This is a genomic window from Arthrobacter sp. JUb115 (assembly GCF_004365035.1).
GTDB lineage: Bacteria > Actinomycetota > Actinomycetes > Actinomycetales > Micrococcaceae > Glutamicibacter.
Genome location: NZ_SOBS01000007.1, coordinates 1 through 57,423 on the forward strand (window position 1 = coordinate 1; position 57,423 = coordinate 57,423).

Sequence of the window (57,423 nt, forward strand, 5' to 3'; positions counted from 1 at the left end):
GGAGAATGACCCCGATCCAATTCGAGGCTACAATGATCGAGTCTGTCGCTCTGGCAGCGTAAACCTTGGTGTCAACCAAACCTTCAGCAGACCCGTGTGGGATGTGAAGCGGTGGCGGTACCGGCTGTTTTCGATGGCCGGGAAAGTCGTCTCTGGTGGCCGGCAACGCCGGCTGCTGATCCCTGAGAAGGCGCCTGAAGCGCAACTTCTATGCCAATTGAATGAGGGCATCGGTACGTTGTTCCAGCGGTGGCGGCACGGCGAGCTGGCCGCCTGATCTGGTGGTTGTCCTGTTGTTTCTTTGGTTTCGAAAAGTCATTTCAGTCCAGGTAGGTGGAGCCTGGCACCCAGCGCTGGTGTATCAGGCGCTCTTTGGCGTGGGCAGAGGCGGTGACGGCCACCGGGAATCTCTTGGGAATTGATTTCGGTGGCCGTCGGAGCCGTTATGAAAAACCTGGGCTAGCGACAGTAAAGGCGTTGTTCTTGAAGACCCAATATCGTGCCTTGCGAATGGTCATGACAGCCATGGTTGAGCTGCAATGGAGTATCGGACAAAGAAAAGCTTATGTGAGTACAACTACGTTGGAAGCATGAGGCATAGACGGAGGATCGTAGATTTCAACCCAACTTATCAACAATTCCTTGAGCCTTAACGATCTTAGATAGTCAGGCTTACGATAAAGCCGAAAAACTTCATCCGTGATAGATAGGATTTCGTCGTTATGGAGTCGTCCGGCTAGCTCACGAAGACGTCGTATGTGAAGAATAGAAGATTTATCATCGTGTTCGAGTAAAGCTACGCCGAGGCATCCGGCTGCATAATTAAGACCGTGCTGATCGATTAGGGGCTCATTCTCAATATGGCTGGCGTTCCTGAGTTCTAGAACGGCCATCATACGATCTAGGGGTGGTACATTTTGCTCAGCCTGTAAAGCTATTTTTTTGTATGAAGATAGTGGTACGACTAGAAACGGTTTTTTTGCATTGGTTTGAATCGTAATTTTCTCGGTCCGCTCAGGTGCACCGAGGGCAACGGCAAGTGATAACTCGAATACATGCTCCTGTTCTGATCGAAGTACAAAACTCCAAACGGAACCGAGTTCGTCAGCGGATTCTATTTGATTGCCCTGGTGCTTCAGATAGAACTCCAGCATATGGAATGTTGAAATGTGCATATACGATGCATCTTCATCCGACAGTGGTACTTCATGTCCCGACTGCGACAGAGCATTTGATAGAGACCAGCTCATTGCCATTAGTGACTCGAAGAACGAGAAGATATCGTTGATAACTTCTGTAACCAGTACTTTTTGATCGAAAGATCGCAGTTCGAATTTGATGTAGTCGTCTTCGAAGGAGAAACTGTTGCCATGTTGAGCAGCATTCCTTAAATTAGCTCCGCTGTCTTGGAGATATAGACTCGTGGTGGCGTTTTGAATCAAATTTTTAGCAAGAACGGTAGCATCGGTTTTCACGAGTTTTTTATATGGTTGGTTTTTTATTTCTGCGAGTAAGTTGTACCAGGCGAAAACTGGGCTAGCTACATCTTCGTAAATCTCTCCATAGAACTTGATAGTGCGTCTGGCCAGAGATTTCCAATCGTATTCATTCGTGAGGGTCGATTCGAAAGCCGCTACGGATTCGTAAAGAAGGCGAAAACTGTTTGCGATACCATCTAGGGCTCCATCTTCACATGCAATCTCATCTAACCTGGTACTGGAAATGCAGTAACGTGCACTACTTGCTAGAACTTCAGCAAACCGGGTTGGATCCATGTGGACTGACGCAATGGTATCTAGTATGACGAATTGGGATCCATGGGACTCATCAACGGCCACGCCAGTTTCTTTCTCGGCGAGGTATTTTCCGTACTGGCCGATCTCAGTTAACGACAGGTTCGGATGGGACTTTGTTACGGCGGTTAACAAGCGCTCCGATTGATCAGAGATGGAAGTGTCTTCATACGCGGCCGTTGCGTTCACCAAATTTTCGAATGCTTCCAAGCTCTTTTCTGCCCTATTAATTATTTCCTGCCCTTGCTCTGAATGATGGCTAACTTGGGCGGGCGTCGAAGCTCCAAGTGCTTTTGAATATTGGGGCCAGAGCTGAGCGAGTAAGCTTAGTGCTTCAGAAATTGAACGATGGAATGCGATATTTGGCCTCTGAGCAGGCAAACTGCTGTGCCGATTGGTGAGTATTTCTAACGACTGTAGCCAGCTGACCATTCGATTGGAAGCTCGCATCGATTTCGGATCCTTAAGCAGTCCTTTGAGAATAAGTGCGAACGACTGAAGCATTTCGGATATGTGTGCATGAGTCAGGATTTCATAGTCATTCTCGACAGGTGTAGAGAGGAGAGGGGACGGTGCAGAAGAATTAATCCTCGAAATTAGCACTCGTCGATCGACCAAATGAGGATCGACTTCCCCAGGTCGACACTTTCGTCCGCACTCATCACAAGAGTGGGCTGAGAACCGCATAGCCCCGCATCCCAAACAGCGAACTGTTTGAAAGCTAATCGTTTTTCCTTTGTTTTTCATGGCGCCCTTTACTGTGCGATACACGCTGCTTCTCGATACTACGAAAAGTGTCCGATTTCTGTGCTTATATGCAGACTATCTCGGTACTGCGCCGAGGACTTCAGCTATCGGCTAGGCGCCTCGGTGGTCTTTGCTAGGGCCCTGATCCAAGTCGCCAAGGTTCCGTCAGAAATCGCATCCGCCACGGCCTCGGGATCCATACGTTGTTCTTCAAAGACTTTGGAGGAGCACAGCGATGCCCTGCCCGGGAGTTGCTTGGTTCATCTTCACCGGATCGGCAGCAAACTTCGCTGGTTTCTGGCCGAGCACTGGCAGAAAAGGATCCACCTTGAAGCTTTCGATTACAACACGGAATTCCGCTCGTAGACCACTGGTGTCTTCCAGTGTCGCGTTGAGGCCTACGAGGGATTCTAGCGGCTCAAGGAACTTGGTCAATACACCGTATGGGTTGTTTTTGACGGGTTCTTCAATGGGGTCCTAGACCTCTTCGTCAGTACGCTGCAGCGTGATGAAGAGATCCTCCGGGTTGAGGTGTTCCGGGATTACCCCGGAACGCTTTGCTCTACCTCGCGAAAAGGTTATTCAGTTGTGTGCGCATTGTGAGTTCGCATTTCGACCATAAACCGATCAGGTGGAGTAATGTAGTCCTATTCAGGAGGTTCCGGGAATTCACAGGATAATGATTGCAACACATGCAAGAACGCGGTTGCTGAATGTATCTATTGGATCAGTACAGTCGTCGTGCAAGGTCTGAACAGTTTCATGGGGGTGAAGAGGGCTGCGAGACTGAGCTAAAGGGTTCCGCTCGCCACCCTAGTCTTTCAGTTTACCCTCTTGCCCATTTTCCGGAAACGGGCGTCCGCTAGCGCGGCCGGCTGTGGACCGGCCTGGCGGCCGTTCTTTTCCTGTTTTTGCTGCTGTCCTTCGGAGTGTACGGGCCATCTCCAAACCCACAAGCCTCTCGCTGCGCTTCGGGCGTGCTTCACCAGAAATTCTTGGTCCGCGCTCCTTCGTCGCTTCTTTCGGCCCCAGATTTTCGTGGATCGCGCACCCCTGACGGGTTGATGGGTTTTCCGGCTGGGCCCGCTTCATTTCATTTCGCTAGCAGGTAAAAAACAACCGGGGGGAGGGCTTAGGCGGGTGGCTGGCAACCTGTCCCTCTTTCCGTGAAGCGAAAGGAAGCAAAAACCATTCAGACCACCGCCAAGGACACCGGTGAAACTGCCACCGTCCCGACGACTGTCGACCGCGATATGTACGACGAAGGGAATGACTGGATGGAATCGCTGGCCGGCACCGGATGGCACGAAGTACCAGGATGGGACCTGGGCTTCTGGCCCTACATCATCTTCGCTGCAGCTAAAACGGAAGACGCAGCTGGGAAGCTGTTTGGATACACCACCTACGTTGAAGGCGACGTGACCGCACGCTGGTACCGCAGCCGCGAAGCCCGCAACCTGGCCATCAGCAAGGAAGCCTTCTGGTACTGGGCCAGAGGTCAACCGGACGGACCAGAAGCACTGGAAGGGATGAACTCGCAAGAGTTCCAGCCGATCGACGGACTGTGCGAACCATACATCCCGAACTTCGGGAACTAACCCCGCCAGGAGACATGACTGGTCAAAAGAACTTGACCGTCCGGCGGAGCGCTCCGATTATGGGCAAATGAAGCAACAGCTAGGAAGTCTTTTTGGTTTCCTTAGTAGCAAACCAGCCGGGCAAGCTAATCAACAGTCCCACGACGCCGACAATCGCCACCACCCAAAGAGCCGGGGCAGGCCATGAGTCCAGATTGTTCTCATCCATGATGACCCCCGTCGAATACAGGGCAATCCCGCTGCATACTAAGGTAGTCAAGCTCATCCCGAGGGCCACGGACCATAGGGTTCTTCGATTTGCATCCACTGCCTGCTCCTTCGCATCTCCAGTCAATTGACGCACTTCCAGGGATGCTTCTGCTTCCTGAGAATTCTGAATAGTGCGTCAACCCAGAGTACTGTCTCCGATGCCTTTTAGCTGGGTGCCGCATAGGGAATCTTCGCCCAGAGAAACTTCAACTTCGTGCAGCATCGAGGATGCGGCGCCATGCTATTGCGAGATGCCGGAATGTTCTCGGGCCAAGGGAACTGAGTTTTCATATAGCAGTGCGGGCGGGATTTTTCTTATTTCGTTCGTGCTCGTAGCGAATCGAATTCGATTCTCGCTGCCTGTTTTAGGGTTTGGGCGGTTTGGTCTTGCGTTGCAGTGCTGTGGTTTGCAGATTTTTCGATCTGTGATTGAACGCGATGAGCACTCCGGGGCCACACCCACGGCATGCCGTGAGTCAATTGCGTCGACAATGGTTATGCAGAGGTCTTGTGCTTCCTTCGGAATGCTCCGCGCAAAAGTTCAGCCTCGTTGATCAGACCGGCCATTTCTGGAGATTTGCCGCAGGAAAATGGGTGCATGCAACGCAATGTTGCATGCACCCATTTCTTGGAGTCCTGGACTTCCTACGCGAGGACCTGGCGCTTGGAGGAAATCACGCCGGTGTTGAATCCAGCCAGGCGCAGGCCGCCGTGGAAGCGGGCGTGCTCGATCTTCACGCAGCGGTCCATGACCACATTCATGCCCGCGGCCTCGGCGCGCCGGGCCACTTTCTCGTGCCAGGATCCCAGCTGCAGCCACAGGGTCTTCGCGCCTACGGCCAGGGCCTCGTCCAGCACGGTAGGCAGGTCATCGTGCTTGCGGAAAACCTCCACCAGATCCGGGGTCTCCGGCAGATCGGCCAGCGACTTGTACACCGGCTGGCCCAGGATCTCATCGAGTACCGGGTTGATGAAATACACCTTGTACTTGGAAGATGAGAGCAGGTAGGTAGCCACGAAATAGCTGGCGCGCGATGGCTTGTTCGAGGCACCGACAATGGCGATGGACTTGGTGTCGCGCAGGATCTCCAGGCGCTGTGCGGCTCCAGGGCCTTCCCAAGCGGTATCAACGGCAGTCATTAGATTGCTCCCTTCGAAGCGGTTGGCAATGCGCAGGCGGAACCGTCATAGGCCGGAGCCTCGAACCCTGCGGCGGAAGCGGCAATCGCTTCCTGCGAAGCGGCCAGCGCCTGGTCCAGATCCCAGAGGATGTCCTCGACATCTTCCAGTCCTACCGACAGCCGGATCAGATCTTCTGGCACGCCAGCGGAGACCAGCTGCTCGGCGCTCAGCTGCTGGTGGGTGGTGGAGGCCGGGTGCAGCACCAGGGTGCGGGCATCGCCGATGTTGGCCAGGTGGCTGGCCAGCTGCAGGGCTTCGATGAACTTCGAGCCAGCTTCGCGCCCGCCCTTCACTCCGAAGCTGAAGACCGAGCCGACGCCCATGGGCAGCAGCTCCTTGGCCTGCGCGTGCTGCGGGTGGGATTCCAGGCCGGCATAGTTCACGTAGGTCACGCGCTCATCGGCCTGCAACCAGGCCGCGACCTGCTTCGCATTGGACAGGTGGTTGTCCATGCGCTGCGGCAAGGTCTCCAGGCCCTGGAGCAGCTGGAATGCGGACTGGGCCGGCAGGGCCGGTCCGAAGTCGCGCAGCTGCTCGCTGCGCAGCTTGGTCAGGAAGCCGTACTCGCCGAAGTTGTCCCACCAGGAGACGTTGCCGTAGCTGGCTACCGGTTCGGTCATGGTGGGGAACTTGCCGTTGCCCCAGTTGAACTTGCCCGACTCGATGACCACGCCGCCCAGGGTGGTGCCGTGCCCGCCGATGAACTTGGTAGCCGAGTGGATCACGATGTCCGCGCCGTGCTCGATAGGGCGCAGGATGTACGGGGGAGTGAGCGTCGAATCGACCACCAGCGGGAGATTGTGGCGGTGCGCCACCTCGGCCAGGCCCTTCAGGTCAGCGATGTCGCCGGACGGGTTGGCCACAACTTCGGTGTAGACGGCCTTGGTGTTCTCCTGGATCGCCGCTTCGAAGTCGGCGGGATCATTGGAGTCGATGAAAGTGGTGTTGATGCCGAAGCGGCGCAGCGAGACATCCAGCTGGGTGATGGTGCCGCCATAGAGCTTGGAGGATGCCACGATGTGGTCGCCTGCCTGGGCCAAGGCCGCGAAGGTGACGAATTCCGCGGCCATGCCCGAGCCGGTGGCTACCGCTCCGATGCCGCCTTCCAGCGAAGCCATGCGCTCTTCGAAAGCCGCCACGGTCGGGTTGCCGATACGCGAGTAGATGTTGCCGTACTTTTGCAGGGCAAAGAGGTTGGCCGCATCGTCAGCGTCCTTGAAAACGAACGAAGTGGTCTGGTAGATCGGCACTGCGCGTGAGCCGTGCTCGGCATCGGGGGTGCCTCCGGCATGCAATGCGCGGGTGCGGAAACCAAACTTGTGATCTGCCATGGTGGCTTACGACTCCTTGTCGACTGGGGTTTCGCGTGCACCGCAGGGCGGGCCGCGATCGAGGCAGGAATCCCGGAATCAATGTCGCTTCCTGCCGTGGTCCAACGGGTAAGCGGCTGCATCGTTTCTGGCGGTAGCACCGTATCCACCGGATGTGGCAGGTTGCTGCGGCGTCATCGAACCAGATCTCTCAGCCGCTCGGGATGGTGTAATAATCTTCGCAACATGACCGTTCGTGACCCAACTATGAGTCGTAACGTTGCGTATTGGAGCTGATATCGGAGATTCTTCGATACCTGTTGCCCCGGTTAGGCTGGATTCATGGATACTTCTCTGGCATTGGTTCGACACGGGCAGACAGACTGGAACCTTGCAGGACGCTTGCAGGGACGAACCGATATTCCGTTGAACGATACCGGGCGCGAACAGGCTCGCGAGGTCGGACGCAGGCTCATCGGCCAGAATTGGTCGCTGGTACTTGCTTCACCCTTGGAACGTGCCCAGGAAACTGCCGCGCTGATTGCCCAGCAGATCGGGGCTGAGACGGGGAACGCTGTTCCGGAACTCATTGAACGCGGCTTCGGCCCGCTGGAAGGCCGGATCATGGCCGAGGTCAGCGAAGCGGAATCGGCTGCTGCCAAGGACCTGCGTGAGCCGCGTGCCCAGATCTTGAGCCGTGCAGTGCCAGCGCTGCTGGACTTGGCCAGCAGGCATGCCGGGCGCAAGGTCATGATTGTCAGCCATGGGGCCACCATGCGCACCATCCGCGACGCATTGGCCGGAACCACGGATCCCCAAGGCGTGGAAAATGGCGAAATGCTCCACTTGGACTTGATCCGCCTTGAGCAGATCGCCAGCGAATTGGATCTGGTGGCATTCTAGGAATCCATGGGGTCTCTGCGAGAAGTAAATTTTTTTTCGTTCACGCCTCACAAAATGGTCTCCTCGTACGTTTACATGGTGAGAAGCCATGAAGGCGCAAGAATTCCAGGAGAGCCATGCAAGCACCGTTCGAGCGGATAGTCCAGGACTATGGACTGAACGTCCTGCGCGTTTGCCGTGCCCTGCTTGATGAGCATCGCGCGCAAGACGCCTGGTCCGAAACGTTCCTTGCCGCGCTCAAGGCGTACCCGCAACTGCCGGAGGACGCCAATGTCCTGGCATGGCTAGTGCGTATTGCCCGGAACAAAGCCATTGACGAGTTGCGCAGGAACAAGCCGGAAATCCTCATCGGCCAAGACGTGGACAGCCTGGCCCCATCAGCCCAACGGCCGGATCTGCAGTTGGAAAACCTGCAGCTGTGGCATGAGGTGAACCAGCTTCCTGGCACGCAGCGGCAGGTGGTGGCCTACCGCTACCTGGGCGGAATGAGCTACGCGCAAATTGCCGGAATCCTTTCCGGCACCGAAGCTGCCGCCCGGCGTTCGGGCGCCGATGGGATCAAGAATCTGCGGGCCCGGATGGATGACCAAGAACTATGGCGGGAGCAGCCATGAACGGAAAAAATTATCGGCAGCAGGCTACGGCCGCTGAAGCGCAAGTCCTCGACTCGCTGCAGGACCGGCTCGTTGAACGGGCCCGTGCACGGGAACTTGTTGATGTTGCCTATCGCGTGGTCGATAGCCCCGTGGGGGCCTTGCTGCTGGCCAGCACCGATGCCGGGCTGGTCCGGGTCGCTTTTGAATCCGAAGGCCATGACCGGATTCTGGAGGTGCTCTCGGAAAAGCTCAGCCCGCGGATCCTGCGCGACAAGTCGAGCCTGGATGGTGCCGCCCGGCAACTGGAGGAGTATTTCGCGGGCCAGCGGCATGGCTTCGATCTTCCGGTGGACTTGCAACTCTCCACCGAGTTCCGCCGCCAGGTGCAGCTGGAACTGGGTCAAATCGATTACGGGCATACCCTGAGCTACGCCCAGCTGGCGCAGCAGATCGGCAAGCCGAAGGCGGTGCGGGCCGTCGGTTCAGCCTGCGCCACCAACCCGATTCCCATCGTGCTGCCCTGCCATCGGGTGCTGCGCACCGATGGTTCATTGGGCGGCTACCTGGGAGGCTTGGAAGCCAAGTCCGAGCTGCTGAAGCTGGAGAACCCGGACTTCGCCAGCGGCGCCGCGACGCTGTTCTGACGGGCAGTTCCCGCATGAAACAAGTGCTGGGCTGCTGCCTCCCTTGCGGGAAGCAGCAGCCCAGCACTAATTGCTACGGGCTTGCAGCCCAGCAGCTGCTACTTGCTGCGCAGTTCGAAGCGATCTGCGTCCATGAGCTTGGCCCAAGCGGAGGCGAAGTCATTGACGAACTTCTCCTTGGCATCATCCGAAGCGTAAACCTCGGCCAGTGCACGCAGCTCGGAGTTGGCACCGAAGACCAGATCCACGCGGCTACCGGTCCAGCGGCCATCGGTGGTGGTGTAGGTCTGCTCGTCAGCGGACGGGGTCCATTCCAACCCCAGCTCCAGCAGGTTCGCGAAGAAGTCGTTGGTCAACGCGCCTGGGGTGTCGGTGAAGACGCCCAAGTTGGAGCCGTCCCAGTTATTGCCGATGACGCGCAGTCCACCGAGCAGTACGGTCGCTTCCGGTGCCGAGAGGCCCAGCAGATTCGCGCGGTCGATCAGCAGGTACTCGCTAGGCAGCTTGACGAAGCCCGAGTCGTAGTTGCGGAATCCGTCGGAAACTGGTTCCAGCCATGCGAACTGGTCAACGTCGGTTTGCTCCTGGGTTGCGTCTACGCGGCCCGGGGTGAATGGAACCTCGACCTGCTGGCCAGCTGCCAGGGCTGCCTGCTCGACTCCGACGTTGCCGGCTAGGACAACGACGTCCGCGAAGGAAGCCTTGATCCCGGAAGTGGCGTTGAAGTTGTCAACAATCTCTTCCAGCTTGGCAATTACCGGTTTGAGCTGCTCAGGCTGGTTCACGCTCCAGGAGACCTGTGGTTCCAGGCGGATGCGGCCGCCGTTAACGCCGCCGCGCTTATCCGAGGTGCGGAAGGTCGAAGCGGCCTTCCAAGCCGTGGATACCAGCTGCTGGACGGTCAGTCCCGAATCGTTGATCAGGGCTTTAAGTGCGGCAACTTCAGTTGCACCCAAGGTGGTCTGCGGAGCTGCTGGCAGTGGATCCTGCCAGAGCAGGTCCTCAGCGGGAACCTCTGGGCCGAAGTAGCGGGACTTCGGGCCCATGTCACGGTGGGTCAGCTTGAACCATGCGCGGGCGAAGGCGTCTGCGAACTGGTCTGGGTTCTCCTTGAAGTTCTTGGAGATCGGGCCGTAGACCGGGTCGAAGCGCAGGGCCAGGTCGCTGGTAAGCATGCGTGGCTCGCGGTGTTCCAAGGTCTCGAATGCAGGCTGGACCAAGCCGGCTCCGCCATTGTTGACCGGGCGCCACTGCTTGGCGCCTGCTGGGGATTCGAACAGTTCCCATTCGTAGGCGAAGAGGATGTGGAAGAACTCGTTGTCCCAGCGGGTTGGGTGGTAGGTCCAGGTGACTTCAAGACCCGAGGAGACGGTGTCCGCGCCCTTGCCGGTGCCGTGGCCGTTCTTCCAGCCCAGTCCCTGCATTTCGAGCGGAGCTGCTTCTGGATCCGGGCCGATCTTGTCATCGGCATGCGCGCCGTGGGTCTTGCCGAAGGTGTGGCCACCGGCGATCAGCGCGACGGTCTCCTCGTCGTTCATGCCCATGCGGCGGAAGGTTTCGCGGATGTCTACGGCCGAGGCCAGCGGATCCGGATTTCCGTCAGGACCCTCAGGATTCACGTAGATCAGGCCCATCTGCACTGCTGCCAGAGGAGCATCCAGGTCTCGCTTGCCGGTGTAGCGTTCGCTGTCCAGCCAGACCTTTTCAGGGCCCCAGTAGACATCGTCATCTGCTTCCCAAACGTCCTTGCGGCCGCCGGCGAAACCGAAGGTCTCGAAGCCCATGTCTTCCAGAGCCACATTGCCAGCCAGCAGGATAAGGTCGGCCCAGGAAATCGACTGGCCGTACTTCTTCTTCACTGGCCACAGCAGGCGGCGAGCCTTGTCCAGCGAAACGTTGTCAGGCCACGAGTTCAGCGGAGCGAAGCGCTGCTGGCCTGCGCCGCCGCCGCCACGGCCGTCGTGCGAGCGGTAGGTGCCTGCGGAGTGCCAAGCCATGCGGATGAAGAACGGGCCGTAGTGGCCGAAGTCTGCTGGCCACCAGTCGTGCGACTGGGTCATGATTTCGGTCAGGTCGGCTTTTACTGCCGACAAGTCGAGGGCATTGAAGGCTTCAATGTAGTCGAAGTTCTCGTCCAGCGGGTTGGAAACCTGCTGGTTCTTGGCCAGAATCCTCAGATTCAGCTTATTCGGCCACCATTCGGTGTTGGCATTGCCCTGGGTAGGGTGAATTCGACCCGCGCCGCCAACTACTGGGCACTGACCTGCAGTCATCTCAGACATGTGCTCTTTCCTTCCGGATTGTTTAGGGTTTATCTGGTTTTATCCATCGCGCAGCAGCTGCGCTGATGACGATGGCAAATCTAGGGGTTTACTTAGACAGCAACTATGCGTTCGCAGCCTGGCAATCCGGGCAGGTGCCCCAATAGATCACTTCGGCTTCATCAATGCTGAACCCATGGTCATTGGAAGCATGCAGGCACGGGGCGCCGCCGACAGCGCAGTCGACGTCCGCCAGCGTTCCGCACTGGCGGCACACCACATGGTGGTGATTGTCGCCAACGCGGGCTTCATAGCGGGCAGTATGGCCCTGTGGCTGTATCTGCCGAATGACACCCAGTTTCGTGAAGAGCCTGAGTGAATCGTAGACAGCTTGGTGCGACACATTGGGATGATCTTCACGGACAGCCGAAATGATAGTTTCAGTATCCGCGTGCGGGTGCGTCGCGACGGCGGAAAGTACCGCAACGCGCGGTTGCGTGACCCGCATCGATGCCGCCTTCAGCACCTGCTCGATCCTTGCCTGTGATGTCATGTACCCAGCATGCCTGCTTATTTTGAATCAGTCAAGATAAGTTCCAGTGTATTTCGCGTTAAAAGTGGGTGGACTCCAGCTGACTGGTTGAATCGGTGCTTCATTAGTAAGTATTCCGTATGATGCATGTTCAAGCGTGGTTTGCTTCTGGGGGAGGAAAATTACGAAATCGCAGACATTTCACCCGAAATAAGAAAGCGAATAGTGGGTGGTTTTATCTTGGGAAATATTGCGGTCCAATTGATGATTCCACGGGTTCGGGGAGCGAAAAATCCTGTGGGGCGAGGAAGCTCACATGGATGGCGCTGCCAGCGTAAACAATGTGATCCCGGGGTGCTGAAGATCCGGAAACGGCGAGAAATCAAGGATCTGATTTGACCCTTGATGAGATGTCGACCATGCTGGAAAAGGCCCATTTTGGGATTTATCGTGTCAAAATCGTGCTAAATCGAGTCAACTCGCAGGAATAATTCGCGAGATATTAGCGGAGAATGGTTGTTTCTTTCAGGCTGCTTCAACGCGAGATTTAGACACAGTGGACCGACACCCGAAAAGCAATTCGCAATCAATCACACTGCATGGCGATCGTTTACTCGAGAGGCGATGGCTCGGCAGATTCCGCCCGGATCTTATCCGCGGGATCTCACCAGTGAAGGAAGACCGCAATGAAGCAGACGGATCAATCAATCGGCGACCTCGTTGAGGAACTGCATTCAGTTCGTCACAGACGACCTAAGAAGTACTCACTTTCCGGTACGGATTACTGGGTATTCGGAATCGCCGGCGCTCTAGCGCTGGCCTTTATTATTTGGGGTTTCGCTAGCCCCGAAGGGCTGGGCAAGGCCTCCAGCGCGGCCCTTGACTGGGTTATCACCAACACTGGCTGGCTTTTTGTCATTGCTGCCGCGGTTTTCGCGGTCTTCGCCATCGTCGTAGCGGCCAAGAACTTTGGACGCATCCCGCTGGGCAAGGACGGCGAGACGCCAAAGTTCTCCACGGTCTCGTGGATCTCGATGATGTTCGCAACCGGCATGGGCATCGGCTTGGTCTTCTACGGCGTGGGCGAGCCGCTGTACTTCTACATGTCGCCTCCTCCGGGAACGGTGGAAGGTTCCACCAGTGATGCATTGAGCACCGCTATGGGCACCACGCTCTTCCACTGGACCTTATTCCCATGGGCCATGTACGCCATCGTTGGCTTGGGCATGGCGTACGGCAGCTTCCGGCTGGGACGCCCCCAGCTGTTCTCAGCCATGTTCAGCTCGATCTTCGGCGACCGGGCCATCCATGGTTGGGGCGGGCGCACCATCAATATCCTGGCCATCATCGCCACGCTCTTCGGTTCGGCTTGTTCGCTGGGTCTGGGCGCATTGCAGATTGGCGGCGGCATCCAGGCCACCGGGATGATGGAGAAGGTCGGTTCCGGCGTTCTGGTTATCATCATTGGCATTCTGACCGCATTGTTTGTCGCTTCTGCCGTTTCCGGCATCGAGCGCGGTATCCAGTGGTTGTCCAACACCAACATGGTATTGGCACTGATCATCGCATTGATCGTTTTCATTGGCGGCCCAACTCTGTTCATCCTGAACGTCATTCCCGATGCCATTGGCGCTTTCATCGGCGACTTGCCAGAGATGGCCTCGCGTACGGCCGCCGGCGACGGTGCAATGTCTGATTGGCTGTCCTCGTGGACTGTCTTCTACTGGGCATGGTGGATCTCCTGGAGCCCATTCGTCGGCTTGTTCATCGCCCGCATTTCCCGTGGCCGCACTATTCGCCAGTTCGTCACCGGTGTGCTGCTTGTTCCATCCAGTGTCACCCTGATTTGGTTCGCAATCTTCGGCGGTGGCGCCATCGGTATTCAGGAACGCGCTGAACGCGCCGGGGAAACCGGGGAAAAGCTGGCCAGCATTGTTGATGGCGCACCAGACATCAACTTCGATTTGATCCTCTTCGACATGCTTGGCAGCCTCCCGCTGTCGGGCTGGATGGCTACCGTGCTGATGGTCGTCACCGTGCTGCTGATTGCGATCTTCTTCGTGACCGGCGCAGACTCGGCCTCGATCGTGATGGGTGCGCTCAGCGAACGCGGCGCTGAAGAGCCATCCAAGAAGGCCGTGATCTTCTGGGGCGTGGCCACCGGCGCTGTGGCCGCGGTGATGCTGCTGGCTGGCGGCGATCATCCGGCGGAGGCATTGACCGGGCTGAAGAACATCACTATTGTTTCGGCGCTGCCATTCGTGATTGTGATGCTCCTGCTCTGCGTGGCGTTGTGGAAGGACCTGAGCAAGGATCCGCTGGTGCTTCGCGGCAAGGTGGCTCGAAAGGTCCTGGAGCAGTCCGTGGGCCAGGCGGTTGACCGCCATGAGGGTGGCCAGTTCAGCTTGATGACCACCGAAATCCCTTTGGTCAGGGCCGAGGGAAGGGCCTCCGAAGTGAAGCTTTTCGCCACCGAAGCCACCGCTGACCCGGTGCAGGACGGCAAGGGCAGCGCGGCCGATGGCCAGAGCCAGAAGCCAACGGCCGGGGATTCCTAACCGGCAAATCAAATGAAGCTTCTTCCCCAGCCGGGGAAGAAGCTTCATTTGTTTAACCCCAAGGGGCTTGGGAGCAGCGATTAGCCGCGCGCGCGGCAGATCGCGTTGATCTCCGGAATGCACGGCTCATTCTGCAGGCTCGTTGTGTCGCCGAGCGTGGTGCCCTCGAACAGCTGGGTGAGCAGGCGGCGCATGATCTTGCCCGAACGGGTCTTGGGCACATCCGGAACCAGGACGATTTCCCGCGGCTTGGCAATCGGGCCGATCTGCACCGCGACGGTATCACGGAGTTCAGCAATGAACTCGGCCTGCCGTGCAACGAGCTGCTCGTCAGGCGACTCGGCAACCAGGGTCTTGTCCAGCGGTACCACGAAGGCGGTTGCAGCGTGTCCGGTCTTGGAATCCGGGGTGGGGCAAACGCCGGCTTCCACCACGCCGGGGTGGGTGACCAATGCCGATTCGATTTCAATGGTGGAAAGCCGATGGCCGGAAATATTGATCACGTCGTCGGTGCGGCCCAGGATGTAGATATCGCCGTCCTCATCGAAGCGGGCACCGTCGCCAGCCAAGAACCAGCCCTGCTCTACGTATTGTTCCCAGTAGCTGGTGTAGTAGCGCGTCGGGTTGCCCCATACGGTACGGGCCATCGACGGGCCAGTGCGCGTGATGACAATATTGCCCTGCTGGTTGGCTGGCACGCTCAGGCCGCCATCGTCGACAATGTCCACCGAGATGCCCGGCAGCGCGCGTGCGGCGCAGCCTGGCTTGAAATGTCCATCGGTCGGCAGGGGAGAAAGCACGGTCGCGCCGGATTCGGACTGCCACCAGGTGTCAACCATCGGCAGTCCTGCTTCGCTGTCCCGGCCGATCTGCTGGCGGAACCATTTCCATGCCTCGGGATTGACGGCTTCACCCACAGTGCCGCCGATCTTCACCGAGGACAGATCGTACTGGGCCGGGATGCCATCCGGGAACCAGCCCATCAACGAGCGGACCAAGGTGGGAGCGGTGTAGTAGCTGGTGACCTTGTAGCGTTCAATGACCTCGAAGTGGCGGCCCGGGTGCGGGGCGTTGGGGACGCCCTCGTAGATTACCTGGGTGACGCCATTGGCCAACGGGCCGTAGATCTCGTAGGTATGCGCGGTGACCCAGGCGAGGTCGGCGGTGCACCAGTGCACGTCCTTGGCGCGCTGGGACTCGTCCGGGTTGGCGAACAGCAGGTTGTAGCTGGTGGCCGCCTGCGTCAGGTACCCGCCGGTGGTGTGAACCAAGCCCTTCGGCTGGCCGGTGGTTCCCGAAGTGTACATGATGAACAGCGGTGTTTCCGCATCGAATGCCTGCGCGTGGTGCTCGGTGGACTGGGTATCAACCACCTCATGCCACCAGATGTCGCGGCCTTCGGTCCACGGGATTTCGTCGCCGGTGCGGCGGATAACCAGGACCTTTTCGATTTCGTTCTCGCCGGCAACGGCCGCATCGGCGTTGCCTTTGACCGGAACCGAAGTGCCACGGCGGAACTGGCCGTCGGTGGTGACCAGGACCTTTGCCTTGGTGTCCTCCACACGGAACCTCAGCGCTTCGGCGGAGAACCCGCCGAAGACCAGCGAGTGGATGGCGCCGATGCGGGCGCAAGCCAAGGTGATGACAATTGTTTCAATGAGCACCGGCAGGTAAATGACCACGCGGTCGCCCTTCACCACACCCAGGGATTCCAAGGCGTTGGCTGCCTGGGAGACCCGCTCCTGCAAATTCTTGTAGGTGACGGCTACCCGGTCACCGGGCTCGCCTTCGAAATACAGTGCGACCTTCTGGCCGCGTCCCGCAGCTACATGGCGGTCGGCGCAGTTCACTGCGGCGTTCAGCTTGCCGCCGAGGTACCAAGAAATTTCCGGTCCGCGCTTGGCATCCGGATCGGCCGGAATGATGCGGCTGGTGGTGTGCCACGGGGTGTCCCAATCCAAGAGGTTCGCCGCTTCGTCCCAGAATTCCTGGCGTGCTGCCTCTGAAACTTGAGTTGAGGTTGTTGCCAATTCGGTGGTCATCGCAAACTTTCTTTGGTGAGGGGTAGTTTTGTCAGCGGGTACTAGCTGGTCCGGTTTCAGGTCCAGCGCTTGATAGCCCAGCGTTCTGCTATCGACAGCAGGGCATCGGTGATCTTTCCAAAGACGGCCAGCAGCACGATGGTCATGATTAGGCGGTCCAATCGGCCGTTGTTCTGCGAGTCGGTGAGCAAGAAGCCAAGGCCCATTGACGCGCCGAGGAGTTCGGCTGCGACCAGGAAGAGCCAAGCTTGGGCTAGTGCCAAACGCAGTCCGGAGAAGATCGAAGGGACCACTGCGGGCAGCTGGACGGTGCGCAGCAGCTTCAATCCCTTCAACCCGAAGGCGCGGGCTGCTTCGACCAGGTGGGCATCGACATGGCGCAACGCCAAGGCGACGGTGGTAAAGACCGGGAAGAAGGCACCAATGATCACGAGTGTGACCTTGGAATCTTCACCCATTTTCATCCAGAGCACCAGCAGCGGAACCCAAGCCAAGGAAGGGACTGCACGCAGGGCGCTGATGCTCAGTCCCAGAAATGCATCTGCCAATTTGGACAGCCCGACAAGCGCACCCAGCGCCAAGCCCAGCAATGATCCGAAGGCGAAACCGAGAAGAACACGCTGAGTGGAGATGCCGATGTGCTTTCCGAGTTCGCCATCCTGGAAGAGCTCAATGGCAGCAGAAACCACTGAACCCGGAGTTGGCAGTGTCCACGGAGCAACGATTCCGGTAACGGTGACAAATTGCCACACAGCCAGGGTGGTCAGCGGCAAGACCAGCGCAAGCAGCCATTTCGGGGCACGCAGGATCGTTGCGGCCATGCTGGCCTTCTGCTTGGCAGGTGTTTGGCTTCCGCGGGTTCCAGCCACGTTAGTGGGACTCATGGCTGGTTACTCTCCGGAGATCTTTGTTGCGTCTGCCTTGACGGCAAACTGGTCATCGATGAGGGTTTCCAGAGCTTCATCAACGGATTCCTGCTCCGAGACATCGCCGCTAGCGACCAGCGTGGGAGCAATCTTGCTCAGGACTCCAGTGAATTTGGCGTCGGGAACTGCCGGAACGTCCAGATTGGAGCGTTCCTCAATGACGGTGGCAGCAACTCCTGGTTCGAGCCCTGCTACGTCGGCCAGGATTTCTGCGGTTTCCTCGGGATTGTCAGCTGCCCAGCCACGAGCCTTTTCGTAGGCATCGACAACGAGCTGGGCGAGTTCGGGGCTCTGATCAATGAAGTCTTCGCGAGCGTTCAGCGCACCGTAGGTGTTGAAATCCAAGTTCCGGTAAACCAGTTGCGCGCCGTCTTTTTCGGCAGCGGCCATGATCGGATCCAAACCGCTCCAGGCATCAACCGAGCCGTTGGCCAGGGCGGTACGTCCATCGGCATGCTGGAGGTTCTGCAGCTTGATGTCAGCTTCACTCAAGCCCGCGGATTCCAGCGCCTGCAGCAGGAAGAAGTATGGGTCGGTGCCCTTTGTAGCGGCCACGGTCTTGCCAGCGAGATCTTCAACGGACTCGATTTTCGAGTCCTTATCCACTACCAGGGCCGCCCATTCCGGCTGCGAATACAGTGCGATGGTCTTGATGGGTGCACCGTTAGAACGGTTCAGGAGCGCAGCGGAACCGGCTGTGGAACCAACATCGATTGCGTCGGCGCGAAGAGCTTCATTGGCCTTGTTGGAACCTGCGGACTGGATCCATTCGACATTTACGCCCTGCTCCTTGGCGGCTGCTTCCAACCATCCCTTTTCCTTGAGTACCAGGCTCAGCGGGTTGTAAGTGGCAAAGTCGATGGACAGGGTCTGACCATCCGAGGAGGCTGTAGCGTTTTCGCCAGCACAGCCGGTCAGGGCAACTGCGCCAACGATCAAGGCGGCGGCGGACAATGCAGTGCGGCGGGTGAGACGGTTCAAAAGCATGGAGAATCCTAGAATTGTGCGTGCAAGCGGTGTAGGTGAAAAGGCAAAGGGGACGAATGGTTCGGGACCCACGGCGTGGCCGGGACTAATGGTTGGTTGGGTCGACGCCGAGCAGGCGCAATAGGTGCAGGCGATCTGCAACGAACTTTTCATCGGTATGCCGGCGTGGATGCCCAGCTGAGATGGACAGATCTTCGATGACGCCCGCTGCACTATGCCCAGCGCCTCGCCCCAGAACAATCACGCGGTCAGCCAGAGTCAACGCCTCGTCCACATCATGGGTCACCATGAGAACGGTGGTGGGGAACGATGCGTGAATCGAGAGCAGCAGATCCTGCATCTTCAAGCGTGTCAGCGCATCGAGGGCGCCAAAGGGTTCATCAAGAAGCAATACACCCGGGCGCCGAGCCAGCGCGCGAGCCAGCGAAACCCGCTGCGCCATGCCTCCGGAGATCTCGCGTGGGCGCAAGCTGGCTGCATGGCTCAGACCGGTCAGCTCGATCAACTCCTCGATCAGCGCGTTGCCGGAGCGCTTATCGGTTTCCGGTGCCAGGCCCAGTGCAATGTTCTGGCGAACCGAGCGCCATGGCAGCAGCCGGGGCTCCTGGAAAGCAACGGCGCATAACTCGTTGATGCCGGTGACCTCGCGGGTGCCGGTGCGGATGGTGCCGGTGGTGGGGTGGTCCAAGCCCGATACTGAACGCAGCAGCGTGGATTTTCCGCAACCGCTGGCTCCAAGAATGGCCACGACTTGACCTGCTGGAATTTGCAGGTTGATATCGGCCAGGACGGTGCGGTTTTCCATCTTGGTGGTGAAGGTCCGCGACACGTTGCTGAACTGCACGTCCAGGGCGCTTGAAGCTGAGACAACGGGAGCTGCCTCGGGCGCTGCAAAGGAAAGAGTCATGTTCATCTCCATCGGTCCTGGCGGTAGCACCGGCCTGCAGAGCAAAACTCCAAAGGTGGTTGCTGCGGCGTCAACGAGCCAGATCTCTCGGCCGCTCGGGATGGTTACGTGTCCATTACAACGAGTCGAACGATTTGAACGCAAATCTCGCGTAATATGAAAAAATCTTCGACAACTACGTCACATTGCCCAGAAATTTCGTTATTTATTTTATTGCAGGCCGGTTTGCTCGACATTAAGCAAAACTTTGCAACTCATCTTCGGCAGGACACGGAATAGGCTGTGAAATTTGAAGATGGGCACTGCCGGCACTGGGACGAAATGTGACTTCGCGGGTTGGAATCACCGGTTTATTACCGTTACAAATGAATTACGACCCATCCAGAGCGGCTGAGAGATCTGGCTCCACGACGCCGCAGCAACCACCCCAATAGCGGGACGGTGCTACCGCCAGGACCGATGGAAAGAATTGAGAACCCTGATGCCTATTGGTGAATCGCACAATGCCCTCGGACTGGACTTCAACCAGCTCAGTGACCCTTCGCAGGCCACCGCAATGGACCTGGACAAGTTTGAAGAACAGTTGCCGACTAGGCAATTGCTGAAAATCACCCCCGGACCAAGTGCGGATGAGCAATACGACCGGCTGGCCGAAATCTTCCGTCCCGTTTTTGCGCAGATCGCTGCAACCGCCAAGGACCGCGACTTGAACCGCGTGCTTCCTTTCGAGCAGGTAGGCCTGCTGAATCGCGAGCGGTTCGGTGCGTTGCGCCTTTCCGTTGCCGACGGGGGCTATGGTGCACGGCTGGTGGATGTCTTCCGCTTGCTCATCGAGCTTTCCGAGGCGGACTCCCACGTAGGCCAGCTGTGGCGCGCGCATATCGCATTCGTTGAGAATGTCTTGGTGCTGGACGACGAAGAACTGCGCAAGAAGTGGGTCGCTCGCATCGCTGCCGGGCAGATTATCGGCAACGCCTACACCGAACGCGGTGGCAACGCCCTGGGCACCTTGAACACCAAGGCCAGCGTCTTGGATGGACGCTGGGTGATCGACGGTGAAAAGTACTACTGCACCGGCACCATTTTTGCCGACTGGACCACCGTTGCGGTGGCCCACCCGGAGCTCGCCGGCCGCCAGATCGCCGTGGTCTCCACCCAGCGCAGCGGCGTCAAGATCCTCGACGACTGGGATGGGTTCGGCCAGGGCCTCACCGGAACCGGCACCACCGAATTCCACCAGGTCCCGGTGGATTGCTTCATGCCGCAGCAGACCAATGACTCCGAAGCGGCGATCTTCCAGCTGGTGCTCATGGCCGTGCAGGCGGGCATCGCCCGCGCCGCACTGAACGACCTGCGTCACGCGGTGCAGGCGCGCACCCGCATCTTCACCACTGGAACCGGGGTGCCGGTATACCAGGAACCCCAGGTCCTCCAGCTGGTGGGCGAAGTTTCCGCGGAGTCCTTCGCTGCCGACTCCGTGGTGATCGGCGCAGTCCTTGAAGTTGAAGCCGCCTTGGGCGATCCGGGACTGAACGACGAGGAACGCTACGCCGTATGCGAGTTGGCCGCCAACCGCGCGCAAACCGTGGTGCAGCCACTGGCCATCGGCGTGACCAGCAAGCTCTTCGACGGACTGGGAGCCTCGTCCACCAGAAGCGGCTGCAACCTGGACCGGCATTGGCGCAATGCGCGCACCATCGCCACGCATAACCCGGCGATCTACAAGGCGCGCATCGTCGGGGACTACGAGATCAACGGGGTCCAGCCGCAGCGGCTGTCCGTCACCGGCGAAGATTCAACCCAGCGGGCTTGAGGGCCTGCGACGCAAACCAGCAACTTTCCACGATTACCGACCTATGGGGGCAAAGCCATGAGCGAGAACAAGCGCGAGATCCTATTCAACGCATTCGACATGAACTGCGTGGTGCACCAGTCGCCGGGCCTGTGGCGCCATCCGCAGGACAAGGCCTCGACCTACAACACCCTGGGCTACTGGACCCACCTGGCCAAGGTGCTGGAAAAGGGAAAGTTCGACGGACTGTTCCTTGCCGACGTGCTGGGCACCTACGACGTGTACAAGGGCACCAACGTGACCCCGCTGGGCTCCGGCGCCCAGGCACCGGTCAACGACCCGATGATGCTGGTTTCCGCCATGGCCGCTGTGACCGAGAACCTCGGCTTCGGCGTCACCGCGGGCACCGCCTATGAGCACCCGTACGCTTTCGCCCGCCGCTTGGCCACCTTGGACCACCTGACCAACGGCCGCGTGGGCTGGAATGTCGTCACCGGCTACCTTCCCTCGGCGGCCCGCAATATGGGCCAGGAAGACCAGATGGAGCACGACGAGCGCTACAACCACGCCGATGAGTACCTCGAGGTGGTCTACAAGCTGCTCGAGGGCTCGTGGGAAGACGACGCGGTGCAGAACAACAAGGAAACCGGTGTCTACACCGACCCGGCCAAGGTGCACCCGATCGAGCACGAGGGCAAGTACTTCAAGGTCCCGGGCATCGCCATCACCGAGCCGTCCACCCAGCGCACCCCGGTGATCTACCAGGCCGGCGCCTCCAAGCGCGGCACCGAATTCGCCGCGTCGAACGCCGAAGCGATCTTCGTGAATTGCCCTACCCGCGACCTGCTGAAGGAAGCGGTCAGCAAGATCCGCGACGCTGCCGAGGCCGCTGGGCGTGGCCGTTACGACATCAAGGTCTTCGCCATGCAGACCATCATTACCGCCGAAACCACCGAACTTGCCCAGGCGAAGTTCGAGGATTACAGCTCCTACGTGGATATCGAGGGGTCGCTTGCACTGCTTTCGGGGTGGACCGGCATCGACATGTCCGTCTACGGACCAGACGATGTCATCGGCGACGACGTGAAGTCCAACGCCATCCAGTCCTCGGTGGAGACCTTCAAGAAGGCCAGCGGCGATACCGGAAAGCCATGGACCATCCGCCAGCTGGCCGAATGGATCGGCGTGGGCGGATTCGGCCCGGTCTCCGTCGGTTCGGGTGCCGAGGTAGCCGAGAAGCTCATCGACTGGGTGGACTACACCGATGTTGATGGCTTCAACCTCGCCTATGCTGTCACTCCAGGCACCTTCGAGGACGTTGTCGAATACGTGGTTCCCGAATTGCAGGCACGCGGGGTCTACAAGACCGAATACGCCGAGGGCTCGCTGCGCCACAAGCTGTTCGGCGCCGGGGACCGCGTGAAGGATACCCACCGCGCAGCCCAGTTCAAGATCTCCAACCGGATGGCGGCCCAGGCTTAGGCGCATAGCCTGGTAGCTCAGCAGACGGCGGCCCCCGGCAACTTCCAATGAAGTTGCCGGGGGCCGCCATTTGCCTGCGGGCCTATTCGGTTGGCTTCAGCACCATGGCTGAACCGCCTCCGCGCCTGGTGGGCTCGGCCGTTGCGGTGAGCGTGCCATCAGCAGCGATTTCCACCGCTTCAACCGCCCCGATTTCCGCCTGCGGAGTGAAGGAATCCCCAGCTGGCGCGAGCTTGTGCCCGAAGGCTTCGAGCGCCGAACCGTGGGCTTCGATAAACTCCGGTTCCGCGGTGACCACTGCCGTATTGCGCTGGGAAGCACGCGGAGCGGCGATGGCTTCGCTGATGCTCATGCCCAGGTCGATGCGGTTCACCAGGGTCTGCAGCACCGTGGTGATGATGGTTGAACCACCGGGGGAGCCGATGGCCAGCACCGGCTCGCCGTCCTGCAGGACAATGGTCGGAGCCATCGAGGAACGCGGGCGCTTGCCAGGTTCAATGCGGTTCGGATCCTGCGGGTCGTACACCGTGGAGAAATCGGTCAGCTCGTTGTTCAGCAAGAATCCGCGATCGGGGACCACCATGCCCGAGCCGCCGGTCTGCTCGATGGTCAACGTGTAGGAAACGGCATTGCCCCAACGGTCCACGACCGACAGATGGGTGGTGGAGATGTTCTCCGTATCCTGCTCCACTACCGGTTCGCTGGTGGCCGCAGGGCATTGGCCATCATAGTTTTCCAAGTCGCCCGGAGCGACCGGCTTCGTTGCGGCCTGATCCGGATCAATGGCGCAGGCACGATCCGCGCCGAATAACTTGTCCGTCAAGGTCCGTGTCGGGACGCTGGTGAACGCGGGGTCGCCGACGTACTTGCCGCGATCAGCGTATGCGAGCGCAGTTGCCTCGAAATAATGATGCAAGGCATCGGGTTCTTCCATGGCTGGCAAATCGAATTCGCCCAGAATGTTCAGAGATTCGCCGATGGTCGTTCCGCCACTGGAAGAAGGAGCCATGCCGAAGACGTCGTAGCCCCGGTAGTCCACCTTTGTCGGTGCCTGCTCCACCACTTCGTAGCCGGCCAGGTCGGCGGTGCCCAGCTGCCCTGCGGGAACCGGGAGGGTGGTGTCTTCGCTCTTTGGCGGCGCCTGTACCGTTTGGGCGATGTCGGCAGCCAGTTCGCCCTCATAGAATCCATCAATGCCTTGCTTGGCCAGCATCCGGTAGGTGTGTGCGAGATCCGGATTCTTGAAAATGCTCCCGACTTCCGGAGCATCTCCGCCGGGCAGGAACAATTCGCTCGTGGAGGTGAACGCGGCGAACCGTTCCTTGTTGTCCAGGGTCTGCTCGCGGAACGTCTCGTCGATGACAAAGCCGCGTGAAGCGATCTGGGTTGCCGGCCGCAGAACCTGTTTCAGGTTCTGCGAACCCCAATTATCCAGTGCGCGCTGCCAGGTGGCCACTGTCCCGGGCACGCCTACTGCCACACCACTGGTGACCAGTTCCGGGGTGAAGTTATACGGTTCGCCGGTTCCAGGATCGATGAAGGCATCATGCCCAATGCCTGCCGGGGCGGTTTCGCGGCCGTCGATGGTGCTGACCTTGCCCGACTTCGCATCGTAGTGCATGAAGTATCCGCCGCCGCCAATGCCTGCGCTATAGGGTTCGGTGACGCCCAGTGCCGCCGCGGTTGCCACAGCCGCATCGACAGCGTTGCCTCCCTTGCGCAGGATTTCGATGCCGGCAGCGGTGGCTTCCGGATCGACCGACGAGACTGCGCCTCCAGTGCCGATGGCGGTCGGGTCCTTCTGGGTGTGCCGTGGTTCGGCGCTCGCCGGAAGCGCTGAGAAAGCTCCCAGGCCCAAGGCGATGGCTGCCGCGCAGGCAACTGATCTTAAACGTACTCGTGGCATGCTTTGATCTCCTCTGCAGGTGGGGATGAAGTATGCGCAAATTTACGGGAGCGGGAACTCGCCGCGCGGTTGTGACACGCAGCACCATGGGTTTGCGCGGCAATTTCGGCATTGCCGCGCGAATATTCCGGGTTGTGACGCGTTAAAGCGGCGGGCAGGCACCGCGGCCTCGATCGCCGCCAATGCCTGCCCGCTGGAACCCTAGTGCACCTGGGCTACTTGTCCAGGTTGTCCTTGATGACTTTGCCCAAGGAAGCCGGGGCGCGGCCGATCAGCTGAGCCAGCTCCCCGGAGTCCACTTCCAGCGCTCCTTCTCGAATGCGCATGTCGGTATCGACGAGGATGTGCGCGAACGGTCCGGGGACGCCGGCATCAGCGTAGATCTTTTCCAGTTGCCCTGGATCCATTTCCTGGTAGGCGATGTCCTGGCCGGCGGCAGCGCCAACCGCGCCAGCAAGCTGGGCGAGGGTGAATGGCTTATCGCTGCCCAGCTCGTAGATCCTGCCGTTCTGGTCCTCCTCGGAAAGCAGCACGGCCGCAGCGGCATCCGCATAGTCTGCACGGGCGGCAGCGCTGATCTTGCCATCGCCGGCGGCACCGAGCACCGTGCCGCTGTTGAGGTAGCCCATCAGCTGGTCGGTGTAGTTCTCGATGTACCATCCATTGCGCAACAGCACGTAGTCGATGCCGGATCCGGCCAGCAGCCGTTCGGTGGCGATGTGCTCGTCGGCGAGCTTCATGCCGCCGGACAGGGCGTTGGCAATTGAGGTGTAGGCGATCAGCGAGACATCCACGTGCTTGGCGGCATTGATGACGTTCTCATGCTGGGCAACGCGCTGGCCCACCTCGCTGGCCGAAATCAGCAGCAGCTTGTCTATGCCTTCGAGTGCGGACACGAGAGTTGGCTGGGCGTTGTAATCGGCAACGCGGGTTTCCAGGCCTTTGCCTGCCAGCGGTTCCAGCTTCTGCTCGGAGCGGCCAATTGCGACCAGATCAGCGGCATTCGCCCCGCGCGCCAGCAGCGCGTCGATGACTAGATTTCCAAGCTGTCCGGTGGCACCGGTAATTGCGATCTTCATGGGGTCCTCTCGTTGGTCTGCATCTGCTACAACCGGCGAGGACGTGAGGTAATTCCCGGAACCATCGAATGGGAATGCCGATTAAGCAAGGATTCGCATGGATCTGTCCACAATTGGCGTCACAAAGCGTTTTATGTCCGGCGCATTGCATTTTATGACGCGCAGCATGACGTGTATCGGCTGTTTCAGGACGCGTTCTGCGACTTCATGACCCCTGCTTACGTAACGCTTGTCTGCTGAATTCAGGGGTTGCAGACTTGAACTGTTCGGCCGGTACAGCCGGACACCCCATCCAGAGCGACCGAGAGACCTGGCTCGTTGAAGTCGCAGCAACCACCCGTAAACGGGAGCGGTGCTAAGGCCAGGACCGATGGAGATTGCTAAATTTCTCAACGGTCTGCCGGAAGAAACTCGCCGTGGGTAGTCCCGGAATCAAGGCAGAACGTACAGGGAATCTATGCGTAATCCTCGGGGCACCAACCGAGAGGACATCTGTAACCATGCGTACAGCACATTTTGGCCTGAAGGCCACTGCAATCCTTGCCGTTCTGGGCTTGTCACTCACTGCATGCGGAAACAACGCCAATACTACTGGCGCCGCTGAAGCAGCAGCCGATCCAGGGGAACCAGTAGAAGGCGGTACCTTCACTTTTGCTGAAGTTACCCCCATCAACAATTGGCAGACTCAGGCAGCGCGTTTCTATGAGAAGGCCAACGTACTGAATTCCGTCCTTGATCGCCTGACCTACTACGACGTGGAAGCTGGCAAGCTGGTTGGCTGGATCGCCAGCGGATTCGAAGCCAACGATGCCAAGACCGAGTTCACGTTCACCATTCGCGACGGAGTCACCTTCTCAGACGGATCCAAACTGGATGCCAAAGCCGTGAAACTGAACCTGGACGCGCTGGGTCAGGGCATCAAGGAAGCTCAGATTGCACCGAACGTTGACTTTGCCGCCTACAAGTCGGCAGAGGTCGTTGGGGACAACAAGGTCAAGGTCACGCTCAAGCGTCCGGATGCCAATTTCCTTCGGGCGACTTCTTCAGTAACTGCTGGATTGGTGTCCCCGAAAACCCTTGAACTGGATAACGCCGCGCAGTCCTCGATCTCCAAGATCGTTGGTTCCGGACCGTTTGTCTTTGAATCGGAAAAGCCTGATGAAGAAGTGGTTTTCACCAGCCGCGATGACTACGCTTGGGCACCAGAATCTGCCTCTAACCAGGGCGATGCATACCTGGATACCTTGGTTATCAAATACCTTCCTGAGGTAGCTAGCCGTGCCGGGGCAGTTCAGTCCGCGCAGGTAGATCTCGTCCGAGGCTTGCAACCGGTGGACGAACAAGTGCTGGGTACCAACGGTGGCAAGGTGTTAGCTGCTGAAGGCGTAGACCTGACCAGCAACCACGCAGCAGTACGTGTTGGCTCGGGAAAGCTTGAAGACGTCAAAGTCCGCCAAGCGCTGCAGATTGCAATCGACCGCCAGGCCATTAAGGAAACCGTTCTCTCGGATAGCTACGTCATCTCCGGATCGATCCTGAACCATAAGGCTCCAGGTTTCGTAGACCTATCTTCCGAACTGGCGTACAACCCAGAAAAGGCCAAGCAATTATTGGATGAAGCCGGTTGGAAGCCGGGCGCGGATGGCATTCGCGAGAAGGACGGAAAGAAACTGGAAGTAACGGTCTCCACCTCCAATAACTCCGTGGTCATCAAGCCAGCGTTCGAACTGATTGAACAGCAATGGCGAGAGATTGGCGTCCAGCTGGTCAACCGCGCGGCGGACAATACTTTCCTGACCAACGCGCTTGTCGACGACAAAGTGGAGTTCTTCGGCACCCGCCAGTTCGCATACGGCGGACTGGGCCCGGTCTACGCAACTGCGAACAACAATCAGACACTTCGCGCCGATCCTGAACTGAACAAGCTTTTCGCCGAAGAGCAGTCAGCAACCACCGAAGAAGAGCACCTGAAGTTGGTGGAAGAAGAACAGCGTACCCTGGTGCTTGACCAAGCCTTGACCTTGATTCTTTGGGACGAAGTTCAGGTCTATGGGGCCAATAACTCCGCCAACGTTGAATTCACTTCCGGTACCGCACCAATCTTCCAAGGTGCTTGGAAGAACGACGGCTAGGAACCGAGCTCATGGGCATTTACATCGCAAAACGATTGGGACAGGCAATATTGGTCATTTGGCTGGCCTACACGGCGGTTTTCATCGCTGTGCAGGCCTTGCCGAATGACCCGGTCACGATCTTCCTGAGCACTGACTCAGCCGCGGATCCGGCCACCATTGCACAGATGAAGGCGTACTACGGATACGACCAGCCGGTCTTCGTGCAGTACTTCACGCAGCTGCTGGGATTGCTTCGCGGAGATCTCGGATATTCCTTGTCCAGCGGTTCGGAAGTAGCGAATCGAATCGGTGAAGTAGCTGGATCCACCCTGATTCTGGCTGGCAGCGCATTCGTTTTGTCGGTGGTATTCGCCCTGATCATCGCCTCAGCGGCGAGCCTGTCCAAGGGCGAAAAACTGCGCAAGACGCTGCTGAATCTGCCACCGCTAATGGTGTCCATTCCTGTTTTCTGGTTGGGCCTGGTGCTCCTGCAGCTGCTGGCAGTGCAGCTCGGAGTGATGTCACTGTTCCCGGACGGCTCATTCATGTCGCTGGCAGTGCCTATCTTCGTACTCGCCGTGCACCTGAGCGCTCCGATCGCCCAGGTGCTAATCAAAAGCGTGCAGGAAGTTAATAGGCAGCCATTCATCGACGTGCTGAGAGCCAAAGGCGCCAGCGAAGCGTGGATCTTCTACAGGCACACCTTGAAGAACGCGGCCCCTGCCGCACTAGCCATTGCGGGTATCACCATTGGCGCTCTGCTTGCTGGTTCGGTTATCACGGAGACGGTGTTTTCGCGTGCAGGATTAGGCCAGCTGATCTTGCAGTCAGTTACCGCGCAGGATATCCCATTGGTCCAAGGACTGGTGCTTCTGACAGCCATTGTCTTCACGGGGGTCAACTTGCTGGTAGATCTCATCCACCCTCAGATTGATCCGCGAATCGTCGCTTCGACAAGCAGGTCAACCCGCTCGCTGGTTGCATAAGGAAAGAAGGACTAATGACTCTCTTGACCAAGCACATTGGATCAGTGGCCAATGAAGATCAGCGCCAAGTTCCAACCAGCACTGTAACCAGTCAACGTAATCCAGCAGTACGCTGGTTAGCTGCCTGGTGGGTTCTCATTCCGCTGTTCTTATTTGCGGCGTGGGCTTTCTTCCCTTCGTTCTTTACTGGACAAGACCCAATTACGGGTGTGCCGGCTGACAAACTGCTAGCGCCAAATGCGGAGCACCTGTTCGGAACAGATCATCTGGGGCGTGACGTATACAGCCGAGTTGTCTACGGAACTCACCAGACACTGCTGACCGCCGGTCTGGCTTGCTTGGTTGGAAGCGTAGTGGGTTCGGTCCTCGGACTGCTGGCGGCGACCGCCGGACGGTTCGCAGACACCGTTGCAATGCGCTTTGTCGATGTTGTCCTGGCAGTTCCTGCCTTCCTGATCGCGCTGATTCTGGTTACCGCAACTGAACCGGGACCGCTGTCCTTGGGCCTAGGTGTGGGTATCGCTTCGATCGCGGCATTCGCTCGCCTCGTGCGCACTGAAGTGCTCAGGGTCCGATCACGCGATTTCGTGCAGGCGGCCTTGATGAGCGGCGGCAAATACTTCACTGTGCTACGTCGCCACATCATCCCGCACATCATCGGTCCGGTTCTCTCCTTGCTGGCTGTAGATCTGGGTGCTGCGATTCTTGCAATTTCCGGTTTGGGGTTCCTGGGCTTCGGCTCGCCACCGCCGACCCCTGAATGGGGACTGCTGATTTCCGAAGGACGCCAGTATCTTTCGGTGGCATGGTGGCTGACCACTTTGCCGGGATTGGTTATCGTGGCGGCGGTAATGCTGACAGCAGTACTGGGACGTGCCATCAACAAGGCATTCCGCTTCTAGCCCTACTCTTTGATGAACGGACAAGACCATGAACGCAACGAACGACGCTTCTTCAGCAGCGATCCGCATTGAAGATCTAACGGTCCAGTACGACCAGGGCACAGTAGCTGCTGACAATATCAATTTGGAAGTCCCCGCGGGGCAGATCATTGCCATTGTTGGTGAATCCGGCTCGGGCAAATCCACCCTGGCCAAGACACTCATCGGTTTATTGCCGCAAAGCGCGAAGGTCAAGGGAAGCGTGCGTTTCGGCGGTACAGAAGTCACTAATCTTTCCATGGCCGATTGGCGTGCGATTCGCGGCGCAGGCATTGGATTAGTTCCACAGGATCCTGGTGCTTCTCTGGATCCGGTGAAGACCATTGGCTCCCAGATCATTGAAGTCTTCCGTTTGCATCCGTCACGTTCAGTTCCCAAGGCGCAATGGCGTTCCAAGGCAATTGAGCTGATGGAGAGCGTTGATATCGACCGTGCGGAAAGCCGACTGGACCAATACCCGCACGAACTCTCTGGTGGCCTGAAGCAGCGCGTGCTGATTGCGATTGCCTTTGCCTTGAACCCTCAGCTGCTCATCGCTGATGAACCAACCAGCGCCTTGGACGTCACCGTGCAACGCACGGTATTGGAAGTTTTCGTGTCACTGGCACGCCAGAGGGGAACCACAGTCCTCTTTGTCACCCATGATCTTGCTGTTGCGACTGACATTGCGGACCGCGTACTGGTGATGAATTCTGGCCGGATCCTGGAGGACCGCAGCGTTCCAGCGTTGGTAGCGCAAAGCACCGAACCATATACCAAGGCACTGCTCGATCAGGCCTATGCGCATCAGGATCGACAGCAACCTTCAGACTCGGAGGATATGGCAATCACTGTGGATGGCCTCAGCAAGGTCTTCGGCAAAGGCCGCGACGAACACCAAGTTCTTTCCAACGTCAGTTTTGAAGTGCAGCGAGGCACCACGTTCTCGCTGGTCGGCGAATCGGGTTCAGGAAAATCCACTACAGCCAAAATCATCATGGGAATGCACCCAGCCACCGAAGGTTCGGTGTTGGTCAACGGAAAAGAAGTTGCCGGCATCAGCGGCAAACAGCGCTATGATCTGTGGCGGGAAGCGCAATTGGTCTACCAGAACCCTGACTCGGCACTTGACCCCCGCCAGGCAATCGGCTCGATCATCGCTGAGCCAATGGTCAACTACCGCCTGGGTGATAGTGCTTGGCGTGCGAAGCGTACAGCGCAGCTGATGGAACAAGTGAACCTTCCTGAACAGCTAGTTGGCAGACGTCCGGGTGAACTTTCCGGAGGCCAGCGCCAGCGGGTAGCTATAGCCCGTGCTCTAGCTAGCGGCGCAAAAGTTCTGGTTCTTGATGAAGCATTGAGTGCATTGGATGTACTGACCCAGGAACAGATCCTTGAATTGCTCGACCAGCTGCAACGTGAAGAGCAACTGACCTATCTGTTCATCTCCCACGACCTGCATGTAGTGGAACGGATTAGTCACCGCGTCGGCGTGATGTGCCGAGGGCAAATCGTCGAGTCGGGCACTGTCGAAGAGGTCTACTCCAACCCCCAGCATGAGTACACCAGAACGCTGCTTGCGGCGAATCCCGGCAACGTACTTCGCGAACTGGCCGGCACGCGCAGCGCCTAGCCATTCCAAACCATTTCCCAGATCATAAAGGAGCAACCATGAGCGCTGAAGCCTTGGCAATTTTCCGCCCTTCGTCCCAGCAGCATACCGAAGCGGCTTACCAGGAACTGCTGGCACACTTCAACGAAGTGTTCACCCGTGTCGCGCAGGGCGCTACCGAACGCGAGCAGCAGCGCATCCTGCCTTTCGAGCAGGTGCAGTGGCTCAAGGATGCCGGTTTCACCACGCTGCGTGTGCCAGAAAGCCATGGCGGTTCGCCTATCAGCCACGAGCATCTGTTCCGCTTGCTGATCGAGCTGGCCGCGGCGGACTCGAATGTAGCGCACCTGCTGCGCAGCCACTTCTCCTTCGTCGAAACCATCTCCCTGCAGCCGGCAGAGTTCCAGGACCGCTGGTTCCCACGGGTGCTTGCCGGGGAAATCTTCGGCAACGCTGCGACCGAGCGTGGCGGCAATGCCCTTGGCGCCACCAATACCAAACTGGTCCAGACCGGGCAAGGCTGGGTGCTGCGCGGCGAGAAGTACTACACCACTGGCTCGATCTTCGCCGATTGGGTAGTGGTCATGGCGACCACCGACGGGATTGAGGGGCGCCAATACGCCATCGTCGATCGCCATGCCGAGGGCGTGGAGATCCTTGACGACTGGGATGGCTTCGGCCAGCCGCTGACCGGTACCGGCACCGCGATATTCACTGACGTTGCGGTGGAAGATGCCAATATCATTCAGCGCAAGATAGCTTCCACCCTCGAACCTGCCTTCTTCCAGCTGTGCCTGCTCGCCGTACTGGCAGGTATCGGCAAGGGGGCCCGCAATGCCGCAGCAGGCATCGTTGCCAACCGCACGCGAACCTTCAACACCGGCTCCGGCGCGCTGTTCAAGGATGACGTGCAGATCCAGGAACTTGTCGGCCGTTTGGCGGCCAATGTCTTCGCTGCAGAGAGCATCGTGGTCACCGCAGCCCGGGAACTGGATTCGGCGCTCGACGAAGATCTGGGCTTGGACCCGCAAGCGGCCTACCTGCGCGCAGAGCTTGCCGTCCAGCAAGCCCACGTGGCCACGCCGAAGCTGGTTCTGGACGCCACCAGCGAGCTCTTCGACGTCACCGGGGCCTCGGCGATTTCGACCTCCAAGTCGCTGGACCGCTTCTGGCGCAATGCCCGCACGGTGGCCACCCACAATCCGGTGGCCTTCAAGGCACGCTCGGTGGGGGACTACTTCATCAACGGCAGCATTCCTACTGGTTTGAACTCGATCGGCGAAGCAAAGGCAGGAAAATAATCATGGGTACTTTCAACGAACGCCCGCGCTTGCTGCTTTCGGCCTTCTTGATGAACACCTCCAGCCATATCCTTGGCGGAATGTGGCGCCACCCCGAAGCGCAGCAGCATCGGTTCCATGAACTGGGCCTATGGGTTGACCTGGCCAAGAAGCTGGAAGAGGCAAAGTTCGATTCGCTGTTCTTCGCTGACGTGGTTGGCCTTTACGGCGAGCATGAGGGTGGTTGGGCATCGCACGTACGAAAGGGACTGCAGGTCCCCAGCCATGATCCGCTGGTCCTGCTTTCGGCATTGGCCGCCAGCACCAAGGACATCGGCCTGGCGATGACCAGCTCGGTCATCCAATCCCATCCATTCCAGTTTGCCCGGCAGATCTCCACCCTGGATCACCTCTCGCAGGGGCGTGTGGCCTGGAATATCGTCACCAGCGTACTGGAAAATGCGCACCGCAATTTCGGCGGGAAAGAACTGGTCGGGCATGATGACCGCTACGGTTGGGCCGAAGAATACGTCGACGCCGCCTACAAGCTGTGGGAGGGCTCCTGGGAAGAGGACGCCTTGCTGGCCGACAAGATTTCCGGAATCTACGCAGATCCGGCCAAGGTCAACAAAATCAACCACCGCGGCGACTACTACTCCATTGACGGTCCGCACCTGGCACTGCCAAGTGCCCAGCGCACCCCGTTCCTTTTCCAGGCTGGTTCGTCGGCACGCGGTTCGCAGTTCGCGGCCACTCACGCCGAGGCGACCTTCCTCTTTGCCCCGCACGCACAGTACGTGGCGAAGAAGAATGCCCAGCTGATCGAGCACCTGGCTGCTGCCGGACGCGGCCGCGATGACATCAAGGTCTTTGCCGGCTTGTCCTTCCTCGTCGGTTCCACGGAAGCTGAAGCCAAGGCATTGGAAGCCGAATACGACGAGTACCTGGACTTGGACGCCATCATCGCGCACATCGGCGGCGGTATCGGAGTGGATCTGGGCGGACTGGACCTGGATACCCCGATCGGCCAGATCCAGACCGAGGGCGCGCAGGGAGTACTTGAAGCAGCCCGGGCTTCGGTGCCCGGCGGCAATCCGACCCTGCGCGACTTGGCCTACTACCGCGCCAAGGCACAGCAGATTTCGGGGACCCCGGAACAAATTGTCGATGAGCTCGAACGCTGGCAGGATGCTGGTATCGATGGCCTGAACGTGATGAATCATGTTCTTCCCGGCTCCTACGACAACTTCATTGACGGAGTGCTGCCCGAACTGCGCCGCCGTGGCCTGGCCCAAAGTGGATATGCCGAGGGCAGCCTGCGCCAAAAGGTCTTTGGCCGTGGCGATTACCTGCCCGCGCATCATCCGGCGGCTAAGCACCGCGGGGCGTTCTCGCAGAACAGCGCGGCAGCCACTGGGAAAGCGGTTCAGCTGCAGCAGTGAATTCCGAACGCTTGGAAGGCCAGTGGCATGGGCGGGTCCTGCCAACTGGACGAACTTCAGTACCTGGACGCCAAAAGTGCCAGCGACGCGGTATGGTGTCGTGCATGGACACGCAGCACGTAAATAATTCGGCAACAATCCGCAGGCTGTTGAGCACGCCTGGACGCTGGGCGGTTGTCGGGCTGACCAACAACCCTGCTCGCGTAGCTCCGTCCATCGCCCGTTTCCTGCGTGATGAACTGTCGATGCAGATTATTCCGGTGTCGTTAGGCGCGGAAACTGTAATGGGCGAAGCGGGCTTCGCGAAGCTTGCTGACATTCCAGGCCCCATTGACGTGGTGGATTGCTTCGTGAACTCTTCCAAGGTGGGAGACATCGTTGACCAAGCCATCGCCGTGGGAGCGAAGGCGGTGTGGTTGCAGCTGGGCGTCATTGACGAAGCCGCCGCCCGACGGGCCAAGGATGCGGGACTGGATGTAGTGATGGATACCTGTCCCAAGATCGAGTACCCATTTCGCTAGCGAGGCATTGATGGCAACAACAGCTGGGCAAGAAGAATTGGAAAATGCGTGGACGCAGCTGTGCCTGCGCATGCCGTGCGCTTACGCCGATTATCCCTTTGGCCCTGACAGCACCGTATTCAAGGTGGCGGGCAGGGATCCGGGCAAAGGCAAAATATTTGGGTTGCTCATGCACCTGCAAGGCGAATTGGTGCTGAACCTGAAATGCGAACCGGCTCTGGCAGACCAGCAGCGCAGCGAGCATCCGCAGATCACCGCGGGCTATCACATGAATAAGAAGCACTGGAATTCGGTTCGTGCAGGACTCGACCCGCAACTGATGGGCGAGCTCATCGAGGATTCATACGATTTAGTGGTCGACGGCATGCCCCTAAGGGATAAAGAATACATTCGTTTGCAAGGCGCAATTAACAAGGGAACCCTAGACTAGAGACATGTACTTCATCGTTGTTAAATACCAAGTAAAGCCAGAATCCACCCCGAACTTCATGGGCCATGTCGCTGAATTCACCGCGGCAACCCGCGCCGAAGAGGGCAACATCTTCTTCGATTGGTCCGTGAGCGTCGAAGACCCCAACGAATTCGTCCTGGTTGAGGCCTTCCGCGATGACGAAGCCGCGGCAAACCACGTGAACTCCGCCCACTTCGCAGCCGGTCTTGAGTCCATGCGACCACACCTGGTCTCCACCCCGAAGATCGTTTCCCGCAAGGTAGACGGCGAAGGCTGGGATTCCATGGGCGAACTGGTCATCGACTAAGTTATTGGGACAAAGGCAAAGGGAAGAACCTCTTGGTTCTTCCCTTTGCCTTTATCTTTGCCCTTGGGCTCTAGCGTCCGGCCTTGTTGCCGAAGCGGCGTATCAGTACCAAGGCGATGCCTGCCAGGACAACGACACCGGCGACGATGCCGATCCAGCTGGTGCCGAATCCGGTATCGGCTAGATCTTCGGAGTCCCGGTTCTGGGAATCATCCTTCTGCTCGTCCTTAGGCTCGCCAGACGAGTCAGGGGACCGGGTCGCGTCCCCAGTTGGCTCTGGCGAACTGGTAGGTTCTTCGGTCGCGTCGTCGGTTGCATCCTCAGATGGTTCCGGCGATTCAGTTGGCTCCCCGGTTGGCTCATCCGAAGGATCCGGCGACTGCGTTGGCGCAACAGGCTCTTGCAGGACCGCGCGGCCCAGCGGAGCCGGCTCAACAACGTCATGTGCCTTGAAGTAGTTCACGGTGGCGTCCAAATCGATCTGGCCGGAGTCAGCATGATCGGTGCCGGCGGCAAACGCGGCGAAGTTATCGCCACCGGTAGCCAGGAATGCATTGGCTGCGACACGGAAGGTTGCTTCCTCGTCCAGCGGCTCGCCCTTGAAGGTGATGTCCTTGATGTGCTCGCCCTGGGCAGCATCCTCGACGTAGGTGTAGGCGAGACCCTCGGAAATGCCCAGATGCAGCTTGTTGCGTTCCGAACCTGCAGGCTGCCACTGCTGCTCCAGGGCCTCGCGGATCTGCTCCCCGGTGAGGTTGAAGGTGATCAGGGTGTTGGCGAATGGCTGGACCTCGGCTGCGGCCTTGTAGGACACTGTGCCATCTTGGCCGTAGAGCAGGTCGGCACGCAGGCCGCCTGGGTTCATGAATGCGATCTCGGCTGGTTCGCTGGCGAAATCCTCATTAGAGGTAGCCCATAGGTGGATGTCGGCTACGGTGTTGCCCAGGGTGGATTCAACGCCTCGGTCCTGGCCGGGTTCTTCTCCACCACGAAGGATGTCTTCAGAGATGGCGCCGATCTTCACGCTGCCGACCACTTCAGCTTCCGCTTCAGCGGCGCTAACGATTTCTGCGACCTCGGCATTGGCATCAAAGTTGCCCACCCATTCGCCGTCAGCGCCCTCGGTTGCCAAGGCGATGCGCTCGGTAGCGGCCTCGGTGACTTCGCCAGTCTCAGGATCTACCTGCAAGGAAACCTTGCCCAAAGTGGTGCCGTACTGGTGGGACTGGATCACCGGGCGGCCCGCGATTTCGCAGTCGTAGGACTGGTGGGTGTGGCCCGAGAAGATCGCGTCGATCTCGTTGCTGGCCTCGCGAACGAGCTCGCCATAGGCGCTGTCTTCTTCGGCAATATCTGCGCACTGATCGCCAGCGGAACCGTTGTGGGTCAGCAGCACCACTACATCTGCCTCGCCGTTCGCTTCATCGCCATCGGAGAGCTGCTCAGCTACACGGTTCGCTGCTTCCAGTTCGCTGCCGAAATCCAGGTCGGCGATGCCAGCTGGGGAAACCAGTGAAGGCATGTCTTCGGTAACGGTGCCAATGAAGCCCACGGAAATACCGGAGATCTCGCGGATCGCGTATTCCTGGAGGGCAGGAGCCGTGGTGCCCTTTTCATAGACATTGGCGCCCAGTGCGAAGTCTGCGCCGTTGACACCGCTGGAATCGGCGTAGCTGTCGATGACGCGTCCGGTCAGGTCCGCGAATCCCTTGTCGAACTCGTGGTTGCCTACTGCCGAGACATCCAGGCCGCCAGCACCCAGGGCAGCGATGGTTGGTTCGTCATCCTGCGAGGCGGAAGCGAAGGTTGAGGCGCCGATGTTATCGCCGGCGGAGACGAATAGGGTGTTTTCGTTTTCTGCACGCATTCCATCTACAGCACCGGACAGCACAGCAGCGCCGGCAGAGCTTCTGTCAGCAGAAATGCGGCCATGGAAGTCATTGATGCCAACTAGATCAATGGTGACGGCTTCAGTACCCGCGGCTGGCGACAGGGAAGCACTCTGCGTGGATGTAGCCTGAGCTGTTGCGGCACCGGTGGCGGCCAGCGAAATCGTTGCCAGCGAAGCGAGACCGAGTTTTCTTATCTGCCTGAATGCAGGCATGGGTACTCCTAAAAGTGACGAGTGTGACAAGACATATGTCTATCGCATCTGAATGAACCTGTCGATGCTTTGGCGTTAAATTTAGGTGCAGAAGTACAAGTACTGTCGGTTATTCAACAGAAGCAACCTCCCAGCCATAGGCCAAGAGGTTGCTTCTGATTAGAGGAGTATGCAGTTATTGCTGACGCTTATGCCGCGGGTCACCTGCGGTGACGGTGGAAGTTCCAAGGATCGCACTCAGCAGAAGCATGGCTGCTCCAATGAACATGAGGGTGGAGACGACCCAGCAGGCAGTGGCTGCCTCGCGCTGCGTGGTGGTCAGTGCAAAACTGAAGATGCACACGCTGGAAACCAGTAGGAGGACTCCGGGGATTCGTGTCTTCATCATGCGCCCTTGCAGTAGAGGATCAGGCCAAGCCATCGCAGAACATAATCGCTAACGTGTTGAATAATATCCATTTTGCCACAAGTCCATCGATTTGACGATAAGCCTTAAGGTGGATGTTTCCGTGCGATGTCCTGCGTACGGCTATGAGGGCCGGCGAAGCTGCCTGACTGCTAGATGCAGGATTTGAGGATGTTCCCGATCGCGGTGTGCTCTGCCTTGGTCATCCAAACGTCGTATTTGGCTTTTACCTGGGTCTGCCGCGAGACGTAAGTGCAACGGAAGCTCTTGTTGGGTGGCAATCATGATGCCGCGTCCTTGTCGCCTTTGGAAGCATTAGTGGGGCCATCGGAAGCCAGCAGGTTCAGCGGGTCATTGGCAAATTCCAAGCGGATCTCGGCATCCCAGCGCTGCGCGCCCTTTTGCCAGGAATCGGACAGGGCGACAACATGGTCGATTTGCACGGAGGTGCTGGTGCCTTGGCCGCGCTTGAATTCGATGGTCTTGCCCGTGTAGGGATCATCGAACGTTCCGCTCAATACAACGCAGGGTCGCGTGGCCGGTTTATATGTCACGTCCACCAAATCGCGCGAGAGGATGTCGTTGCGCGCATCGCATCCATTGCGGTCCGGATCTTTCCATCCCTTGCCGAATTCCGCTCTGTCGTAGCCGGTTTTTGGTGCGCGGCCTTTGACCGTAACTTCATTGAGCAGTTCAAGGGATTCTGCGTAGATATCACGTTGTTCTGCGGTGCTTGGCGTCGGTGCGGCTTGGGCATCAGGAAGGGGCGGGAACTCAATGGTCTCCAATGAAGAGCACGAGCTCAGAACCAGGGTGGACAGGAGGGCGAACAAAGATAAGGTGCGGCGCAGCGAACGCATGCGGTAGTACTACTCCTAAGGTGGCTGGTGCTTGAGCTAGAAGATGCTCTGACTTGAACTATAGGCAGTGGAGCGGACCATTTAGCCGTCCATGATCCGTGTTGTGGCGTGAGGTCGGATGTACCGGCTTCAAGGAATGCTGCTACTCGAGCTCAGAAGAGCCCAGACCTGGAAAATCGTGTTCGAAATAGTCCAAGATCTTCTGGGTTGCGTAGTAGTCCAGAAGGTGGGCAGTGGTGAGCGGGAAGACGCTGCCGCTCTGCACCGATGGCAGCTGGGCTAGTGATTCATCCGAGGTAAATGCCGTGGTCGCTTTCTTGTTTGCGGCCAAGAGGAAGGTGGCATCTCCAGTGAGCGTTGCTGGCAGATCCCTGTAGCTGACGAAACTGAAATCTTCCCTTGGCTGTGTGGAAGTGTCGAACTTCTTTGGCGTGGATACCACCGTGAAGCCGAGTCCTCTGAACAGCTGCGCATGCGGCCCGGTGGTTTTAGCGATCGGGGATATGCCATGGGCTGCGTAGGAAATGATTGAAGCCGTGGTTCCGGATGGGATTGCCAGCATGCTTCTCAGTGCTGAAACCCGTTCGTTAATGGCTGCAGTGTTCTGCTGTGCTCGTTCTTCGGTACCAGTGGCTTCCCCGAGCAACTTTGAAAGTTCGTTCCAGTCCTTATCTGCGTAGTCCACGACAATGGTTGGTGCAATCTTCCTCAGCGCACCTACGTTGTCGACTTCGGAGTCTGCTCCTGTTGCCGCCACGATGATGAGGTCGGGTTTCTGGTCCTCGATTTCTTCCAGATCGAACTTCCCGATCTCGTAGAGCGGATCAACTTTGCGGTCCGAGGCAACATCAGCCCAATGCTTGAAGAAACCGTCGCCATCGGTATCAGGCCCCGCCGGCGCCGTTGCGCTGGCAATGACCGGCGCGTCCAGGGCCAGCAGTGAACCCGTGAGTCCTACCGAGGTCGAGACGATACGTTCAGGTTTTGCCGGGATCCGTATGGGGTCATGCATTGAATCAGTCAAGGTGCGTGGCCAATGCCCGGCTTCAAATGCCGCGGTGCCCGCATCTCTCCCTTGCTCGTCAGGTAACGCCGCGCAAGAGCCAAGGGAAAAGGCCAAGATGCCAAGGCACAAGGCAACTGCGATTCGGGACAAGCTGGGACGCACTAGGATTCTCCTGGGCCGACGGCCAGAAAATGGCTAGGCGGCATTGAACGGCAATGAATTACTGGAAGTCTTTCCGAACCTATTTTATGTTCCCCAGACACGGGCCCGTGCGCTGGTACAAGAACAAAAGGAATCAGAGTGGCATCGCAAACGGTTATTTCCTGCACAGGGTGGAGCCTTCAGGGAAAGCTGGCTTCCCCTCAAGCAGCGAGTGGGTGAAGGCGACAAGATCTTCATTGAGTGCCGAGTCTGCCCCGACGAGCGGCATGTGGTCCAGTCCGGAGTACTCGAGGTAACCAATCTGGGCATCCGGGGTGCAAGAACTTCTGAAGAACTCGCGCTGCATCGAGGGCAAGACCAATGAATCAGCAGCGCCCTGGGCAATGAACGCCGGGTAGCCCGCCGGAACGATGGACGAATTGCGTTTCAGCACCGAGTGCAGCTGGCCGTCGAGAGCCTCGGAACTGAGAATCGGTTCGAAGAGCTGGCTGGCCTGGGCCAAGCCGGTCAGCGCGCCCGTACCGGAAAAGCAATTCTGGGATAGCTGGTTTACCGCCATGCGAGAACGGGTCGTCAACCGCTCGTCGATGCCCAGATCCGGATACAGCTGGTTCCAGCTGGCGGCAATGTAGCTGGAAATGATTTTTCCCGCCGCGGTATCAGCAACCGACTCGGCCAATTCCGGAAGGTTGGTTGCCGGGGCCATGGCGGCGATGCCGAGAATCTCCAGGTTCGGAGCGTAGTCCCCGGCGGCTTCAGCCGTAGCCAGAGCCGCATGCCCGCCCTGGGAATGGCCCCACACTACGCTGGACTGTCCTAGCCGGACTCCTCGTGAATGCAGGTCTTGCAGCTGACCTGCAGCAAGAGTCGCGTCAAGCACCGCGTACGCCTCGGCAGCCGGAATCAAATAGGGATGAGGGCCGGCGGTGCCCAAGCCGACGTAATCGGTAGCGACTACTGCCCATCCGCCAGCCAACATGGTTTCACGGGCAGCAGCTGGACCATCATCATAAGGATTCGGTCCCATGGACAGCGCGCACTGGGACATGACGCCCTTGGTCCCATTGGCCCATGAGATGACAGGTAGGGTTCCCGTGGCGGACTCGGCCACGGTCACCACGCCCGAAGCTATTGCAGGAGAGCCATCGTGACCTTGCGTCGTATACAGAATTCGCCAGGCGAGAGTGTTCGGCGGAGTGCTCTTGGCCAGCGGTTCCGCGCGCAGCAACTGGCCATGGGCAGCAGGAACGCTAGCTGGCGGCAAATAGAAATCATCCGCGGCGGCCGTATCGCTTTGGCTATGCAGAAAAGCGGTGATCGTTCCGAGTCCGAGCACGGCGACGAGGCCAATGGCGCTCAATCCTGTCAGGCTAGCGCTACGCGCAGCGCGGAGCCAGCCAGGAATTGCCGGAAGGCGAGGCCGGAGAAAAGACCACAAGCAGTGGACTCCCAAAAGGAATAACCAGCCGCCGAAAGCGACGCCGAGCACCCACAAGGAAAGCCTGGGCCAAAACATCACCAGAGCCGCGCCAAAGACACCGGCAAGTGCTGTGAGAGCGCCGCGGAAGGAATGCTGCCGCTGCCCGCGGAGCACCGCTGCAAGTCTGAGCACTCCGCCCAGGAGAAGAACCAGTGAAGTCGCCAAAGCCAGGACCGGCAAGCTGGCGCGATGCCAGAGCGGGAGGGCGACCCCGCTGAGCGCCAGCAGGCCGCCAGAAAGCATCACTGGCCAGCGGCGAACGGAGTCCTGTTGAGCCTCGGCAAGGCGCACCAGGCCCGCAATCAACAGGCCAGCGCCCAGCAGCCAAATAATCAGCCGGACCGCGCTCGCCGAGTTGAGCATCAGGACGAGTCCGAGGGCAATCAGCAAAACACCGCCGAGAAAGCGCGCGAAGTTGCTGGTGCTATCGGGCTGAGCCATGGACACTCCTCGGATAACCAGTGCGGATGCGATGCTTCCAAGGTTATCCGGAGTTAAAGAGCTTGTCCCTGTGCGTGCCGTTGTGATGCTGCGGATCACTCTGATCCAGCTTTTAGCGGCGTAATCTCCCCTCGCGCAGGGTCCAGTAAGAGGAAATGTGGGAGGAACGCTTGTCGAGGTGCCAGTGCCGCGCAACTTGGCTGATCTCTTTGACCGTGGAACGCTCGGCATGAGCGATTAGCCCAAGCCGCAGATGGGGCAGCGGCAAGGAACGGAGCTCATCGGCCAGCAGTGAGCTGCGGCCCGCCGGAACGCCGTCACGCGGCAGCCAGCGTAAATCAACGCCTGGAGGATGTTTCACGTCAAACATTGCGTTCTGATCGGCAACTTCGAGCAACGCTAGACCGCGCGCATCCGAGGGCAATGCTTCGAGGGCTTTGCAGATCGCCGGGATGCCTGCTTCATCCGCGGCCAGCACGTAGTAGTCGGCATTCAGCGACAATGATGACTTGCTCCGTGAGGGGGAAATAACCAGTGGGTCCCCGGGCTGCGCTGTCCCGGCCCAATGGCCAACAGTCCCAGGCTCCCCATGAACTACGAAGTCGATCGCTATTTCCGGCACAACCGCGTTGATCCAACGTATCGTGTACGACTTGGAACGCGGAACCTGGTCGCGGGGCAGGCGCTGCCGCAAGGCGCGCAGATCATAGGGAGGCTCTAATCCGAGGGCGGGGTCAGCGGCAAAGACTTTCACGTATTCATCAATCGCCCCGTTGGAACGGTAGCCATCCAGATCGGGGGCGCCGGCAATGATGCGCACCATCTGGGCGTTCAGCTGTTCTACCCGGGTGATGGTCAGAATGTGCTGATCCACCTTTTCCCTTGGCGGATCCAGATATCCCAAGGCGGGGGTGTGCTGGGCCAAGGGCTCCTCGTAGGTTTCCGAGTAGCTGCGCGTCTGCGCAGGAGCAAATGGCTGCGGGGCAAGCTGCTGCGCGGGCCCCTGCGCCGTTGAGTGGTGGTAGTGCTTGAACGAGGTGCGCAGTGTCTTATCCAGGACTTTGCGTGCCGCGGTGAGTGCCGCCGCGGCGCCGGCACGTTCGGCAGCGGCCAGCAATTCGTCGGTTTCCTGCTCGTTGAGCACAGAGCTGTTGCCGATGTTCCGGTACAGCTGCTCTTTGGCCATCGCGTATCCTGCCTTTGCCCCGGCCTTTTCGGCCTGAGCGAGGATTTCCAGGGTGAGCCCTTCCCTTGGCGTCACCGTGTACTGCGGACCGTAGCTCTTGTACTTGTGGTGCTTAGACATGGTGTGCCCCTAACCCGGCCGGTGTGGGCACCAGCCTGTATGCCTGAGTATGGGGTATATCCGGCGTGGAAAACAAGTAATTTCAAGCTGGAGGGCAGGAAGTGTTCAAGGCCTGGGGTTCGTGCCATTTCCAGCGCGGAATTCCGGGGATTATTCGATATCCGATTCATTCGACATGGGGCATATCCGGTCACTAAAATCAGCTTCATGTCTGATACCTTGCCACCGTGCCCTGACTGCTCCAGCGAGTACACCTACGAAATGGATGCCCTGCTTGTCTGCCCAGAGTGCGCACATGAATGGAACGCTGAGGCCGAAGTAGCCGAAGCTGTCGAAGCAGTGATCAAGGATGCTGTCGGCAATGAGCTGCAGGACGGAGATACCGTCAGCATCACCAAAACCATGAAGGTCAAGGGCGCGCAGAGTGCGCTGAAGGCTGGAACCAAGGTGCGCAATATCCGCTTGGTCCAAGGCTCTGGCGACCATGATATCGCCGCCAAGGTGGACGGCTTCGGCCAGATGGAACTGAAGTCTTCCATCGTCAAGAAGATCTAGGCGTTCCGCCCGCAGTTCCTCAGGCTCCCAGCATCTACGGATGGTGGGAGCCTTTAGTGTTCCATGCTGCTTGGCACGTGCCACGGCATGCAAGGTGCTCGGCTGCGCCGCCGGCGGGAATCCTCAGGCCATGGGCTAGGCGGCAGAAGAATCCTGCTGGCTCTTCTTCTTGGCGTACGAACGGGCCGCCCGCACGCGATCACCGCAACGCGTGGAGCACCAATGCCGGCGGCCATGGGTCTTGAGCAGGTAGCGGGTGCATGGCTCGGCTTCGCATTGGGCCAGCAGGCCCGCTTCTTCGCTGCTCAGAAGTGCTGCGGCGTCCTCGGCAAGTCGCGACATGGCGTGCTCGGTCAATTGCGTGGCGGGGTGTTCCAATGCGCGGAAGAATCCCTTGCCTGGCTCATGGTGCAGCAATGGGGTGCTCGGTGCTGCCAGCAGTGCGGCGTTGATGCCCTGCAGCACTTCCCGGGCCACGGGTGTGCCCGTGGCGATGGCATGGAAAGCTTTCCTGATCTGGCTGCGAAGGGTGACCAGCCGATTCTGGCAATAGCTTTGCAGCGCCGCTTCCTGGGGCACGAGACCCCGCACGATGAGCCATTGCGTGGTGTCCGCCGGGCTAGCCAGCGCGTCGAAGCTCTTGCCGCCAGGCAGCTGGATTTCGCTGTTGGCCAGATCGATGCTGCAGTGCTGCGCGGTTCCGGGGCTCGGGGGAAGGGGCATCTGGGACATGTTCCTCATGGTATCAGTATTGCTTTACCGTGATCACCTGCTAGTGTGTATATCACGGTAAAAAGTAGAAATAACATGAGAAAAGAGGTTGGCCTTGCAGCCAGTGCCACGATTCGGCTCCGCTCCCTTCGCCCTGTCGGTTCACACCGGAGGCGGACCCGGTGTAGGGCAAACCGCCCAAGATGGCCTGCAGGACACCATCGATATCGCCAAGGCTGCGGATCAATCCGGATATCACCGTTTCTGGATGTCCGAGCACCATGCCATGCCCGCGCTGTCCGTGGCATCGCCGCTGCTGATGATGGCCCGGCTCACCGCCGACACCCAGCGGATCAGGTTGGGCGCGGGCGGAGTGATGCTGCCCAACCATGCGCCGCTGGTGGTTGCGGAGCAGATCGGCATGCTCGAAGCGCTGGCTCCCGGGCGCATCGACCTGGGAGTCGGGCGCGCGCCAGGAACCGATGGGGCCACCGCGGCCGCGTTGCGCCGCGGAACCGGAGCCAACGAAACCTTCGACGAGCAACTGGCCGAGCTGGTGGGATTCCTGAATGATGATTTCCCCGCAGGGCACCCCTACAGCGAAGTCCATGCAGTGCCCGGCCCGTGGCAGAACGAGCAGAACCGCCTGCCCGCACCGGAAACGCAGACCCCGTTGTGGATCCTGGGCTCCTCGCCGTATTCGGCGCAGCTGGCCGCGCGGCTGGGCCGGCCCTACGCCTTCGCCTTGCAGTTCGGCGATGCCGATATCGACACCGCGCTGCGCATCTACCGCGAGAACTTCGTGCCTTCGGCAGTGCTCGACCGTCCGTACGTGCTCATCAGCCAAAGCGTCATCGCGGCCGAGGATCCAGAATACGCCCGTGCCGAGGCCTCGACCATGGCGATGGCCATGCTGCGGATGTTCAAGCGTGAACCCTTTGCACTGCTATCCGCCCAGGAGGTCGCAGGATATCCGGCCACGCTCAATGAGCGAGCGATCATTGACATGTACACCAACCGCACCCTGGCCGGCACGCCTTCCGAAGTGGCCCAGCGCCTGGAAGCGCTGCAGCAGTGGACCGGAGCGGATGAGTTGATGATGGTCCTTGGCAGCCACACCCCTGGCGCAGCGGTGCAAACCGTGCAGCTCATGGCCCAGCACTACCGGCCGGCTAAATAAAACCTGAAACACCCGGTGCCGTATGGCGCCATCTCGACACATCGGAAAGAGGAACTCACTATGTCCGCACCACGCAGAGCACTAATCGTCATCGACGCACAGCAGGAATACTTTGATGGCCTGCTGCAGATCCAGTACCCGGATCGCGAGCAGTCGGTAGCCACCATCGCCAATGCCATGGACGAAGCGGCAAAGGCCGGGATCCCGGTGGTTGTCGTGCAGCACCAAGCGCCCGAGGGATTCCCCGTCTTCGCCCCGGAATCCGCTACCTATGCCCTGCACCCGCAGATCCAGGATCGGATGGAAGCTGCAGAGCACCAATTCTCCAAGAACTATGCCAGCATCTTCGCGGGTACAGGCCTGGAAGAGTGGCTTCGCGAGCGTGAAATCACCACGTTGACCCTGGTGGGCTACATGACCAATAACTGCGTGATCGGTTCTGCCGCGGCTGCCGAACCGCTGGGGTTCGCCGTGGAAGTGCTCTCCGATGCTACCGGCGCGATCGACATTGTCAACGCTGCCGGTTCCATCCCCGCCCAGCAGGTGCATGAAACCCTGATGGCCGTGCTGAATTCCAGCTGGGCTGCGGTGGCCCCGACCGCTACCTGGATCGAGGCAGTGGCCTCGGGTGCTGCACTGCCCGGCGATAACCTCATCGAATCAGCTGCTCGTGGCCGTGCCGGCCAATAGCCTGGTGAGCGTCCTGTAACTGGCGGATCGCATCTTGTAGAAGGTGTGGTCCGCCATTTTTCATCTCCGGGCTGTCCGGGCAAAGGTTGACGCAAGCGGCCTGCGCGAACAAGACTCGTGCTAGGACAAGGCGGCAACAGCTAGGAGTTCATCGTGGGTTCAGCAAGCGCGGACGGACAACTCGACGCGATCATCATCGGGTGGGGCAAAGGCGGCAAGACCCTGGCAGGCACCCTGGCCCGGGCCGGGCAGCGGGTGGCGTTAATCGAGCAGTCCACCCAGATGCATGGCGGTACCTGCATCAATATCGGTTGCGTGCCGACCAAGGCCTTGATCCACGATGCCGAATCCCGCGATGGCGCCGGATACGACCAGCAGGTCTTCCAAGCCGCCGTCCAGCGCCGGGACAAGCTCACTGCCATGATGCGCGCCAAGAATTTCTCCATGCTCGACGACCTGGAGTCGGTGCTGCTGGTCAACGGCAAGGCCGCGTTCACCGGACCTCGAAGCGTCAGGGTCACTGCCGGTTCCGATGAGCTGGAGCTGAGCGCGGCGAAGATTATCATCAACACCGGCGCGCTACCTGCGATCCCGGACATCGAAGGAGCGCAGATCGGCGGGCGGGTGCATGACTCCACAACGATCCAGCATGCCCAGCTGCCCAAGACCCTGGCTGTGGTGGGCGGGGGATATGTCGGCATCGAGTTCGCCTCCATGTTTGCCCAGTTCGGATCGAAAGTCACCGTGCTGGATCGCGGAAGCCGTGCACTGTCCAAGGAAGACCCGGATGTGGCCCGGGAAGTCCAGGCCTGCCTGGAAGATGCCGGAGCCGAGATCATCAGTTCGGCTTCGGTGCGTTCGATCAGCCAGGACGAGCAAGGCGCCACCGTCAGCTACGAGCGTCGGGGCGAGGTGCACCAGCTGCAGGCGGATGCCGTGCTGATTGCGCTTGGGCGCGTGCCGAATACTGCCGGTCTGGGGCTGGAAGCCGCCGGGGTCCAGACGGGCTCCCGCGGGGAAGTCGCGGTTGACGAGTTCCTGGCCACCAATGTCGAGGGCATCTATGCCCTGGGCGATGCCAACGGCGGACCCCAGTTCACCTATGTCTCGCTCGATGACCACCGGGTCTTGGCCAGCCAGTTGCTGGGAGACGGAACACGCAGCACCAAGGACCGGGTTGCTGTTCCGTACACCATCTTCACCACCCCGCCGCTGGCTCGCGTCGGCTTGAGCGAGGAGCAGGCTGAACAACAGGGGCTGCAGGTCAGGATCGCGGTGAAGAAAGTTTCCGAGATCGCCGCCATGCCACGCCCTAAGATCGTGGGCGACCCGCGGGGCATCATCAAGTTCGTTGTCGATGCGCGCAGCGAGAAGATCCTCGGAGCGGCGCTGATGCACGTGGACTCCCAGGAAGTGGTGAATCTGGTGGCGCTGGCCATGCGGCAGCGAATGACTGCCGCTGCACTGCGCGACCAGATCTTCACCCATCCCTCGTCCACCGAAGCGCTGAACGAGGTGCTAGCGCAGCTCGGCTGAGGCCTGGATCTGGGCGGCGTCGATGAGCGCTGCGAGCTCGGCCCGCGGCTTGTTCGCGCCGAAGGCAGGCTGGCCAGGCTGCAGGCGCAAGCCTTCAGCCAGGGAGCCTATCGGCAGCGGGTCAAAGCCGAAATCATCAACGATCCGGGCTGCCTGGTCAACGTCGGAGTCCAGATCGCCGGCCAGCGCGATGGCCTTGCGGCGCTCGGCGCCGGCTGGACGGGACTCGTCCTCGAGGTCGTGGTAGCCCATGTGGTTGAAGGCCTTGACGACCCGCGAACCTGGCAGGAACTCCTGGATCAAATTGCTGGTGGAGACCTGAGGGCCGTTCAGGTCCTCGCGGATGCCATCCGTTTCCCACCAGTAGTTCATGGCGTCGATGACCAGCTTGCCTTCGAGCTCGGCAACCGGGATATTCCGGTACTTGCCCAGCGGCAGGGCCAGTATGGCAATGTCGGCTTCCCGCGCGGCGGTTGCCGGATCCACGGCCAGCGCGCCCGGAGTCAGGATCTCGATGGTCAGGGCAATGGCGCCGGGGTCGCCGGAGCCGGCGATGAGCACCTTGTAGCCGGCCTGCAAGGCGCGGCGGGCAAGAACCGTGCCGATCTTTCCAGCGCCGAGGATGCCGATGGTCTGCTGTGTCATTTTCTCTCCTTCAGGCATGTCTTCGAATCCGGGTCTAGCTCTCGGAAAGCATTTCGCGTACCAGCGGGATGACCTTTTCGCCGTAGAGTTCCACGGCACGCAAGCGGGCGCCAACTTCTACCGCGCCGCCGGAGTAGATCAAATCGAAACGGCCGATATCCAGGGTCTTGAGGGTCTTGGCGATCTTGCGGGCCACGGTTTCCGGCGAGCCGACGTATAGCGAGCCTTCGCTGATCTCGTGCTCGAATTCACCGCGGCCCATTGGGCTCCAGCCACGGGACGCGCCGATGCGGTCACGCTGCTCCTTGTAGGCGTCGAACATGTGCTCGCGGGCCAACTCGTCGGTATCTGCCACGAAGCCAGGGGAGTGCAGGCCCACCGGCAGGGTTGGGTGCCCGAACTGGTCGTTGGCCCGGCGGTACAGGTCGATGTAGGGTGCGAAACGCTCGGGGGAGCCGCCGATGACTGCGAGCATCATGCGCAATCCGTAGTGCGCCGTGCGGATGACCGACTGCGGGGAACCGCCCACTCCCACCCAGGTGTTCAGGCGGCCGGACTCGGTCTTCGGGAAGACTTCCATGTCGGTCAGCGCTGCACGCTTGGTTCCCTGCCAAGTCACCGGCTTTTCGTCGAGCAGCTTGTGGAACAGGTCGATCTTCTCGTCGAAGAGCAGTTCGTAGTCAGCCATGTCATGGCCGAACAACGGGAAGGACTCGGTAAAGGAGCCGCGGCCCAGCATGACTTCGGCACGGCCGTTGGACAATGCATCCACAGTAGCGAAGCGCTGGAAGACGCGGACCGGATCGTCGGAAGACAGCACGGTCACGCCGGATCCGAGGCGGATCCGCTCGGTCGCCGTGGCAATGCCCGCCAGAACAGTCTCGGGGCTGGAGATGGCGTATTCGGGGCGGTGGTGCTCGCCGACAGCGATCACATCGACGCCGGCCTGATCGGCCGCGATGGCTTCCTGGACCGTGGCGCGGATGCCCTGGGCATGGGTTACCAGCTTGCCTGACTTGTCGCTGGGTACGTCGCCAAAGGTGTCGAGGCCGAATTCGATGTTCTCGAAGGCGTTCATTGCGTGCTCCCTGTAGTCCAGAACTTTGTTGATGCATCAATCATGACTTAAAGTTATTGACGTGTCAACTATATCCGGAAATTGCGCCTCGACCGGTCTCCAGCCCAGCCGCACAGGCGCCAGAACGCATCGGACTCGGGGCTGGAGCAGACCTTGGAGCACTGCTTAGCGCCACATCATCCAGGCATGCAAAACGGCGGCTCTCCTCGATGAGGAGAACCGCCGTCCAGGGGTGGGCCAGAAACTAGCCGAAGTACTTCTTCATGGTGCCCTCGGAAGCCTCGCGCAGCTCGTCCACCGATACGGTGAACTCGCCCTGGACTTCCAGGGCGCCGGACTGCGCATCGACAATGCCCATGCGGGCCACGGTGACACCGCGGGCGCTGGTCATGTCGTTGAAGCGGACCTCTTCGCTGCGTGGAACGGCAACCAAGGCGCGTGCCTGGGACTCCGAGAACAGCGCGGTGAAGGAATCGATGCCGTCACGCTGCTTGATCTCGTCCAGGGCCACGCGGGCACCGACGCCGTAGCGCAGGACCATCTCGGACAGCGCTGCAAGCAGGCCGCCCTCGGACAGGTCGTGCGCGGCGTCGATCATGCCATCGCGGCTGGCATTGATCAGGATTGCGCCCAGTGCCTTCTCGGCTGCCAGGTCGACCTTTGGCGGCAGGCCGCCGAGGTGGCTGCGCAGGTTGGCGAACTCCGAGCCGTCCAGCTCATCGGCGGTGGTGCCGATCAGGTAAATGGCCTGGCCGTCGGCCTCTTCGCGCCAGCCCGAAGGGGTGCGGCGGGCGACGTCGTCGAACTTGCCCAGGGTCGCCACCACAGGCGTCGGGTGGATGGCCTTGTCGCCGGTCTGGTTGTACAGCGAGACATTGCCGCCGGTGACCGGTACGCCGAGCTCCATGCACGCATCGGACAGGCCGCGGATGCCCTCGGCCAGCTGCCACATGACGTCGGGGTCCTCCGGGGAACCGTAGTTCAGGCAGTCCGAAACCGCCGCAGGGATCGCACCGGAGGTGGCGACGTTGCGGTAGGACTCGGCCAGCGCCAGCTGGGCGCCGGCATACGGGTCCAGGTAGGTGTAGCGGCCGTTGGCATCGGTGGCGATGGCCACGCCGAGTCCGGTGGACTCGTCGATGCGGACCACGCCGGCATCATCCGGGGCGGCCAGCGCGGTGTTGCCGCCGACGTAGCGGTCGTACTGGTTGGTGATCCAGGACTTGTCGCACATGTTCGGGCTGGCGATCAGCTCCAGGGCGGCGGCCTTCAGCTCTTCGCCGGTAGCTGGCAGGTTGGCGCCGGCTTCCGAGGACTTGAAGGTGTCAGCCTGCAGCGCATCCTGCCACTGCGGGCGGGCATACGGGCGGTCGTAGACCGGGCCGTCGTGGGCGACGGTCTTCGGGTCCACGTCCACGATGACTTCACCATTCCAGGTGATGATCAGCCGATCGGTGTCGGTGACCTCGCCCAGCCAGGAGTACTCCACGTTCCACTTGGCCATGACGGCCTCGAACGCTTCGATGTTCTGCGGGGTGACTACGGCCATCATGCGTTCCTGGGACTCCGACATCAGGATTTCGCCCGGTGTCAGGGTGGAGTCGCGCAGCAGCACGTTGGTCAGCTCGACCTGCATGCCGCCTTCGCCGTTGGAAGCCAGTTCGCTGGTGGCGCAGGAGATGCCTGCGGCGCCCAGGTCCTGGATGCCCTCGACCAGCGAGGCCTTGAACAGTTCCAGGCAGCACTCGATGAGCACCTTCTCGGCGAACGGGTCGCCCACCTGCACCGCAGGGCGCTTGGAGGGCTTGGTGTCGTCGAAGGACTCCGAGGCCAGCACCGACGCGCCGCCAATGCCGTCGCCACCGGTGCGCGCACCGAAGAGCACGACCTTGTTGCCCACGCCCGAGGCATTGGCCAGGCGCAGATCCTCGTGGCGCAGTGCGCCCACGGCCAGTGCGTTGACCAGCGGGTTGCCCTGGTAGATCGGGTCGAAGACGGTTTCGCCGCCGATGTTCGGCAGGCCCAGCGAGTTGCCGTAGCCGCCGATGCCCGAGACCACGCCGTGCACGACGCGCTGCGAGTCCTCGTGGTCGATCGCGCCGAAACGCAGCGGATCCATCACGGCGATCGGGCGGGCGCCCATGGAGATGATATCGCGCACGATGCCGCCGATGCCGGTAGCGGCACCCTGGTACGGCTCGACGTAGGAAGGCGAGTTGTGGGACTCGATCTTGAAGGTCACGGCCCAGCCGTCGCCCAGGTCGGTGACACCGGCGTTTTCGCCCATGCCGACCATCAGGTCCTTCTTCATTTCCGGGGTGACCTTCTGGCCGAACTGGCGCAGGTGGTTCTTGGTGGACTTGTACGAGCAGTGCTCGGACCACATGACCGAGTACATGGCCAATTCAGCGGCGGTCGGACGACGGCCCAGGATCTTCACGATCTCGGCGAACTCGTTGTCCTTCAGGCCCAGCTCTGCCCATGGCAGTTCTACATCCGGGGTGCCCGCTGCGTTATCGACGGTGTCGATATTGAATTCCTTAGTGGCTTCCTGGCTCACTTTTTGCCTCCAACAAGGTGGGTCAGAACGCTGGTGAAGAATGCCAGCCCGTCGGTGCCGCGGTGGTCCGGGCCGAAGCCGGCCTCAATGGCGTGCTCCGGGTGCGGCATCAGGCCGACAACGTTGCCGGCCTTGTTGCTCACGCCGGCGATCGAGCGGCGCGAGCCGTTCGGGTTCCAGCCCACGTAGGAGAACGCGATGCGGTTTTCCGCTTCGAGCTCGTCCAGGACCTTCTCGTCGGCCACGTACTGGCCATCCTGGTTCTTCAGCACGATGGTGATTTCCTGGCCTGCTTCGAAGCCGTTGGTCCACGCGGTCTGGTTGTTCTCCACGCGCAGCAGCTGATCGCGGCAGATGAACTTCAGGTGGTCGTTCTTGATCATCGATCCGGGCAGCAGGTGCGACTCGGTGAGGATCTGGAAACCGTTGCAGATGCCCAGCACGGGCAGCTTGGCATCGGAGTTCGCGGCATCTGCGATCTTCGCCATCATCGGTGCGAAGCGGGAGATCGCGCCGGCGCGCAGGTAGTCGCCGTAGGAGAAACCGCCGGGGATCACCACGGCGTCGACATCCTGCAGGTCGGTGTCGGCGTGCCACAGGGACACCGCTTCGGCACCGGCTGCGCGCACGGCGCGAGCGGCGTCGCGGTCATCGAGGGTGCCCGGGAAGGTCACCACGCCGATGCGCGCTCCGGAAAGTTCAGTGCTTGGCGTTGAATAGTCGCCAATCAGGGGAAGTTCGGCGCTCATTAGTCTTCGAATACCTCGACGTTGACGACATCTTCGATCACCGGGTTGGAAAGCAGGGTTTCTGCAGCCTCGCGAGCCTGGGCGAGGATTTCTTCGGTCACCTCGCCGTCCACTGACAGTTCAAAGCGCTTGCCCTGGCGGACAGCTTCGAAGGAGGTGAAGCCTAGGCGGGGAAGAGCTCCCGCGATGGCCTTGCCCTGAGGGTCAAGGATTTCTGGCTTGAGCATGACATCTACAACGATGCGGGGCATCCGGCATATCTCCTGTTGGCGAGGTTAAGTTAAATGCCACACGGAGATGCCGTCTCACACCAGGGGGATTTGGCGCTCCGCGAGCTTGCCCTCATAGTCTACCCGTGAATGTGATGGGGAAAACGTCCCTGTGCGCGATAGCACCGATATCCTGCGGTTTAAGTCATGTGATCTTAGGCTCACGGGTTGTCGAAGCGCGCTCGACGCGTATGCTGAAACTGTGAAAAATGCTAGTCAAACCGTCTGCGCCTGCCGAGTCCTGGACGCTGCGAAGCTGTCCTACGAGAACTGCTGCAAACCCTTGCATGACGGAAGGGAAGACGGCTCCTTGCTGCCGCAGACCGCGGAGCAGCTGATGCGCTCACGCTACAGCGCCTTCGTGCTGGGGCTGTCGCAGTATTTGCTGGCGACCTGGCATGAGAGCACGAGGCCCAAGGAACTGGACTTGGATTCGCAGATGCGCTGGACCGGCTTGGAGATCATTTCAACCCGTGCTGGCGGCGCGGCGGCCTCCCGCGGGGTGGTTGAATTCGCTGCGTACTATCGCGACGGCCGGCATGAAGCGCAGCAGCATGAGGTCAGCACCTTCGTGAAGCAGGACGGCGCCTGGTTCTACCTCGACGCCCTCTAGGATTCAGCGCTTGGCTGCAGCCTGCAGCATGGTCAGCATCTGGCTCTGCTGGCGTTCACGCGCTAGCTTGAATGCATCCGAACCGGAGTGGTCCTCCAAATGCGGGTCCGCCCCGTTGATAATCAGCAAACGCGCGATGGTGATGGCATTGGCGGTGCCCTGGCCCAGGACAATGGTTTCGTGCAGGGCCGTCCAGCCCAGGTCATTAACCTGGTCTACCGGGATATCGGTGCGGAGCAACTGGCGCACGGCCTGAACCCGGCCATTCTCGCTGGCGACGGTCAAAGCGGTCCCGCCCATGCGATTCACCGCCGTGAGGTCGGCCCCGCCGTCAATGAGAAGCTTCAGCGTTTCAACCTGGCCATTGGCGCTCGCGCGCAGGAACGGCGACTCGTAGAAGTCATCCTTCTTGTCGGGATCCGAGCCTGCTTCGAAGAGGGTCTTGGCGATGGCAGGGTTCTTGTTGATGACTGCACGCATCAGCGCGGTGCGACCGGCCTCGTCCTGCGCGTCGAGGTCAGCTCCATCCTTGAGCGCCGCCTTGACGTCCTTCAGCTTGCCTCGATTCACTGCAGCGAACAGCTGCGTGGTGGCCTTGGACATTTCGGCCGCTGAACTGGGAAGCGCCTTGATGGAGGCACCAGTGTTGGCACCCGAGGCCAGGGGCGACAGCGATGTCTTGTAGCTTTCGGGCTTGGCCGGAGTGCCGGCGGGCTGCTTGGCTGAATTGCTCGGAGTCGTGGTGGGAGCAGTGGCATTGTTCCCGGTTGGAGCCGGAAGCGGGACGCTGGAGCTTGCTGCGGCCTTGCTCGGAGCGGGCAGGGATTTTTCGGTGGCACTGCTGGAAGACGGGGCGGGAACCGGGGTGGAAGAAACTTCATGAGCCTGGGGTGAAGAAGCGGCGCAACTCGTGCAGGCGCCGATCACGGCAGCAAGGGGGAGTGCAAGCAATGCAATGCCACGGCGATGCGTGGATAGCCCGGTATGAAGTGCCATCTGTCCTTTCGCGGTTAAACAACCCTTCCCCGTATGGCTTTCGCATCATGCAGGGATTCTGCTCAGTAACTTTTGATCAATTGCGAGCTTAGCGGCCAAAGCTGAAAATTTGCGGTCAATCAGCGCCAAGATTTCTCTGTGCTCGGTGCCGGCCGATCTTCGCTAAAATCATAAGCACCATGGAATGCCTTTACTTTTCTGCCTCCCGTTGCCGCTCATGCACCTTGATGACGGTGCCTTACGCCCAGCAACTGCAATCTAAGGTAGCGGATTGCCAGCAGCTGCTGGCCGGCTTCCCAGGCCTGGAATTCCTTCCGCCCCAAGCCAGTAGCGAACAGGGCTTCCGCAACAAAGCCAAAATGGTCATTTCCGGAACCACCGGCCAGCCGACCATCGGCATCCTGGATGCCGACGGCCACGGTGTCGATCTGCGCAACTGCGGAGTCATCGCAGCACCGCTACGTGCCGTATTCCCGGTCATCGAGCAGTTCATTCATGATCTGAAGCTCATTCCCTACGACGTTCCCAAGCGCAAGGGCGAACTCAAGCATGTGATTCTCACCCTGTCGGATACCGGTTCGGTGATGGTCCGTTGGGTATTGCGCACCAAGAAGCATTTTGTGGCACTGCGTGATTCGCTGCCGCAATTCCTTGAGCAGCTTCCACGCCACAGCGTGGTGTCGGTGAACTTCTTGCCTGAGCACAAGGCAGTGCTGGAAGGCGAAGAAGAAATCATTCTTACCCGCCGAACCACCTTGGAATTCGGGCTGAACGGCGTACCGATGCACCTGCGCCCCCAGGGCTTCTTCCAGACCAACAGCGAGATCGCTGCCGCCTTGTACCGGCAGGCCCGCCAATGGATCAACGATGCCAACCCCGAAAGCGTTTGGGATCTGTACAGCGGGGTGGGTGGTTTCGCACTGCATTGCGCTACCGAGGACCGTACCGTGTACGGCATCGAGACCAGCGGGGAAGCCGTTGAATCGGCAAAGACCAGCGCCAAGACCATGGAGCTGGATGACATCCATTTCAGGGTCCAAGACGCAACCGAATTCGCGCTGGGTGCCGGCTGGGCGCCAGAGGCGGTAATCGTGAATCCTCCGCGCCGCGGTATCTCCGCAGAGCTATCGAAGTGGCTGAACGAGTCCGATGTCCAGCACATCATTTACTCCAGCTGCAACGCGAAGTCACTGGCCAGGGACCTGGAGCGTTTGGAGAACTACGCTCCGCAGCAGGCTCGCGTCATGGACATGTTCCCGCAGACCAGCCACTACGAAGTCATCGTGAAGCTGGAGCGCAAGGCCGCCTAGCGATCCAGGGTTGCGGTGCGTCGGTCAAGGCGGCCGACAATCTCGTCAACGATGTGCGGGTCGATATTCGGTTCGCGGCGGGCCTTGAGCAGCTCGTCGCGGGCGGCTTCCAGGGCGATGGCCTGGATCGAATCGGCCTTGGCGATCACCGCGCGAATCTGCGTGTACTTTTCGTCCGAGATCGCATCGTGCGGATCCGGGTCCTTGGCCAGGATGGTATGCAGCGAGTTCATGCGCCGGCGCACTGCCTGCTGGTAATTCTCCGGCAGCTCTTCGAGCTGCACGTTCTTGCGCAGCGCCGCCAGTGCGACAGCCTCGGCGCGACGGGCCAGGGCCCGGCGGGCACGCTTGGCATCTTGCTCGTTGTTGCGCAGCTTCAGCACGCGCATCAGCGCTGGCAAGGTCAGGCCCGGGAGCACCAAAGTGCACAGCAAGACGGAGCAAGCGGCGACCACCACGAAGTTGCGTCCCTCGATGGCCGATCCATCCGCTGCGACCTTGGGCAGTGCCAGGGCCAAGGCCAAAGTCGCCAGCCCGCGCATGCCGCACCAAGTGAGCACCAGCGCATCCTTGCGCGCAGGAATCTTGGGCTTGCTGCGGTTGGGCAGGTAGTAGGTCGCCAGCATCCACAGCGCACGCACTGCGATGACCACGAAGCAGATCGCGGCGATGCCCGGGATGAAGCCGATCAGGTTGCTGCCTTCCTCCTGGATCACCTGGTTCATCTCGATGCCCATCAAGCCGAAAGCCAGGCCGGTGGCCAGTAGCTCGAGCACTTCCCAGAAGGATTGCCGGGTTAGGCGTTCGGCAGAGTCCTGTGGGCGGTCCCGCCGCACCATTTCAAGGGCCGTCACCACCACTGCGATGACCCCTGAAATATGCAGCTCCTCCGCAATCATGTAGACCGCATAAGGTGCCACCAAGGTGGCCGCGCAACGCGCTGCCAGGTTGGGAACGAAACGGTTCAAGGCGCCGATGGCCCAGCCCATGGCCAGACCCAGGACTACCGCCCCTGCGGCACCGAGCAGGAACTGCGGAATGATTTCGAGTCCGACTTCCGAGCCATTCAGGGTTGCCTGGACGGCCAGCTGGAAGATCACGATGGCCATTGCGTCGTTGAACAGGCCCTCGGTTTCCAGCAGGGACGTCAGGCGCCGCGGCATTTTCACCTTGGTGGCAATCGCATCCACCGCGACCGGGTCAGGCGGGGCCACTACTGCGCCCAACGCCAATGCCAGCGGAATGGAAGCGATGGGGGAGAAGGCCAGCGCGGTAGCGGCCACGGTGCCTGCTGTCACCACGATGAGCACCACGGCCAGCCGGATCAGGGCCTTCCAGCGGAAGCGGAACACCGACCAACTGCTGCGCTGGGCCGTAGCGAAAAGCAAAGGCGGCAAGAAGATCGGCAGGATCAGCTCGGGCTCAATATGCATTTCGGGCATGAACGGCAAGAAACCTGCCAGCGTCGCGAAAATCAGCATCAAGATCGGGTAGGGCAATTTAATGCGTTCCCCGATGCCGACAATCAAGATCGTGGCGAATAGCAGCGCGATAACCAGCAGGAAAAACTCCATAGTCTTACTATTCTAGTTTCTCCGCGCAGTTATTCAGGGGTTATCGACTCATGTTTTCACGGAAC

Annotated in this window: 49 protein-coding genes, 1 pseudogene and 4 riboswitches (1 of these 54 only partly in view); of the genes and pseudogenes, 23 read left to right on the forward strand and 27 right to left on the reverse strand. The window is 59.8% G+C overall.

The features are described from left to right. Positions 1-277, forward strand: a pseudogene (locus tag EDF61_RS19110) (hypothetical protein); the annotation flags it as partial. A gap of 286 nt (positions 278-563) precedes the next feature. Here EDF61_RS19110 and EDF61_RS12720 read toward each other — a convergent pair. Continuing rightward, positions 564-2,243: a hypothetical protein gene (locus EDF61_RS12720; RefSeq protein WP_133834306.1), complete on the reverse strand. Its 1,680-nt coding sequence runs from the start codon at positions 2,241-2,243 to the stop codon at positions 564-566. A 1,463-nt stretch (positions 2,244-3,706) separates the two neighbouring features. Between EDF61_RS12720 and EDF61_RS12725 the strand changes: the two genes are divergently transcribed. Further along, positions 3,707-4,138: a hypothetical protein gene (locus tag EDF61_RS12725; RefSeq protein ID WP_286172239.1), complete on the forward strand. Its 432-nt coding sequence runs from the start codon at positions 3,707-3,709 to the stop codon at positions 4,136-4,138. Between the two features lie 79 nt (positions 4,139-4,217). Here EDF61_RS12725 and EDF61_RS19115 read toward each other — a convergent pair whose 3' ends face one another. The 3 genes from EDF61_RS19115 to EDF61_RS12735 all read right to left on the reverse strand — a co-directional run bounded on the left by EDF61_RS19115 (position 4,218) and on the right by EDF61_RS12735 (position 6,900). After that, positions 4,218-4,346, reverse strand: a complete 129-nt coding sequence (locus tag EDF61_RS19115; RefSeq protein WP_286172240.1) for a hypothetical protein — start codon at positions 4,344-4,346, stop codon at positions 4,218-4,220. 686 nt (positions 4,347-5,032) lie between these two features. Further along, entirely contained in the window at positions 5,033-5,527 is a 495-nt protein-coding gene (locus tag EDF61_RS12730; RefSeq protein WP_133834307.1) for a CoA-binding protein, read from the reverse strand. Continuing rightward, positions 5,527-6,900, reverse strand: coding sequence for an O-acetylhomoserine aminocarboxypropyltransferase/cysteine synthase family protein (locus EDF61_RS12735; protein ID WP_133834308.1), 1,374 nt, complete (start codon positions 6,898-6,900; stop codon positions 5,527-5,529). The genes EDF61_RS12730 and EDF61_RS12735 overlap by 1 nt, the downstream gene beginning before the upstream one ends. Positions 6,901-7,015: 115 nt before the next feature. Next, positions 7,016-7,110, reverse strand: a riboswitch (SAM riboswitch). A gap of 111 nt (positions 7,111-7,221) precedes the next feature. Here EDF61_RS12735 and EDF61_RS12740 point away from each other — a divergent pair. The 3 genes from EDF61_RS12740 to EDF61_RS12750 all read left to right on the forward strand — a co-directional run bounded on the left by EDF61_RS12740 (position 7,222) and on the right by EDF61_RS12750 (position 9,022). Continuing rightward, complete coding sequence (locus tag EDF61_RS12740; protein WP_133834309.1) at positions 7,222-7,782, forward strand: histidine phosphatase family protein; 561 nt, start codon at positions 7,222-7,224, stop codon at positions 7,780-7,782. 116 nt (positions 7,783-7,898) lie between these two features. Beyond that, a complete protein-coding gene (locus tag EDF61_RS12745) occupies positions 7,899-8,396 on the forward strand; it encodes an RNA polymerase sigma factor (RefSeq protein WP_133834310.1) in 498 nt (165 codons plus the stop codon). Next, positions 8,393-9,022, forward strand: a complete 630-nt coding sequence (locus tag EDF61_RS12750) for a methylated-DNA--[protein]-cysteine S-methyltransferase (RefSeq protein WP_133834311.1) — start codon at positions 8,393-8,395, stop codon at positions 9,020-9,022. Before EDF61_RS12745 ends, EDF61_RS12750 begins: the two co-directional genes overlap by 4 nt. A 98-nt stretch (positions 9,023-9,120) precedes the next feature. Here EDF61_RS12750 and katG read toward each other — a convergent pair whose 3' ends face one another. Beyond that, a complete protein-coding gene (gene katG / locus EDF61_RS12755) occupies positions 9,121-11,304 on the reverse strand; it encodes a catalase/peroxidase HPI (RefSeq protein WP_105657950.1) in 2,184 nt (727 codons plus the stop codon). Between the two features lie 103 nt (positions 11,305-11,407). Further along, on the reverse strand, positions 11,408-11,836 hold the full coding sequence (locus EDF61_RS12760; RefSeq protein ID WP_133834312.1) for a Fur family transcriptional regulator: 429 nt from the start codon (positions 11,834-11,836) through the stop codon (positions 11,408-11,410). A gap of 665 nt (positions 11,837-12,501) precedes the next feature. Between EDF61_RS12760 and EDF61_RS12765 the strand changes: the two genes are divergently transcribed. Next, positions 12,502-14,373, forward strand: a complete 1,872-nt coding sequence (locus EDF61_RS12765; RefSeq protein ID WP_133834313.1) for a BCCT family transporter — start codon at positions 12,502-12,504, stop codon at positions 14,371-14,373. Between the two features lie 80 nt (positions 14,374-14,453). Here the strand turns inward: EDF61_RS12765 and acs are convergent, their stop codons facing one another. The 4 genes from acs to EDF61_RS12785 form a co-directional block, all read right to left on the reverse strand. Further along, positions 14,454-16,415 (reverse strand): acetate--CoA ligase, encoded by a 1,962-nt coding sequence (gene acs, locus EDF61_RS12770; protein WP_133834314.1) that lies wholly within the window; start codon positions 16,413-16,415, stop codon positions 14,454-14,456. 56 nt (positions 16,416-16,471) lie between these two features. Next, positions 16,472-17,236: an ABC transporter permease gene (locus EDF61_RS12775; protein ID WP_388024657.1), complete on the reverse strand. Its 765-nt coding sequence runs from the start codon at positions 17,234-17,236 to the stop codon at positions 16,472-16,474. A gap of 69 nt (positions 17,237-17,305) precedes the next feature. Continuing rightward, positions 17,306-18,328 (reverse strand): aliphatic sulfonate ABC transporter substrate-binding protein, encoded by a 1,023-nt coding sequence (locus EDF61_RS12780; protein ID WP_133834315.1) that lies wholly within the window; start codon positions 18,326-18,328, stop codon positions 17,306-17,308. 85 nt (positions 18,329-18,413) lie between these two features. Beyond that, entirely contained in the window at positions 18,414-19,235 is an 822-nt protein-coding gene (locus tag EDF61_RS12785) for an ABC transporter ATP-binding protein (protein WP_133834316.1), read from the reverse strand. Between the two features lie 5 nt (positions 19,236-19,240). Beyond that, positions 19,241-19,342: riboswitch (SAM riboswitch) on the reverse strand. 267 nt (positions 19,343-19,609) lie between these two features. Beyond that, positions 19,610-19,701: riboswitch (SAM riboswitch) on the forward strand. A 15-nt stretch (positions 19,702-19,716) separates the two neighbouring features. Here EDF61_RS12785 and EDF61_RS12790 point away from each other — a divergent pair. Then, entirely contained in the window at positions 19,717-21,048 is a 1,332-nt protein-coding gene (locus tag EDF61_RS12790) for an acyl-CoA dehydrogenase family protein (protein ID WP_133834317.1), read from the forward strand. Positions 21,049-21,105: 57 nt separating this feature from the next. Beyond that, a complete protein-coding gene (locus EDF61_RS12795; protein WP_133834318.1) occupies positions 21,106-22,509 on the forward strand; it encodes an LLM class flavin-dependent oxidoreductase in 1,404 nt (467 codons plus the stop codon). Between the two features lie 82 nt (positions 22,510-22,591). Here the strand turns inward: EDF61_RS12795 and ggt are convergent, their stop codons facing one another. Together ggt and EDF61_RS12805 are read right to left on the reverse strand one after the other, a co-directional pair. After that, positions 22,592-24,415 (reverse strand): gamma-glutamyltransferase, encoded by a 1,824-nt coding sequence (gene ggt, locus EDF61_RS12800; protein ID WP_133834319.1) that lies wholly within the window; start codon positions 24,413-24,415, stop codon positions 22,592-22,594. A gap of 215 nt (positions 24,416-24,630) precedes the next feature. Continuing rightward, positions 24,631-25,494 (reverse strand): NAD(P)H-binding protein, encoded by an 864-nt coding sequence (locus tag EDF61_RS12805; RefSeq protein ID WP_133834320.1) that lies wholly within the window; start codon positions 25,492-25,494, stop codon positions 24,631-24,633. A gap of 285 nt (positions 25,495-25,779) precedes the next feature. Beyond that, positions 25,780-25,871, forward strand: a riboswitch (SAM riboswitch). Positions 25,872-25,994: 123 nt separating this feature from the next. Between EDF61_RS12805 and EDF61_RS12810 the strand changes: the two genes are divergently transcribed. From EDF61_RS12810 to EDF61_RS12850, 9 genes are all read left to right on the forward strand, one after another. Beyond that, entirely contained in the window at positions 25,995-27,626 is a 1,632-nt protein-coding gene (locus tag EDF61_RS12810) for an ABC transporter substrate-binding protein (protein ID WP_286172243.1), read from the forward strand. Between the two features lie 11 nt (positions 27,627-27,637). After that, complete coding sequence (locus EDF61_RS12815) at positions 27,638-28,594, forward strand: ABC transporter permease (RefSeq protein WP_133834321.1); 957 nt, start codon at positions 27,638-27,640, stop codon at positions 28,592-28,594. A gap of 209 nt (positions 28,595-28,803) precedes the next feature. After that, complete coding sequence (locus tag EDF61_RS12820; protein ID WP_286172245.1) at positions 28,804-29,496, forward strand: ABC transporter permease; 693 nt, start codon at positions 28,804-28,806, stop codon at positions 29,494-29,496. Between the two features lie 28 nt (positions 29,497-29,524). Then, positions 29,525-31,147 (forward strand): ABC transporter ATP-binding protein, encoded by a 1,623-nt coding sequence (locus EDF61_RS12825; RefSeq protein ID WP_133834323.1) that lies wholly within the window; start codon positions 29,525-29,527, stop codon positions 31,145-31,147. 38 nt (positions 31,148-31,185) lie between these two features. Further along, on the forward strand, positions 31,186-32,427 hold the full coding sequence (locus EDF61_RS12830) for an acyl-CoA dehydrogenase family protein (RefSeq protein ID WP_133834324.1): 1,242 nt from the start codon (positions 31,186-31,188) through the stop codon (positions 32,425-32,427). Positions 32,428-32,429: 2 nt separating this feature from the next. Then, positions 32,430-33,848, forward strand: coding sequence for an NtaA/DmoA family FMN-dependent monooxygenase (locus EDF61_RS12835; RefSeq protein WP_105657963.1), 1,419 nt, complete (start codon positions 32,430-32,432; stop codon positions 33,846-33,848). Between the two features lie 104 nt (positions 33,849-33,952). Continuing rightward, positions 33,953-34,369, forward strand: a complete 417-nt coding sequence (locus EDF61_RS12840; RefSeq protein WP_133834325.1) for a CoA-binding protein — start codon at positions 33,953-33,955, stop codon at positions 34,367-34,369. A gap of 10 nt (positions 34,370-34,379) precedes the next feature. Beyond that, on the forward strand, positions 34,380-34,799 hold the full coding sequence (locus EDF61_RS12845) for an MmcQ/YjbR family DNA-binding protein (protein ID WP_133834326.1): 420 nt from the start codon (positions 34,380-34,382) through the stop codon (positions 34,797-34,799). A 4-nt stretch (positions 34,800-34,803) separates the two neighbouring features. Then, positions 34,804-35,127 (forward strand): putative quinol monooxygenase, encoded by a 324-nt coding sequence (locus tag EDF61_RS12850; RefSeq protein ID WP_105657965.1) that lies wholly within the window; start codon positions 34,804-34,806, stop codon positions 35,125-35,127. A 70-nt stretch (positions 35,128-35,197) separates the two neighbouring features. Here EDF61_RS12850 and EDF61_RS12855 read toward each other — a convergent pair whose 3' ends face one another. From EDF61_RS12855 to EDF61_RS12880, 6 genes are all read right to left on the reverse strand, one after another. Beyond that, positions 35,198-37,231 carry a bifunctional metallophosphatase/5'-nucleotidase gene (locus EDF61_RS12855; RefSeq protein ID WP_133834327.1) on the reverse strand — a complete coding sequence of 678 codons (2,034 nt, stop codon included), beginning with the start codon at positions 37,229-37,231 and terminating at the stop codon, positions 35,198-35,200. Between the two features lie 175 nt (positions 37,232-37,406). Next, positions 37,407-37,619 (reverse strand): hypothetical protein, encoded by a 213-nt coding sequence (locus tag EDF61_RS12860; RefSeq protein ID WP_105657967.1) that lies wholly within the window; start codon positions 37,617-37,619, stop codon positions 37,407-37,409. Positions 37,620-37,918: 299 nt separating this feature from the next. Then, the gene (locus EDF61_RS12865; RefSeq protein WP_353653989.1) at positions 37,919-38,497 is read right to left on the reverse strand and encodes an HNH endonuclease family protein; all 579 of its coding nucleotides are present in this window, start codon (positions 38,495-38,497) and stop codon (positions 37,919-37,921) included. Between the two features lie 142 nt (positions 38,498-38,639). Continuing rightward, entirely contained in the window at positions 38,640-39,665 is a 1,026-nt protein-coding gene (fepB, locus tag EDF61_RS12870; protein WP_286172249.1) for a Fe2+-enterobactin ABC transporter substrate-binding protein, read from the reverse strand. 154 nt (positions 39,666-39,819) lie between these two features. Then, the gene (locus EDF61_RS12875) at positions 39,820-41,586 is read right to left on the reverse strand and encodes a lipase family protein (protein ID WP_166650802.1); all 1,767 of its coding nucleotides are present in this window, start codon (positions 41,584-41,586) and stop codon (positions 39,820-39,822) included. A gap of 112 nt (positions 41,587-41,698) precedes the next feature. Next, positions 41,699-42,892: a siderophore-interacting protein gene (locus EDF61_RS12880; protein WP_133834330.1), complete on the reverse strand. Its 1,194-nt coding sequence runs from the start codon at positions 42,890-42,892 to the stop codon at positions 41,699-41,701. Positions 42,893-43,099: 207 nt separating this feature from the next. Here EDF61_RS12880 and EDF61_RS12885 point away from each other — a divergent pair, with 207 nt between their 5' ends. Further along, complete coding sequence (locus tag EDF61_RS12885) at positions 43,100-43,447, forward strand: zinc ribbon domain-containing protein YjdM (RefSeq protein WP_133834331.1); 348 nt, start codon at positions 43,100-43,102, stop codon at positions 43,445-43,447. Positions 43,448-43,582: 135 nt separating this feature from the next. Here the strand turns inward: EDF61_RS12885 and EDF61_RS12890 are convergent, their stop codons facing one another. Next, on the reverse strand, positions 43,583-44,179 hold the full coding sequence (locus tag EDF61_RS12890) for a CGNR zinc finger domain-containing protein (protein ID WP_133834332.1): 597 nt from the start codon (positions 44,177-44,179) through the stop codon (positions 43,583-43,585). Positions 44,180-44,282: 103 nt separating this feature from the next. Between EDF61_RS12890 and EDF61_RS12895 the strand changes: the two genes are divergently transcribed. The 3 genes from EDF61_RS12895 to EDF61_RS12905 all read left to right on the forward strand — a co-directional run bounded on the left by EDF61_RS12895 (position 44,283) and on the right by EDF61_RS12905 (position 47,564). After that, a complete protein-coding gene (locus EDF61_RS12895; RefSeq protein WP_105658015.1) occupies positions 44,283-45,338 on the forward strand; it encodes an LLM class flavin-dependent oxidoreductase in 1,056 nt (351 codons plus the stop codon). Positions 45,339-45,398: 60 nt separating this feature from the next. Further along, positions 45,399-46,028 carry a cysteine hydrolase family protein gene (locus EDF61_RS12900; protein WP_105662391.1) on the forward strand — a complete coding sequence of 210 codons (630 nt, stop codon included), beginning with the start codon at positions 45,399-45,401 and terminating at the stop codon, positions 46,026-46,028. Positions 46,029-46,181: 153 nt separating this feature from the next. Continuing rightward, positions 46,182-47,564 (forward strand): FAD-dependent oxidoreductase, encoded by a 1,383-nt coding sequence (locus EDF61_RS12905; RefSeq protein ID WP_133834333.1) that lies wholly within the window; start codon positions 46,182-46,184, stop codon positions 47,562-47,564. Here EDF61_RS12905 and EDF61_RS12910 read toward each other — a convergent pair. From EDF61_RS12910 to purS, 5 genes are all read right to left on the reverse strand, one after another. Beyond that, a complete protein-coding gene (locus EDF61_RS12910; protein WP_133834334.1) occupies positions 47,547-48,227 on the reverse strand; it encodes an NADPH-dependent F420 reductase in 681 nt (226 codons plus the stop codon). The two genes, EDF61_RS12905 and EDF61_RS12910, sit on opposite strands and share 18 nt — an antisense overlap. A gap of 16 nt (positions 48,228-48,243) precedes the next feature. After that, positions 48,244-49,287 carry an LLM class flavin-dependent oxidoreductase gene (locus EDF61_RS12915; RefSeq protein ID WP_133834335.1) on the reverse strand — a complete coding sequence of 348 codons (1,044 nt, stop codon included), beginning with the start codon at positions 49,285-49,287 and terminating at the stop codon, positions 48,244-48,246. 244 nt (positions 49,288-49,531) lie between these two features. Next, positions 49,532-51,847 carry a phosphoribosylformylglycinamidine synthase subunit PurL gene (gene purL / locus EDF61_RS12920; protein WP_133834336.1) on the reverse strand — a complete coding sequence of 772 codons (2,316 nt, stop codon included), beginning with the start codon at positions 51,845-51,847 and terminating at the stop codon, positions 49,532-49,534. Beyond that, positions 51,844-52,596, reverse strand: a complete 753-nt coding sequence (gene purQ, locus EDF61_RS12925; RefSeq protein ID WP_102598680.1) for a phosphoribosylformylglycinamidine synthase subunit PurQ — start codon at positions 52,594-52,596, stop codon at positions 51,844-51,846. Before purQ ends, purL begins: the two co-directional genes overlap by 4 nt. Further along, entirely contained in the window at positions 52,596-52,847 is a 252-nt protein-coding gene (gene purS / locus EDF61_RS12930) for a phosphoribosylformylglycinamidine synthase subunit PurS (protein WP_102598679.1), read from the reverse strand. Before purS ends, purQ begins: the two co-directional genes overlap by 1 nt. Positions 52,848-53,067: 220 nt before the next feature. Between purS and EDF61_RS12935 the strand changes: the two genes are divergently transcribed. Next, the gene (locus EDF61_RS12935) at positions 53,068-53,478 is read left to right on the forward strand and encodes a YchJ family protein (protein ID WP_133834337.1); all 411 of its coding nucleotides are present in this window, start codon (positions 53,068-53,070) and stop codon (positions 53,476-53,478) included. Between the two features lie 3 nt (positions 53,479-53,481). Here EDF61_RS12935 and EDF61_RS12940 read toward each other — a convergent pair whose 3' ends face one another. Then, complete coding sequence (locus tag EDF61_RS12940) at positions 53,482-54,474, reverse strand: ankyrin repeat domain-containing protein (protein WP_133834338.1); 993 nt, start codon at positions 54,472-54,474, stop codon at positions 53,482-53,484. 179 nt (positions 54,475-54,653) lie between these two features. Between EDF61_RS12940 and EDF61_RS12945 the strand changes: the two genes are divergently transcribed. After that, a complete protein-coding gene (locus EDF61_RS12945; RefSeq protein WP_105657980.1) occupies positions 54,654-55,784 on the forward strand; it encodes a methyltransferase domain-containing protein in 1,131 nt (376 codons plus the stop codon). Here the strand turns inward: EDF61_RS12945 and EDF61_RS12950 are convergent. Then, a complete protein-coding gene (locus EDF61_RS12950; RefSeq protein WP_105657981.1) occupies positions 55,781-57,358 on the reverse strand; it encodes a cation:proton antiporter in 1,578 nt (525 codons plus the stop codon). The genes EDF61_RS12945 and EDF61_RS12950 overlap by 4 nt on opposite strands. A gap of 48 nt (positions 57,359-57,406) precedes the next feature. Next, positions 57,407-57,423 carry the 3' end of a hypothetical protein gene (locus tag EDF61_RS12955; protein WP_105657982.1) on the reverse strand. It continues 415 nt past the right edge of the window, so the window shows 17 of its 432 coding nt (coding positions 416-432); its start codon lies beyond the right edge, outside the window; it ends in the stop codon at positions 57,407-57,409.

Bases quoted from the DNA above. Each gene is read 5' to 3' on its own strand.
- EDF61_RS12720 (WP_133834306.1), bottom strand. From the start codon at position 2,243: ATGCGAGCTTCCAATCGAATGGTCAGCTGGCTACAGTCGTTAGAAATA.
- EDF61_RS19115 (WP_286172240.1), bottom strand. From the start codon at position 4,346: ATGGATGAGAACAATCTGGACTCATGGCCTGCCCCGGCTCTTTGGGTG.
- EDF61_RS12730 (WP_133834307.1), bottom strand. From the start codon at position 5,527: ATGACTGCCGTTGATACCGCTTGGGAAGGCCCTGGAGCCGCACAGCGC.
- EDF61_RS12735 (WP_133834308.1), bottom strand. From the start codon at position 6,900: ATGGCAGATCACAAGTTTGGTTTCCGCACCCGCGCATTGCATGCCGGA.
- EDF61_RS12740 (WP_133834309.1), top strand. From the start codon at position 7,222: ATGGATACTTCTCTGGCATTGGTTCGACACGGGCAGACAGACTGGAAC.
- EDF61_RS12745 (WP_133834310.1), top strand. From the start codon at position 7,899: ATGCAAGCACCGTTCGAGCGGATAGTCCAGGACTATGGACTGAACGTC.
- EDF61_RS12750 (WP_133834311.1), top strand. From the start codon at position 8,393: ATGAACGGAAAAAATTATCGGCAGCAGGCTACGGCCGCTGAAGCGCAA.
- katG (WP_105657950.1), bottom strand. From the start codon at position 11,304: ATGTCTGAGATGACTGCAGGTCAGTGCCCAGTAGTTGGCGGCGCGGGT.
- EDF61_RS12760 (WP_133834312.1), bottom strand. From the start codon at position 11,836: ATGACATCACAGGCAAGGATCGAGCAGGTGCTGAAGGCGGCATCGATG.
- EDF61_RS12765 (WP_133834313.1), top strand. From the start codon at position 12,502: ATGAAGCAGACGGATCAATCAATCGGCGACCTCGTTGAGGAACTGCAT.
- acs (WP_133834314.1), bottom strand. From the start codon at position 16,415: ATGACCACCGAATTGGCAACAACCTCAACTCAAGTTTCAGAGGCAGCA.
- EDF61_RS12775 (WP_388024657.1), bottom strand. From the start codon at position 17,236: ATGGCCGCAACGATCCTGCGTGCCCCGAAATGGCTGCTTGCGCTGGTC.
- EDF61_RS12780 (WP_133834315.1), bottom strand. From the start codon at position 18,328: ATGCTTTTGAACCGTCTCACCCGCCGCACTGCATTGTCCGCCGCCGCC.
- EDF61_RS12785 (WP_133834316.1), bottom strand. From the start codon at position 19,235: ATGACTCTTTCCTTTGCAGCGCCCGAGGCAGCTCCCGTTGTCTCAGCT.
- EDF61_RS12790 (WP_133834317.1), top strand. From the start codon at position 19,717: ATGCCTATTGGTGAATCGCACAATGCCCTCGGACTGGACTTCAACCAG.
- EDF61_RS12795 (WP_133834318.1), top strand. From the start codon at position 21,106: ATGAGCGAGAACAAGCGCGAGATCCTATTCAACGCATTCGACATGAAC.
- ggt (WP_133834319.1), bottom strand. From the start codon at position 24,415: ATGCCACGAGTACGTTTAAGATCAGTTGCCTGCGCGGCAGCCATCGCC.
- EDF61_RS12805 (WP_133834320.1), bottom strand. From the start codon at position 25,494: ATGAAGATCGCAATTACCGGTGCCACCGGACAGCTTGGAAATCTAGTC.
- EDF61_RS12810 (WP_286172243.1), top strand. From the start codon at position 25,995: ATGCGTACAGCACATTTTGGCCTGAAGGCCACTGCAATCCTTGCCGTT.
- EDF61_RS12815 (WP_133834321.1), top strand. From the start codon at position 27,638: ATGGGCATTTACATCGCAAAACGATTGGGACAGGCAATATTGGTCATT.
- EDF61_RS12825 (WP_133834323.1), top strand. From the start codon at position 29,525: ATGAACGCAACGAACGACGCTTCTTCAGCAGCGATCCGCATTGAAGAT.
- EDF61_RS12830 (WP_133834324.1), top strand. From the start codon at position 31,186: ATGAGCGCTGAAGCCTTGGCAATTTTCCGCCCTTCGTCCCAGCAGCAT.
- EDF61_RS12835 (WP_105657963.1), top strand. From the start codon at position 32,430: ATGGGTACTTTCAACGAACGCCCGCGCTTGCTGCTTTCGGCCTTCTTG.
- EDF61_RS12840 (WP_133834325.1), top strand. From the start codon at position 33,953: ATGGACACGCAGCACGTAAATAATTCGGCAACAATCCGCAGGCTGTTG.
- EDF61_RS12845 (WP_133834326.1), top strand. From the start codon at position 34,380: ATGGCAACAACAGCTGGGCAAGAAGAATTGGAAAATGCGTGGACGCAG.
- EDF61_RS12850 (WP_105657965.1), top strand. From the start codon at position 34,804: ATGTACTTCATCGTTGTTAAATACCAAGTAAAGCCAGAATCCACCCCG.
- EDF61_RS12855 (WP_133834327.1), bottom strand. From the start codon at position 37,231: ATGCCTGCATTCAGGCAGATAAGAAAACTCGGTCTCGCTTCGCTGGCA.
- EDF61_RS12860 (WP_105657967.1), bottom strand. From the start codon at position 37,619: ATGATGAAGACACGAATCCCCGGAGTCCTCCTACTGGTTTCCAGCGTG.
- EDF61_RS12865 (WP_353653989.1), bottom strand. From the start codon at position 38,497: ATGCGTTCGCTGCGCCGCACCTTATCTTTGTTCGCCCTCCTGTCCACC.
- EDF61_RS12875 (WP_166650802.1), bottom strand. From the start codon at position 41,586: ATGGCTCAGCCCGATAGCACCAGCAACTTCGCGCGCTTTCTCGGCGGT.
- EDF61_RS12880 (WP_133834330.1), bottom strand. From the start codon at position 42,892: ATGTCTAAGCACCACAAGTACAAGAGCTACGGTCCGCAGTACACGGTG.
- EDF61_RS12885 (WP_133834331.1), top strand. From the start codon at position 43,100: ATGTCTGATACCTTGCCACCGTGCCCTGACTGCTCCAGCGAGTACACC.
- EDF61_RS12890 (WP_133834332.1), bottom strand. From the start codon at position 44,179: ATGTCCCAGATGCCCCTTCCCCCGAGCCCCGGAACCGCGCAGCACTGC.
- EDF61_RS12900 (WP_105662391.1), top strand. From the start codon at position 45,399: ATGTCCGCACCACGCAGAGCACTAATCGTCATCGACGCACAGCAGGAA.
- EDF61_RS12910 (WP_133834334.1), bottom strand. From the start codon at position 48,227: ATGCCTGAAGGAGAGAAAATGACACAGCAGACCATCGGCATCCTCGGC.
- EDF61_RS12915 (WP_133834335.1), bottom strand. From the start codon at position 49,287: ATGAACGCCTTCGAGAACATCGAATTCGGCCTCGACACCTTTGGCGAC.
- purQ (WP_102598680.1), bottom strand. From the start codon at position 52,596: ATGAGCGCCGAACTTCCCCTGATTGGCGACTATTCAACGCCAAGCACT.
- purS (WP_102598679.1), bottom strand. From the start codon at position 52,847: ATGCCCCGCATCGTTGTAGATGTCATGCTCAAGCCAGAAATCCTTGAC.
- EDF61_RS12940 (WP_133834338.1), bottom strand. From the start codon at position 54,474: ATGGCACTTCATACCGGGCTATCCACGCATCGCCGTGGCATTGCATTG.
- EDF61_RS12945 (WP_105657980.1), top strand. From the start codon at position 54,654: ATGGAATGCCTTTACTTTTCTGCCTCCCGTTGCCGCTCATGCACCTTG.
- EDF61_RS12950 (WP_105657981.1), bottom strand. From the start codon at position 57,358: ATGGAGTTTTTCCTGCTGGTTATCGCGCTGCTATTCGCCACGATCTTG.